This is a genomic window from Cupriavidus sp. 96C5-1 (genome assembly GCF_057798855.1).
Genome location: NZ_JBYOJU010000006.1, coordinates 113,212 through 153,603, shown reverse-complemented (window position 1 = coordinate 153,603; position 40,392 = coordinate 113,212). Strand labels below are relative to the sequence as shown.

General features: G+C 67.1%; 37 protein-coding genes (1 of these 37 only partly in view). 26 read left to right on the top strand and 11 right to left on the bottom strand.

What is annotated here, in order from left to right; all coding sequences use genetic code 11:
• Positions 1 to 625 precede the first annotated feature (625 nt).
• Complete coding sequence (gene fliE, locus AC3FOF_RS10405; protein ID WP_488726540.1) at positions 626 to 946, bottom strand: flagellar hook-basal body complex protein FliE; 321 nt, start codon at positions 944 to 946, stop codon at positions 626 to 628.
• A 521-nt stretch (positions 947 to 1,467) separates the two neighbouring features.
• Between fliE and fliF the strand changes: the two genes are divergently transcribed.
• The 7 genes from fliF to alkB all read left to right on the top strand — a co-directional run bounded on the left by fliF (position 1,468) and on the right by alkB (position 9,201).
• Positions 1,468 to 3,165, top strand: a complete 1,698-nt coding sequence (gene fliF / locus AC3FOF_RS10400) for a flagellar basal-body MS-ring/collar protein FliF (protein WP_488726539.1) — start codon at positions 1,468 to 1,470, stop codon at positions 3,163 to 3,165.
• The gene (gene fliG / locus AC3FOF_RS10395; RefSeq protein ID WP_017229734.1) at positions 3,155 to 4,147 is read left to right on the top strand and encodes a flagellar motor switch protein FliG; all 993 of its coding nucleotides are present in this window, start codon (positions 3,155 to 3,157) and stop codon (positions 4,145 to 4,147) included. The genes fliF and fliG overlap by 11 nt, the downstream gene beginning before the upstream one ends.
• Positions 4,134 to 4,979 (top strand): flagellar assembly protein FliH, encoded by an 846-nt coding sequence (fliH, locus tag AC3FOF_RS10390; RefSeq protein WP_276265194.1) that lies wholly within the window; start codon positions 4,134 to 4,136, stop codon positions 4,977 to 4,979. The genes fliG and fliH overlap by 14 nt, the downstream gene beginning before the upstream one ends.
• Positions 4,972 to 6,432 (top strand): flagellar protein export ATPase FliI, encoded by a 1,461-nt coding sequence (gene fliI / locus AC3FOF_RS10385; RefSeq protein ID WP_276265195.1) that lies wholly within the window; start codon positions 4,972 to 4,974, stop codon positions 6,430 to 6,432. Before fliH ends, fliI begins: the two co-directional genes overlap by 8 nt.
• Complete coding sequence (gene fliJ, locus AC3FOF_RS10380) at positions 6,425 to 6,880, top strand: flagellar export protein FliJ (protein WP_035809767.1); 456 nt, start codon at positions 6,425 to 6,427, stop codon at positions 6,878 to 6,880. Before fliI ends, fliJ begins: the two co-directional genes overlap by 8 nt.
• Positions 6,881 to 6,915: 35 nt before the next feature.
• Positions 6,916 to 8,331, top strand: a complete 1,416-nt coding sequence (locus tag AC3FOF_RS10375) for a flagellar hook-length control protein FliK (protein ID WP_488726538.1) — start codon at positions 6,916 to 6,918, stop codon at positions 8,329 to 8,331.
• Between the two features lie 216 nt (positions 8,332 to 8,547).
• Positions 8,548 to 9,201 (top strand): DNA oxidative demethylase AlkB, encoded by a 654-nt coding sequence (gene alkB / locus AC3FOF_RS10370; RefSeq protein WP_488726537.1) that lies wholly within the window; start codon positions 8,548 to 8,550, stop codon positions 9,199 to 9,201.
• Positions 9,202 to 9,234: 33 nt separating this feature from the next.
• Here alkB and AC3FOF_RS10365 read toward each other — a convergent pair whose 3' ends face one another.
• From AC3FOF_RS10365 to AC3FOF_RS10355, 3 genes are all read right to left on the bottom strand, one after another.
• The gene (locus tag AC3FOF_RS10365; RefSeq protein ID WP_017228889.1) at positions 9,235 to 9,678 is read right to left on the bottom strand and encodes a thioesterase family protein; all 444 of its coding nucleotides are present in this window, start codon (positions 9,676 to 9,678) and stop codon (positions 9,235 to 9,237) included.
• Between the two features lie 176 nt (positions 9,679 to 9,854).
• Positions 9,855 to 12,440, bottom strand: coding sequence for a bifunctional aconitate hydratase 2/2-methylisocitrate dehydratase (gene acnB / locus AC3FOF_RS10360; protein WP_276263740.1), 2,586 nt, complete (start codon positions 12,438 to 12,440; stop codon positions 9,855 to 9,857).
• Between the two features lie 156 nt (positions 12,441 to 12,596).
• Complete coding sequence (locus AC3FOF_RS10355; RefSeq protein WP_035814473.1) at positions 12,597 to 13,520, bottom strand: LysR family transcriptional regulator; 924 nt, start codon at positions 13,518 to 13,520, stop codon at positions 12,597 to 12,599.
• A gap of 230 nt (positions 13,521 to 13,750) precedes the next feature.
• On the opposite strand from AC3FOF_RS10355, the gene catA reads away from it, so the two are divergent.
• The 13 genes from catA to AC3FOF_RS10290 all read left to right on the top strand — a co-directional run bounded on the left by catA (position 13,751) and on the right by AC3FOF_RS10290 (position 24,629).
• Positions 13,751 to 14,665: a catechol 1,2-dioxygenase gene (gene catA / locus AC3FOF_RS10350; protein WP_488726536.1), complete on the top strand. Its 915-nt coding sequence runs from the start codon at positions 13,751 to 13,753 to the stop codon at positions 14,663 to 14,665.
• A gap of 124 nt (positions 14,666 to 14,789) precedes the next feature.
• Positions 14,790 to 16,178 (top strand): benzoate 1,2-dioxygenase large subunit, encoded by a 1,389-nt coding sequence (gene benA / locus AC3FOF_RS10345; protein WP_488726535.1) that lies wholly within the window; start codon positions 14,790 to 14,792, stop codon positions 16,176 to 16,178.
• On the top strand, positions 16,175 to 16,675 hold the full coding sequence (gene benB / locus AC3FOF_RS10340; RefSeq protein WP_488726534.1) for a benzoate 1,2-dioxygenase small subunit: 501 nt from the start codon (positions 16,175 to 16,177) through the stop codon (positions 16,673 to 16,675). Before benA ends, benB begins: the two co-directional genes overlap by 4 nt.
• 25 nt (positions 16,676 to 16,700) lie before the next feature.
• Positions 16,701 to 17,720: a benzoate 1,2-dioxygenase electron transfer component BenC gene (gene benC / locus AC3FOF_RS10335; protein ID WP_488726533.1), complete on the top strand. Its 1,020-nt coding sequence runs from the start codon at positions 16,701 to 16,703 to the stop codon at positions 17,718 to 17,720.
• 27 nt (positions 17,721 to 17,747) lie between these two features.
• Positions 17,748 to 18,533: a 1,6-dihydroxycyclohexa-2,4-diene-1-carboxylate dehydrogenase gene (locus tag AC3FOF_RS10330; protein WP_488726532.1), complete on the top strand. Its 786-nt coding sequence runs from the start codon at positions 17,748 to 17,750 to the stop codon at positions 18,531 to 18,533.
• A gap of 515 nt (positions 18,534 to 19,048) precedes the next feature.
• The gene (gene fliL, locus AC3FOF_RS10325) at positions 19,049 to 19,537 is read left to right on the top strand and encodes a flagellar basal body-associated protein FliL (RefSeq protein WP_017228896.1); all 489 of its coding nucleotides are present in this window, start codon (positions 19,049 to 19,051) and stop codon (positions 19,535 to 19,537) included.
• A gap of 150 nt (positions 19,538 to 19,687) precedes the next feature.
• Positions 19,688 to 20,695 (top strand): flagellar motor switch protein FliM, encoded by a 1,008-nt coding sequence (gene fliM, locus AC3FOF_RS10320; RefSeq protein WP_017228897.1) that lies wholly within the window; start codon positions 19,688 to 19,690, stop codon positions 20,693 to 20,695.
• Complete coding sequence (gene fliN, locus AC3FOF_RS10315; RefSeq protein WP_017228898.1) at positions 20,688 to 21,143, top strand: flagellar motor switch protein FliN; 456 nt, start codon at positions 20,688 to 20,690, stop codon at positions 21,141 to 21,143. Before fliM ends, fliN begins: the two co-directional genes overlap by 8 nt.
• Complete coding sequence (gene fliO / locus AC3FOF_RS10310; protein ID WP_488726531.1) at positions 21,140 to 21,622, top strand: flagellar biosynthetic protein FliO; 483 nt, start codon at positions 21,140 to 21,142, stop codon at positions 21,620 to 21,622. The genes fliN and fliO overlap by 4 nt, the downstream gene beginning before the upstream one ends.
• Positions 21,619 to 22,473 (top strand): flagellar type III secretion system pore protein FliP, encoded by an 855-nt coding sequence (gene fliP, locus AC3FOF_RS10305; RefSeq protein WP_017225032.1) that lies wholly within the window; start codon positions 21,619 to 21,621, stop codon positions 22,471 to 22,473. Before fliO ends, fliP begins: the two co-directional genes overlap by 4 nt.
• Before the next feature lie 34 nt (positions 22,474 to 22,507).
• Positions 22,508 to 22,777 (top strand): flagellar biosynthesis protein FliQ, encoded by a 270-nt coding sequence (gene fliQ / locus AC3FOF_RS10300; protein WP_035807451.1) that lies wholly within the window; start codon positions 22,508 to 22,510, stop codon positions 22,775 to 22,777.
• A gap of 38 nt (positions 22,778 to 22,815) precedes the next feature.
• Positions 22,816 to 23,601, top strand: a complete 786-nt coding sequence (fliR, locus tag AC3FOF_RS10295; protein ID WP_488726530.1) for a flagellar biosynthetic protein FliR — start codon at positions 22,816 to 22,818, stop codon at positions 23,599 to 23,601.
• A gap of 71 nt (positions 23,602 to 23,672) precedes the next feature.
• Entirely contained in the window at positions 23,673 to 24,629 is a 957-nt protein-coding gene (locus AC3FOF_RS10290; RefSeq protein ID WP_488726529.1) for a methionyl-tRNA formyltransferase, read from the top strand.
• A 31-nt stretch (positions 24,630 to 24,660) separates the two neighbouring features.
• Here AC3FOF_RS10290 and AC3FOF_RS10285 read toward each other — a convergent pair whose 3' ends face one another.
• The 5 genes from AC3FOF_RS10285 to AC3FOF_RS10265 form a co-directional block, all read right to left on the bottom strand.
• Positions 24,661 to 25,461, bottom strand: coding sequence for a tetratricopeptide repeat protein (locus AC3FOF_RS10285; protein ID WP_488726528.1), 801 nt, complete (start codon positions 25,459 to 25,461; stop codon positions 24,661 to 24,663).
• Positions 25,462 to 25,717: 256 nt separating this feature from the next.
• On the bottom strand, positions 25,718 to 26,737 hold the full coding sequence (gene rtcA, locus AC3FOF_RS10280) for an RNA 3'-terminal phosphate cyclase (RefSeq protein ID WP_488726586.1): 1,020 nt from the start codon (positions 26,735 to 26,737) through the stop codon (positions 25,718 to 25,720).
• A 115-nt stretch (positions 26,738 to 26,852) separates the two neighbouring features.
• Positions 26,853 to 28,082 (bottom strand): RtcB family protein, encoded by a 1,230-nt coding sequence (locus tag AC3FOF_RS10275; protein WP_017224420.1) that lies wholly within the window; start codon positions 28,080 to 28,082, stop codon positions 26,853 to 26,855.
• A gap of 107 nt (positions 28,083 to 28,189) precedes the next feature.
• A complete protein-coding gene (locus AC3FOF_RS10270; RefSeq protein WP_488726527.1) occupies positions 28,190 to 28,390 on the bottom strand; it encodes a hypothetical protein in 201 nt (66 codons plus the stop codon).
• Between the two features lie 223 nt (positions 28,391 to 28,613).
• A complete protein-coding gene (locus AC3FOF_RS10265) occupies positions 28,614 to 30,176 on the bottom strand; it encodes a vWA domain-containing protein (RefSeq protein WP_488726526.1) in 1,563 nt (520 codons plus the stop codon).
• Positions 30,177 to 30,442: 266 nt separating this feature from the next.
• Between AC3FOF_RS10265 and rtcR the strand changes: the two genes are divergently transcribed.
• A complete protein-coding gene (rtcR, locus tag AC3FOF_RS10260; RefSeq protein ID WP_488726525.1) occupies positions 30,443 to 32,059 on the top strand; it encodes an RNA repair transcriptional activator RtcR in 1,617 nt (538 codons plus the stop codon).
• A 2-nt stretch (positions 32,060 to 32,061) separates the two neighbouring features.
• Here rtcR and blaOXA read toward each other — a convergent pair whose 3' ends face one another.
• Complete coding sequence (blaOXA, locus tag AC3FOF_RS10255; RefSeq protein WP_488726585.1) at positions 32,062 to 32,877, bottom strand: class D beta-lactamase; 816 nt, start codon at positions 32,875 to 32,877, stop codon at positions 32,062 to 32,064.
• A 275-nt stretch (positions 32,878 to 33,152) separates the two neighbouring features.
• Here blaOXA and AC3FOF_RS10250 point away from each other — a divergent pair, with 275 nt between their 5' ends.
• The 3 genes from AC3FOF_RS10250 to AC3FOF_RS10240 all read left to right on the top strand — a co-directional run bounded on the left by AC3FOF_RS10250 (position 33,153) and on the right by AC3FOF_RS10240 (position 37,854).
• On the top strand, positions 33,153 to 34,868 hold the full coding sequence (locus AC3FOF_RS10250) for a hypothetical protein (RefSeq protein WP_488726524.1): 1,716 nt from the start codon (positions 33,153 to 33,155) through the stop codon (positions 34,866 to 34,868).
• A 137-nt stretch (positions 34,869 to 35,005) separates the two neighbouring features.
• A complete protein-coding gene (locus AC3FOF_RS10245; RefSeq protein WP_488726584.1) occupies positions 35,006 to 36,463 on the top strand; it encodes a metallophosphoesterase in 1,458 nt (485 codons plus the stop codon).
• 65 nt (positions 36,464 to 36,528) lie between these two features.
• Positions 36,529 to 37,854, top strand: coding sequence for a cytochrome-c peroxidase (locus AC3FOF_RS10240; RefSeq protein ID WP_488726583.1), 1,326 nt, complete (start codon positions 36,529 to 36,531; stop codon positions 37,852 to 37,854).
• Positions 37,855 to 37,870: 16 nt separating this feature from the next.
• Here the strand turns inward: AC3FOF_RS10240 and AC3FOF_RS10235 are convergent, their stop codons facing one another.
• Positions 37,871 to 38,443, bottom strand: a complete 573-nt coding sequence (locus AC3FOF_RS10235; protein ID WP_488726523.1) for a hypothetical protein — start codon at positions 38,441 to 38,443, stop codon at positions 37,871 to 37,873.
• 244 nt (positions 38,444 to 38,687) lie between these two features.
• On the opposite strand from AC3FOF_RS10235, the gene AC3FOF_RS10230 reads away from it, so the two are divergent.
• Positions 38,688 to 39,197 carry a pyridoxamine 5'-phosphate oxidase family protein gene (locus AC3FOF_RS10230; RefSeq protein ID WP_017230989.1) on the top strand — a complete coding sequence of 170 codons (510 nt, stop codon included), beginning with the start codon at positions 38,688 to 38,690 and terminating at the stop codon, positions 39,195 to 39,197.
• Between the two features lie 274 nt (positions 39,198 to 39,471).
• Positions 39,472 to 40,392, top strand: the 5' portion of a protein-coding gene (locus tag AC3FOF_RS10225) for an MFS transporter (protein ID WP_488726582.1). 249 nt of this gene lie beyond the right edge of the window; only the first 921 of its 1,170 coding nucleotides appear in the window; it begins with the start codon at positions 39,472 to 39,474; the stop codon falls past the right edge of the window.

The window sequence follows — 40,392 nt, the reverse complement described above, 5'->3', positions numbered from 1 at the left end:
GGTTGTGGTTGGGGGGGGGGCGGGGGGCCCCCTCCTTTCGCCAAAAACAAAAATGCGGCCCCCCCCCCCCCCCCGACGAATCCGCAAGGATCGGGAGGCAGTGGCCATTCGCGCCGGTAACGGCAGATGCGTGAGCCACCACGGACCATTGCCATCAGGGGCGCTACACTGAAACCAGTGCCATCCGCATTGGCAATGCCGTTCGCGCCGGTAGCGCCAGCAGTCAGGCAGAACTGACGTGCCCACCACGAATCCGCAAAGCCACCAAGCCCGACAAGCCAGCCTCCTGCAAGGATCGCTTTCTTTTGGTTACTTTTCTTTACGAGTAAAGAAAAGTGACACCTCCATGTGCCCATGAGCCTGACGCCACTCCGCCTTTAGGCCCTGCATACCTGTCTCAACCCACCCAATCCAAAGAGCCAGACGCCACTTCGCCTTTAGGCCCTGAAACCCTAAATCAGATCCCTAAAAATTTAAAAGAAACTTGGTCTATCGCTCAGGGCATGAGGCCATCGAATTGATGGCTCCCAAGCATATTGCGAGATATAAAAGAAGGCAAAAGAGGCGAGCAAACCCGCGACACCAAACGAAGCCCCAGGATGCACAGATATAACAGCCTAATCCCTCAAACCGCCATATTCATCATTTCCTGATAAGCCGCCGTCAGCCGGTTCCTCACCTGCACCCCGGTCTGAAACGACACATTGGCCTTCTGCATATCGATCATCACATCGTTAAGCGCCACCCCGGGCTTGCCCATTTCGAACGCTTCGGCCTGGCCGTATGCATGTTCCTGCACGTTGCTGATGCGCGCCAGCGAGCGCTGCAGTTCACCGGCGAAGCCGCTCGGCTCGGCTGCGGCAGCCTGGCTTTGCTGCCCGGTAGCGCTCTGCGCCAGTCCGCGCAGTTGTTGCAGCATGCCGTCGATGGAGGAGATGGTAGTCATGGCGATCCGCTTGGAACCCGCCCCGCCCAAGGCCAGGCATAGCCTGCCTTGGCCAAAACCGGTTCGAGAAAGAGTCATTGAGGGTTGCGCCGGGCACCCGCCCGGGCCGCTGCCGGCAATCCTGCCGCCATGCGCCGCGAATGCCGCAAATACCGCATCCGCGCACGCCGCCTGTGCCAGCCCCCGAAGCGTACCTGCGGCTCCGGCTGGGCCATTGCGGGAATTCGAGTGGAAAACGAGGCTTATTCGCGGGATTGTCCGTACCCGGCTTGGCTGATGATCGATACCGTGCCGAATCTGGGATGACGCTGCCTCGCTTGTCGTGGCCCGCCCCGGTCGGGAACCAGATCTCATCAACTATCGCGGGGAGTACGCGTGTTTTGTCAGCAGCGTGATCTTAGCCATGCCGAAGCCCGGATTTGCCAGGCCCGCCGGGGTGGACAGGGCAGCCCGAGCGGCGCCCGCCACCCGGCCCAGCCGGCCCTATCCCATGCCGGCCCGGCCATGACGGGGGCGCGCGCATGAACGCCGTGGCAGCCCTGTCGGGCAAATCCGAGCTGTTCGAGCGCATCAAGAGCAATCCGCGCCTGCCCATGATGCTTGGCGGCGCGGCCCTCGCCGCAGCCATCGCCGTGGGCGTGCTGTGGTCGCGCGCGCCGGACTACAAGGTGCTCTACAGCAACCTGTCAGAGCGGGACGGCGGCGCCGTCATCGCCTCCCTGCAGCAAATGAACGTGCCGTACAAGTTCGCCGAAGGCGGCGGTGCGGTGATGGTGCCCTCGGAGAAGGTCCATGAGACCCGGCTGCGCCTGGCTTCGCAAGGCCTGCCCAAGAGCGGCACGACCGGCATGGAGCTGATGGACTCGCAGAAGTTCGGCATCAGCCAGTTCGCCGAACAGGTCAACTACCAGCGCGGCCTGGAAGGCGAGCTGGCCCGCTCGATCGAGTCGATCGGCGCGGTGCAGTCGGCACGCGTGCACCTGGCCATTCCCAAGCCCACGCTGTTCGTGCGCGACCGCCAGAAACCCACCGCGTCGGTGGTGCTGCAGCTCTACCCCGGCCGCGCCATCGATGACGGCCAGGTGGCCGCGATCGGCTACCTGGTCTCGTCCAGCGTGCCGGAGCTCACGCCCAAGGCCATCTCGATCGTCGACCAGCACGGCAACCTGCTGTCTGGCAACGGCACCAGCGAGCGCATGCTCGACGCCGGCCAGCTCAAGTACGTGCAGGCGCTGGAGCGCAACTACGCGCAGCGCGTGGAAACCATCCTGGCGCCGATCCTCGGCCAGGACAATGTGCACGCCCAGGTCACCGCCGACGTCGACTTCTCCATCGTCGAGCATACCGACGAGTCGTTCAAGCCCAACCAGGACCCCACCCACGCCGCCATCCGCAGCCAGCAGTCCAGCGAGTCGAGCCAGCAAGGCGCGGCCCCGGTCGGCGGCGTGCCCGGCGCGCTGTCCAACCAGCCGCCCGCACCGGCCACCGCGCCGATCGCCACGGCCCAGCCGCCGCGTCCGGGCCAGCCCAACCAACCGGGGCAGCAAGGTCCGGCAGGCCAGCAAGCGCAGGCCGGCGCCACCGCCTCGGCCCAGACCGGCCCGAGCAGCAGCCGCAAGGACTCCACCACCAATTACGAACTCGACCGCACCGTGCGCCATGTGCAGCAGGCGCCGGGCGGCGTGAAGCGCCTGTCGGTGGCGGTGGTCGTCAACTACCGCCAGAAGGCCGGCGCCAACGGCAAGATGGTCTCCGAGCCCCTGCCTGCCGCGCAGCTGGCCCAGATAGAGAACCTGACCAAGGAAGCCATGGGCTTCTCGGCCGACCGGGGCGACTCGCTCAATGTGGTCAACAGCCCGTTCACCGCCGATACCGATGTCAAGCCCGAGCTGCCGCTGTGGAAACAGCCGGAGATGATCGCGCTGGCCAAGACCGGTGCCGGCTACCTGCTGCTGGCCCTGCTGGCCCTGTTCGTGTGGTTCAAGGTGGCGCGTCCGGTGCTGCGCAAGTACACCGCGCCGCCCCTGCCGCCGCCGCAGGAAACGTCGGACAACAACGAAGCCGTATTGCTGCCGCCTGAAGAGCCGACCAATCCGGAAGTCCTGCGGCTCGCCGCCAAATATGAAAGCGATCTCGCCCTGGTGCGCGACGCCGCGCAACGCGACCCGCGCCTGGTTGCCAGTGTGATCAAGAACTGGATGTCTAGCGATGACCGATGAAGGATTGCAGAAGAGCGCCATCCTGATGATGTCGCTCGGTGAAGACGCTGCTGCAGAAGTCTTCAAACACCTCGGCCCGCGCGAGGTACAGAGCCTGGGCTCGGCCATGGCCACGCTCAACTCGGTGACGCGCGACCAGGTGGCCGAGGTACTGGCCGAATTCCGCTCCGAGACTGAGCAGTACCTCGCGCTCAACATCGATTCGAGCGCCTTTATCCGCAGCGTGCTGAACAAGGCGCTGGGCGAGGAACGCGCGGTATCGGTGATCGAGGACATCCTCGAATCCCGCGACCCGGGCGCCGGCATCGATTCGCTGAACTGGATGGATTCCACCTCGGTGGCCGAGCTGATCCGCGACGAGCACCCGCAGATCATCGCCACCATCCTGATCCACCTGGACCGGCAGAAGTCGTCCGAGATCGTCAGCATGTTCACGGACCGCCTGCGCAACGACGTGATCCTGCGTATCGCCACCTTCGGCGGCGTGCAGCCGGGCGCCCTGCAGGAACTGACCGACGTGCTGACCAAGCTGCTGGCGGGCCAGAGCCTCAAGCGCAGCCGCATGGGCGGCGTGCGTACGGCGGCCGAGATCATCAACCTGATGAGCACGGCTCACGAAGAGGCGGTGATCGAAGGCGTGCGCCTGCACGACGGCGACCTCGCGCAGAAGATCATCGACGAGATGTTCCTGTTCGAGAACCTGCTCGAAGTGGACGACCGCGGCATCCAGCGCGTGCTCAAGGAAGTGGCGACCGAATCGCTCATCGTCGCGCTCAAGGGCGCGCCGGCGGAGCTGCGCGACAAGTTCATCCGCAATATGTCCACCCGCGCCGGCGAAATGCTGCGCGAAGATCTCGACGCACTGGGCCCGGTACGGGTCTCGCAGGTCGAGGCAGAGCAGAAGAACATCCTCCAGGTGGTAAGACGCCTGGCCGAAGCCGGCGAAGTTGTGATCGGTGGTGGCGACGATGCCTACGTCTGAACGTGCCCTGCGCCAGTTCCGCGAGCTTGCCGCGGACAGCGACTACGCCGATGCCCGCGCCGAACGGCGCGGCGATGCAAATCCCGGCCGCGGCGCGGACCAGCGCGCCGTGCCGCGGCAGGCCGGCTTCGAGAGCTTTGCCGCGCCGCAAACGCGCTCCCAGCAGAAGAGCGGCTGGCAGCGCTGGCAGATGCTGTCGCTGGATCCGCGCCAAGCCGAGCCGGATCCGGCACAGTTCATGCCGCTCGAACCCGCCCCGCCGCCCATCGACTTTGCCGCGCTCGACGCCATGCGCGAAGGCGCGCGCACGGAGGGCTACGCCCAGGGTTACACCCAGGGCCAGACCCAGGGCTACGGCGACGGCCACCGCGAAGGTTATGCACGCGGCCTGGAAAGCGCGCGCAACGAAGCTGCCCGCCTGCAGGAACTGGCCGCCACCTTCAACCACGCGCTTGGGCGCGTCGACGAGGAAGTGGCCCAGACCCTGATCGCGCTGGCGCTGGATGTCGCGCGGCAGCTGGTGCACCAGGCCGTGCAGGCCGATCCCGGCGTGCTGCTGCCGGCGGTGCGCGAACTGCTGGCGGCCGAGCCTGCCCTGTCGGGCTCGCCCTGCCTGATGCTCAATCCCGACGACGTGGCCCTGGTGGAGACCCACCTGGCCGGCGAGCTGCAGGCCGCCGGCTGGAGCGTGCGCGCCGACGCTGCGGTGGCGCGCGGCGGCTGCGTGGCAAGTGCCGCCAGCGGCGAGCTCGACGCCACGCTCTCCACGCGCTGGAGCCGCGTGGTCAAAGCGCTCGGACGCGACGACCCGTGGGAGCCGCCCCATGCCTGATTCCGCGGCAAGCACGGCGAATGCCGCCGGCAATTCCGGCCTGCATGCCCAGCGCTGGCGCGACGCGCTCACCGCCGCATCGGCCGGCATTGCCGAGATCGACAGCAAGCGCAGCTGCGGCCGCCTGACCCGTGCCGCCGGCCTGGTGCTCGAAGCCATCGGCCTGCGCTTGCCGGTGGGCAGCGACTGCCTGATCGAGCTGCCCGGCGGCCAGTCGCCCGGCAAGAACGCCGGCCCGCGCCTGGCCGAGGCGGAAGTGGTTGGCTTCGGCGCCGACCGGCTTTACCTGATGCCGCAATCCGACGTGGTGGGCCTGGTGCCCGGCGCGCGCGTCTATCCGCTCGAACCCACGCCCTTGCCCAGCGGCGACGCCACCCCGCGCGAGCCGGGCTCGAAGCGCCTGCCGGTGGGCGAAGGCCTGCTGGGCCGCGTGCTCGACGCCGCCGGCCGCCCGCTGGACGGGCTCGGCCCGATTACCGCCGCCACCGAGGTCACGCTGGCCGGCGCGCAGATCAACCCGCTGTCGCGCGCGCCCATCGAGACCGTGCTCGATGTCGGCGTGCGCGCCATCAACGGCATGCTCACGGTGGGCCGCGGCCAGCGCATGGGCCTGTTCGCCGGCTCCGGCGTGGGCAAGAGCGTGCTGCTGGGCATGATGGCGCGCTACACCAGCGCCGAAGTGATCGTGGTCGGCCTGATCGGCGAGCGCGGCCGCGAAGTGAAGGACTTCATCGAGAACATCCTGGGCGAGGACGGACGCGCGCGCTCGGTGGTGGTGGCCGCGCCAGCCGACACCTCGCCGCTGCTGCGCATGCAGGGCGCCGCCTACGCCACGCGCCTGGCCGAGTATTTCCGCGACCAGGGCCGCCATGTGCTGCTGATCATGGACTCGCTCACGCGCTATGCCATGGCCCAGCGCGAGATCGCGCTGGCCATCGGCGAGCCGCCTGCCACCAAGGGCTATCCGCCCTCGGTGTTCGCCAAGCTGCCGACGCTGGTGGAGCGCGCCGGCAACGGCGCCGAAGGCGGCGGCTCGATCACCGCCTTCTATACCGTGCTGACCGAGGGCGACGACCAGCAGGACCCGATCGCCGATTCGGCGCGCGCCATTCTCGACGGCCACATCGTGCTGTCGCGCAGCCTGGCGGAATCCGGCCACTACCCCGCCATTGATGTGGAGGCATCGATCAGCCGGGCCATGACGGCGCTGATCGAGCCGCCGCAGTTTGCCTCGGTACGGCGCTTCAAGCAGTTGATGTCGCGCTACCAGCGCAACCGGGACCTGATCAGCGTGGGCGCGTACGTGCCGGGCAACGATCCCGAACTGGACTACGCCATCCAGCTGCATCCGCGCATGGAAGCCTTTCTTCAGCAGGACATTCACGAGCGCGCCGGTTACGACGACTCGATAGGCCAGTTGCATAGTCTCTTCCAACGGAGTGAACATGGCTAAGCCATCTGCATTGAATACCTTGGCCGACCTGGCCCAGAACGATACGGATGCCGCCGCGCGCGAGCTGGGCCGGCTGCAGGGCTTGCGCAACCAGGCAGAGCAGCAGCTCGGCGCACTCACCCAGTACCGGCAGGAGTACCGCGAGCGCATGCAGGCCATCGCCCAGGACGGCATGACCTCCACCCGCTGGCAAGACTTCGCGCAGTTCCTGGCCTCGCTCGACACCGCCATCCGCCAGCAGACCGAGGCGCTGGCCCGGGCCGAGGCGCAACTGCTTGCCGGCCGCGCCAACTGGCAGCAGCAAAAGCGCCGCCAGAACTCCTTCGACACCCTGATCACGCGCAACGAAACGCGCGAGCAGCAAGCTACCTTGCGCCGCGAGCAACGCGATACCGACGAATACGCCGCCCGCGCCGCCCGCCTGCAAGTCGCAGGCCGCCACCGCTAAGCGGCTGAGCCGCCCCAGCCAGACCGAATCCCAACATGATCGATATCAGCCAGATTGTCAGCAACACCGCCGCGGCCTCCGCGAGCAAGGCCGGCAGCGCCGGCAACGCCGATGCGAACTCGCAGGGGTTCGGCGATGCCCTGGCGCGCGCCCGCAACGACAGCCGCAACAGCAGCGCTAGCGCGAACAGCGCCGCCGTCAGCCCGCCCGCGCAGGCCGCGCAGGCCGCGCAGCCCGCGCAGAGCAGCGCGGTGGCCGCCAAGCCGTCGGGCCGCAGCGACGACAAAGATGACGACAGCACGGACCAGGCGGTGAATCCGGCCGCCCAGGCCGCCGCGGCCGCATTGGCTGCCCTGCTGCCCGCACAGCCCACGCCGCAGCCGCCTGCCGCGCTGGCCGCCAACGGCGCGCCGGGCGGCTCCGCCGCGTTGCCCGGCGCAGCCGCAGCCGCCACGCTTGGCGCCCAGGCCGGCATGAAAGACCTGAAGGACCCTGCCGCGGCCGACGCCACCGCGCCGGCAGCCTCTGCCGCCGCCGATACGCTGGCCACCATTGCCACGCAGCGCGCAGCGCTGCAGGCCGTGCCGCAGACCGCAACCGCCACGCAGACCACGGCCACCAGCAGCACCACCGCCAGCCCCGCCGGCGACGCCGCCACGGCCAGCCCGGACCTGGCCGCCGCGCTCAAGACCGCCATGGCCGGCCAGCAAGGCGGCACTGCTGGCCAGTCCGCCTCCGGCCAGCAGCAAGGCGGGTTCGGCCAGCCGTACAAGGCGCCGCTCCAGCCTGTCGAAGCCAATGCCAAGAGCGGCAGCGCCCAGTCGGCCGCCGCCACCCCGGCCACCCCGATGCCGCTGGCGGCAGCCGTGCGCGCAGCCGAACCGGCCAGCACCGAAGCCGCACCCGCCAGCGCCGCTCCCAATCCGCTGATGGCCGTAGGCGCCATGGGCGCGGGCCAGGCACCGACCGCCGGCGGCCTGGCGCCGGCCACCTCGCTGCCGATTGCCCCGCCGGTGGGCGACGGTCAGTGGCCGCAAGCGCTCAGCCAGCAGATGGTGCGCCTGTCGACCCAGGGCAGCCATACCGCCGAGCTGCAGCTCAACCCACCCAACCTGGGCCCGCTCAAGGTCGTGCTCAATGTCGTCAACGACCAGGCCCAGGCCCAGTTTGTTTCACCCCACGCCGCTGTGCGCGCCGCAGTCGAGGCGGCGCTGCCGCAATTGCGCACCGCGCTGGCCGACAGCGGCATCCAGCTCGGGCAGACCTCGGTCGGCGCCGATAGCTTTGCCGGTCAGGCCGGCAACGGCCAGCCGCAGCAGCAACGCCAGCCGGGCAGCCAGCAAAGCGGCTTTGGCGCGCTCGCGGGCGTGACGGCGGCCCCGGTCAACGCCGGCCCCGCGGCGCCGGTGGCACGCACCCTCGCGCGTGGCGAGGTCGACACCTTCGCCTGAGCCCCGCGCGCGCCGCGCACCGGACGCACGCCATGCTGAAAGCCGATGCGGGCTGGCCTGCATCGGCTTTCGTGCTTTTGCGCCATTTGCATTCGCGCGTACCATGGCGTCTTGGGGCACAAAACCGCCGGGAGCCCGGATATGGCCTGACCGCCACCGCCAACCCCGCGCCTGTCGCCGCGCTCCCCGCGCCCGCGTGCCGCCCGCCGAGACGCCATGACCTTCGACCTGTTCGATTCCCTCCCGCAAGACGCCCCCCATGCCGAGCCGCTCGCGCCCGGCGCGGTAGTGCTGCGCGGCTTCGCCCGCGAGCATGAGCAAAGCCTGCTCGATGCGGTTCGCGACATTGCAGCGCAGGCGCCATGGCGCCACCTGATCACGCCGGGCGGCCAGCGCATGTCGGTCGCCATGACCAACTGCGGCCAGCTTGGCTGGGTCTCGGATGCCAGGGGCTACCGCTACGAGCCGGCCGACCCCGAGAGCGGCAAGCCCTGGCCCGCCATGCCGGCGGGCTTCCTGTCGCTGGCGCGCGCGGCCGCCGCCACCGCCGGTTTCGAGGATTTCAGGCCGGACGCTTGCCTGCTCAACCGCTACACGCCCGGCACGCGCCTCTCCCTGCACCAGGACCGCGACGAACTGGACCTGCGTGCGCCCATTGTCTCGGTCTCGCTCGGCCTGCCCGCGGTGTTCCTGTTCGGCGGCCTGAGCCGCGCCGAACGCCCGCTGCGCGTGCGGCTGGCCCATGGCGACGTGGCGGTCTGGGGCGGCCCGGCAAGGCTGGCCTTCCACGGCATCGCGCCGCTGGCCGATGGCGACCACGCGCTGGCGGGCCGCGAGCGGATCAACCTGACGTTTCGGAAGACGCGTTAGCGCGCCGCCGTCCCACCGCCCGCCGGCCCTCGCTCAATCAACCCAGTTGACCTTGGCGAATTTGCGCGAGAAGGCTTCGGGCATCGGCACGACCTTCTTGAGCTGGTAGTTGAAGAAGACAAAGCCGGACTTGGCCATCGCCACCAGCGCCTGGTCCTGTGGGCGGGTGATGCGGAAGGTGATGTCGCCGCCGTAGCGGTTGAAGTCCATCACGCCGACTTCGAACTGCAACTGGTCGCGGGCGTGGGCTTCGGTGCGGTAGGTGGTGGCCAGGTCGCTGACGATGATGCCGACGCCGTCGCCCTGGGTTTCCTGGATGCCGAACTCGAAGAGGAAGCGGGCGCGCGCCTCGGAAATCATCGAGATCATCGAGTCGTTGCCGAGATGGTTGGCCGAGTTGATGTCGGTCACGCGCACCGTGAGGTGGGTGGCGTAGCAATACTGGTCTTCGGGGAATTCAAGCTTGAGGCGGGCCATGATGCGAAAGGGGAAACGAGGTGGAGGGTCTGTTCGCACTGCGTGCGATTGTTAAGGCCGGCGTCATTGCCGGCGGCGTTGGCGCACTCTGCCGGCTCGCCCAGCCCCTCGACGAACCATAAAAGAAAGGCCCCGCAAGGGGCCTTTCAAACGTACTGCCGGAGAACCGATGCGGCTTACACCGTCACCGTATCCGCCACGTCCTTGAAGTCTTCGATCTGGTCGAAGTTCATGTACTTGTAGATCTTGTCGCCGTTGGCGTTCAACACGCCCATGTCCGACATGTACTCTTCCTTGGTCGGGATGCGGCCCAGGCGCGAGCAGATCGCCGCCAGCTCGGCCGAACCCAGGTACACATTGGTGTTCTTGCCGAGACGGTTGGGGAAGTTGCGGGTGCTGGTCGACATCACCGTGGCACCTTCGCGCACTTGTGCCTGGTTACCCATGCACAGCGAGCAGCCCGGCATTTCGGTGCGGGCGCCTGCGGTGCCGAACACGCCGTAGTGGCCTTCTTCGGTCAGTTGCTTGGCGTCCATCTTGGTCGGCGGGGCAACCCACAGCTTGACCGGGATATCGCGCTTGCCTTCGAGCAGCTTGGAGGCTGCGCGGAAGTGGCCGATATTGGTCATGCACGAACCGATGAAGACTTCGTCGATCTTGGCGCCGGCCACGTCCGAGAGGGTCTTGACGTCGTCCGGGTCGTTCGGGCAGGCCACGATGGGCTCGTGCACGTCGGCCAGGTCGATCTCGATGACCGAGGCGTACTCGGCGTCGGCATCCGGCTGCAGCAGTTGCGGATCGGCCAGCCACGCTTCCATGGCCTTGATGCGGCGCGTCAGGCTGCGCGCGTCCTGGTAGCCTTCGGCGATCATCCACTTCAGCAGCGTGATGTTGCTGTTGATGTATTCGATGATCGGTTCCTTGTTCAGGCGCACCGTGCAACCGGCGGCCGAACGCTCGGCGGAAGCGTCGGACAACTCGAACGCTTGCTCGACCTTCAGGTCGGGCAGGCCTTCGATTTCCAGGATACGGCCGGAGAAGATGTTCTTCTTGCCTTGCTTGGCCACGGTCAGCTCGCCGGACTTGATGGCGTACAGCGGAATCGCGTTGACCAGGTCGCGCAGGGTCACGCCAGGCTGCATCTTGCCCTTGAAGCGCACCAGCACGGATTCAGGCATGTCCAGCGGCATCACGCCGGTAGCGGCGGCGAAGGCCACCAGGCCCGAACCTGCGGGGAAGCTGATGCCGATCGGGAAGCGGGTGTGCGAGTCGCCGCCGGTGCCCACGGTGTCGGGCAGCAGCATGCGGTTCAGCCACGAGTGGATCACGCCGTCGCCCGGGCGCAGCGAGATGCCGCCGCGGGTGCTGATGAACTGCGGCAGCGTGTGGTGGGTCTTGACGTCGACCGGCTTCGGATAGGCGGCGGTGTGGCAGAACGACTGCATCACCAGGTCGGCCGAGAAGCCCAGGCAGGCCAGGTCCTTCAGCTCGTCGCGGGTCATCGGGCCGGTGGTGTCCTGCGAGCCTACCGAGGTCATCTTCGGTTCGCAGTAGGTGCCCGGGCGGATACCCTTGCCTTCTTCCAGGCCGCAGGCGCGGCCAACCATCTTCTGGGCCAGCGTGAAACCCTTGCCGGTGTCGGCCGGGTTCTGCGGCAGGCGGAACAGCGTGGACGGTGCCAGGCCGAGCGCCTCGCGGGCCTTGGCGGTCAGGCCACGGCCGACGATCAGGGGAATACGGCCGCCGGCGCGCACTTCGTCGAACAGCACGTCGGACTTGACGGTGAACTCAGCGATGACCTGGCCGTTCTTCAGGGCCTTGCCGTCGTACGGGCGCAGCTCGACCACGTCGCCCATTTCCATCTGCGACACGTCCAGCTCGATCGGCAGGGCGCCGGCGTCTTCCATGGTGTTGTAGAAGATCGGGGCGATCTTGCTGCCCAGGCACACGCCGCCGAAACGCTTGTTCGGCACGAAGGGGATGTCTTCGCCGGTGAACCACAGCACCGAGTTGGTGGCGGACTTGCGCGAAGAACCGGTACCGACCACGTCGCCCACATAGGCGACCAGGTTGCCCTTGTCCTTCAGCGATTCGATGAACTTGACCGGGCCGCGCTTGCCGTCTTCTTCCGGGGTGATGCCCGGGCGCGCGTTCTTCAGCATGGCCAGCGCGTGCAGCGGGATGTCCGGGCGGGTGGTGGCGTCCGGTGCGGGCGAGAGATCGTCGGTGTTGGTTTCGCCGGTGACCTTGAACACGGTCACGGTCAGGCTTTCCGGCACTTCCGGACGGCTGGTGAACCATTCGGCGTCGGCCCAGCTTTGCAGCACGGACTTGGCGTTGGCGTTGCCCTTGTCGGCCTTTTCCTTGACGTCATGGAAGGCGTCGAACATCAGCAGCGTCTTCTTCAGCGCCGCGGCGGCAACGGTGCCGATCTCGGCATCGTCCAGCAGTTCGATCAGGGGGGAGATGTTGTAGCCACCCAGCATGGTGCCCAGCAGCTCGGCTGCCTTGGCGCGGGAGATCAGCGGGCAGGCTTCCTTGCCCAGCGCCACGGCGGCCAGGTACGAGGCCTTGACCTTGGCGGCATCGTCCACGCCGGCCGGCACGCGGTGCGTGATCAGGTCCAGCAGGACCTGCTCTTCACCCGCAGGCGGGGCCTTCAGCAATTCGATCAGTTCCGCGGTCTGCTTGGCGGTCAGCGGCAGAGGGGGAATGCCGAGCGCGGCGCGTTCGGCAACATGGGCGCGATAGTTTTCAAGCATGGGAACCTGCGGGGTAATAGGGTTGCAAAAACCGGTTGTGACGCGATTTTAAAGGCAAGTGCGTTTTTGGTCAAACGTCTTATATCTTATATAAGAGTTAGACCAAAAAAACCCAATGAAATCAACGCATCCCCGCAAGCGCGGGATCCCGGCACGCTAGACCTGATCCTTGCCCGGCGACAGGAAGTCCAGCCTCTCCTCTTCGTACAGCCGGTAGATCATGTCGAGCATGGCGCGGATCTCCTCGGTCTCGTCGAGGCTGCGCATGCTCATGATGATGGGCGACACCAGGTTGGGGTCGTCGAGCTCCTTGTAGCTGATGTCGTCGCGCTTGAGGCCATGCACGCTGCTTGGGACGATGGAAATGCCCTCCCCCGCCGCCACCAGCCCGAGCGCGATCTGCAATTCCCGCGCCTCATGGATGCGCCCCGGCTGCAGGGCACGATCGTGAAACGCGGCCAGCACCTGGTCGGCATAGCTCGGACGGGGCGCCTTGGGAAAGATGATCAGGGTCTCGCCCAGCAGGTCGTGCAACGCAAGCACCGGCTTGGCCAGCGACAGTGGATGCCCGACCGGCAGCGCCACTATCATGCGCTCCTCGCGCAGGACGACCCGGCGCACATTCGGGTCCTCGTGCCGTATGCGGCCAAACCCCACATCGATGGTGCCCTGCTTGAGCGCCGCGATCTGGTCCATGGTAGTCATCTCGTGCAGGCTGAGTTCGATCTCCGGGTGCTCGGCGCGAAAGCGCCGGATGATCTTGGGCAGCATGCCGTACAAGGTCGAGCCGACAAAGCCCAGCGACATCTTCCGCTCGATCTGCCCGACGCGCCGCGTCATCGACTCCAGTTCCGCCGCTTGCGCCAGCAGCTGCTGGGCGTGCCCATAGAAGAAACGCCCGGCCTCGGTCAGCCTGAGTGGCCGCGCGTTGCGCTCGAACAGCTGCACGCCCAGGCCCTCTTCCAGTTGCTGGATCTGCCGGCTCAGCGGCGGCTGCGCGATATGCAGCCGCTCGGCAGCGCGAGTGAAGTTGAGTTCCTCCGCCACGGCAACGAAGTAACGTAAATGACGCAAGTCCACGACTATACCTATTAAGTATTCAGCCAATACTAAAACAGTGTTGGACCGCCAATATCGGCCCTCCTATCCTTCGCTCCAGGCTGTGACAACGACTTTTTATACCTTTAGGGCATTCTAAGGCGAATCACGGCGCTACGCCGCAACAGCCTGCCGGGCCTGACAACGACGCCCCGGCAAGCAGCACATGGCAGGAACACCCCCCCAAAAAACCAGAGACAAGGAGCAGACAAATGCAGCATCCGGAAATCGAAGCGCTGGTGAAAGCGTTCATCGTCGACACCGCCAGGGGCAAGGTCGACGCGCGCGTGCAAAGCGTGGTGGTCCGCCTGACCACCGACCTGTTCAAGGCCATCGAAGACCTCGACCTGAGCGCGAGCGAAGTCTGGAAGGGCATCGAGTACCTCGCCGAAGCCGGCCCGGAGCTTGGCCTGCTGGCCGCCGGCCTGGGCCTGGAGCGCTTCCTGGATATCCGCGCCGACGAAGCCGAAGCCAAGGCCGGCCTGAGCGGCGGCACCCCGCGCACCATCGAAGGCCCCCTGTACGTGGCCGGCGCACCGGCAAGCGAAGGCTTCGCCCGGCTGGACGATGGCAGCGAAGATGGCCAGGGCGAAGTGCTGTTCATGCAGGGCACGGTGTTCGATGCCAGCGGCAAGCCGCTGCCCGGCGCCTCGGTGGAGGTCTGGCATGCCAACCTGCTCGGCAACTACTCATTCTTCGACAAGACCCAGGCGGACTTCAACCTGCGCCGCACCATCGTGACCGACGGCGACGGGCGCTACGCATTCCGCAGCATCGTGCCGATGGGCTATGGCTGCCCGCCGCAGGGCACCACCCAGCGCCTGCTCGACCTGCTCGGCCGCCACGGCCGCCGCCCGGCCCACATCCACTTCTTCGTGTCGGCACCCGGCCATCGCAAGCTGACCACGCAGATCAATATCGACGGCGACGCATACCTGTGGGACGACTTCGCCTTCGCCAGCCGCGAAGGGCTGGTGCCGGCGGTCACGCACATCGACGCCCCGCGCGAACTCGCCGAGCGCGGCCTCGGCAAGCCGTTCGCATCGATCGATTTCGACTTCCGCCTGTACGGCGACTGCGCCGCAGCGCCGGCACCGGAAGTGGAGCGTAAGCGCGCCGCCGCTTAAAGCCCCCCCTTCCACGACAGGAACAACGCGGCCGGCGCACCTGCCGGCCGCCGCAGCAACATCAGGGCCGCCCTGAGGACACCTCACGGCCCGGCGCATCCGCCACGGATGCAGGAGACACCTCATGATCCCCATTTACCCGGACCACAGCCCGACCCTGAAGCGGCTGGACGACTACCTGGTGGAAAACCGCGAAACCGGCGACTACCGCCTGCATCGCAGCGCCTTCACCGACCAGGCCCTGTTCGAACTCGAGATGAAGCACATCTTCGAGGGCAACTGGATCTACCTGGCCCACGAAAGCCAGATCCCCAACAACAACGACTACTACACCACCCACATCGGCCGCCAGCCGGTCGTGATCGCGCGCAACCGCCAGGGCGAGCTCAACGCGCTGATCAACGCCTGCACCCACCGCGGCGCCATGCTATGCCGCCACAAGCGCGGCAACAAGGCCACCTACACCTGCCCATTCCATGGCTGGACCTTCAACAACAGCGGCAAGCTGCTCAAGGTCAAGGATCCGGAAGGCGCGGGCTACCCTGACTGCTTCAACAAGGAAGCCTCGCACGACCTGAAGAAGGTGGCGCGCTTCGAGAACTATCGCGGCTTCCTGTTCGGCAGCCTGAACGCGGACGTGGCGCCGCTCAAGGAATTCCTGGGCCAAGCGGCCAGGATCATCGACATGATCGTGGACCAGTCCGCCGACGGGCTGGAAGTGCTGCGCGGCGCGTCCACCTATACCTTCGAAGGCAACTGGAAGCTGCAGACGGAGAACGGCGCCGACGGCTACCACGTCTCCGCGGTGCACTGGAACTACGCCGCCACCACCAGCCACCGCAAGCAGGAGAACGCCCGCGAGGACAAGATCCGGGCCATGGACGCGGGCAACTGGGGCCGGCAGGGCGGCGGTTTCTACGCCTTCGATCACGGCCATATGCTGCTGTGGTCGCGCTGGGCCAATCCGGAAGACCGGCCGAACTTCAGCCGCCGCGAGGAATTCGCCGAGCGCTGCGGCGCCGAGACGGCGGACTGGATGATCCAGAACTCGCGCAACCTGTGCCTGTACCCCAACGTCTACCTGATGGACCAGTTCGGCTCGCAGATCCGCGTGCTGCGCCCGCTTTCCGTCGACAAGACCGAAGTCACCATCTACTGCATCGCGCCCAAGGGCGAGGCGGACGACGCGCGCGCCCGCCGCATCCGCCAGTACGAGGATTTCTTCAACGTCAGCGGCATGGCCACGCCCGACGACCTGGAGGAATTCCGCGCCTGCCAGCAAGGCTACGCCGGCAGCGCGGTGGAATGGAACGATATGTGCCGCGGCGCCACGCACTGGGTGGAAGGGCCCGACGAGGCCGCCCGGAAGATCGGCCTCAAGCCGTTGATGAGCGGCGTCAAGACCGAGGACGAAGGCCTGTACACGGTGCAGCACCGCTACTGGCTGGACGTCATGAAGAAAGCCACCGGCGCCGAGGCAGGCAAGGCGGGCCTGGCAGGGAGCGAAGCATGAGCACGAACGCCACGATCAGCCTTGCGGATATCCAGGGCTTCCTCTACCGGGAAAGCCGCCTGCTGGACGACGAGCAATGGGATGAATGGCTGGCCTGCTACCACCCCGACGCCGCGTTCTGGATGCCATCCTGGGACGACGACGACACGCTGGTGACCGATCCGCAGCGCGAGATCTCGCTGATCTACTACCCGAACCGCCAGGGCCTGGAAGACCGCGTGTTCCGCATCAAGACCGAGCGCTCCAGCGCCACCATGCCGGATACCCGCACCAGCCACAACATCAGCAATGTCGAACTGGAGCGCCAGGAAGGCAGCGTCTGCACGGTGCGCTTCAACTGGCACACGCTGAGCCACCGCTACAAGCGCAACTACAGCTATTTCGGCATGTCGCGCTACGTCATCGACTTTGCCGGCGAGCGCCCGCGGATCCTGGACAAGTACGTCGTGCTGAAGAACGACTACATCAACCAGGTCATGGACATCTATCACATCTGAGCGGACGCGCCGGAGGAATCACGCCATGGAATACAACATCGCCTTGCAGTTCGAAGACGGCGTCACCCGCTTCATCACCTGCGCCGCCAATGAAACCCTGTCCGACGCGGCCTATCGCCAGCAGATCAACATCCCGCTGGACTGCCGCGACGGCGCCTGCGGCACCTGCCGCGGCCTGTGCGAATCCGGCGAGTACGACCTGCCGGCGTCGAGCTATATCGAAGACGCCCTGACGCCCGAGGAAGCGGCCAAGGGCTATGTGCTGGCCTGCCAGACGCGCCCGCGCTCGGATTGCGTGATCAGGGTGCCGGCGTCGTCGGCCGCCTGCAAGACCGGCGTGAGCAGCTACCAGGGCAAGCTGGCGGCGGTGGACAAGCTCTCTGACTCCACCATCGCTTTCTCGATCGACCTGGGCGAGGGCGCCGCGCCAGCCTTCCTGGCGGGGCAGTATGTCAACGTGGAGATCCCGGGCACCGGCCTGACCCGTTCCTACTCGTTCAGCTCCGCGCCCGGCGCCGGGCGCGCCGCGTTCGTGGTACGCAATGTGCCCAACGGACGCATGAGCGAGTTCCTGAGCAAGGAGGCGCAGCCCGGCCAGCCGATTTCCTTCGCCGGCCCTTATGGCAGCTTCTACCTGCGCGACGTGAGCCGCCCGGTGCTGTTCCTCGCCGGCGGCACCGGCATCGCGCCCTTCCTGTCGATGCTGGATGTGCTGGCAGCGAACGGCAGCCGGCATCCGGTCCGGCTGGTGTACGGCGTGACGCATGAAATCGACCTCGTGGCGCTGGAACAACTCGACGAAGCACAGCGCAAGATCGAGGATTTCGCGTACCGCACCTGCGTGCTCGACCCGGCCGGCAGCGAGACCCGCAAGGGCTATGTGACCCAGCATGTGGAGCAGGACTGGCTCAACGGCGGCGACGTCGACATCTACCTGTGCGGCCCGGTCGCCATGGTGGACGCGGTGCGCGGCTGGCTGAAGGACGCCGGGGTGACGCCGGCCAGCTTCCACTACGAGAAATTCTCGGCCAGCAACGCTGCCTGACCCCACGCCACGAAACACGGACACGTCATGAACACAAATGCGCGCTTTAGCGGAAAGATCGCCGTGGTTACCGGCGCGGCGCAGGGCATCGGACGCGGCGTGGCACTCGCCGCCGCGGCCGAGGGGGCCAGCGTGGTGCTGGTCGACCGCTCCGGGCTGGTGGCGGAAGTCGCCGCGGAAATCAAGTCCCGGGGTGGCGAGGCACTGGCCGTGCAAGCCGACCTCGAGACCTATGCCGGCGCCGGCAGCATGGCCAGCGCCGCGCTGGAGAGCCACGGCCGCATCGATATCCTCGTCAACAACGTGGGGGGCACCATCTGGGCCAAGCCCTACCAGGAATACGCGGAAGCGCAGATCGAAGCCGAGATCCGCCGCTCCCTGTTTCCCACCCTGTGGTGCTGCCGCGCGGTGCTGCCCGCCATGATCGGGCGCAAGCAGGGGGCCATCGTCAATGTCTCGTCGATCGCCACCCGCGGCATCTACCGCGTGCCCTACGCCGCGGCCAAGGGCGGCGTCAACGCGCTGACCGCCAGCCTTGCCTTCGAGCACGCGCAGGACGGCATCCGCGTCAACGCGGTGGCCACCGGCGGCACGGAAGCACCGCCGCGCAAGGTGCCGCGCAACACGGCGGAGCAGACCCCGCGGGAGGCCGCCTGGTACCAGGGCATCGTCGACCAGACCATCGCCTCCAGCCTGATGCACCGCTACGGCACCATCGACGAACAGGTGCGCGCCATCCTGTTCCTGGCGTCGGACGAAGCCTCCTACATCACCGGCTCAGTCCTTCCGGTAGGCGGCGGCGACCAGGGCTGAACACGAAAAAGTGCTGCCGAAGGTGATTTCCCGCGAACGCGGATTTCGCGGTCCGCATGCTATGCCCACGGTGCTCCGGGGGCGGCTGGACGTTTCGCCCCGGCAGTACCCGCGTGGTTTCAGCGCGTTCGCCGGCCGGCATCGCCCATAGAAAACCCATCAAAATCAATTGCTTGGCACCCAAGCGCGGCGTCCGAAGCCGCCCTGCAGCGGTGCCACCGGGCCGCACGGCGACACCTGCTTGCGGCCACGCCATCGTGCCCGGCGATCAGGAAAAACCCTCGATTCCAGTACCGCCTCCCGCTGTCCAGCCCCCGGTACGGGTTTTCCTCAAACATCCCTCTCAAGTTCCGTGCCCGCCATTCGTTAACCCCTGTAAGACCATCCGCGCACCCCGGATGACAAGACCTGCTCGGCTCAAAGGGCCAAGCTGAGCGGGTTTCACCCTTTTTTTCGGCCCTTTGCTTGCCGGTCATTCCCTCAAGAATGGCAAGGCATTCCGATACAGGCATCTCATGGCGAATACGCTCACTTCTTCCCAGGCTGACGGCAGCAACACGAGCAAGCGCGGGCGACTGCTGCTGGTGCTCGGCGTCGTGCTCGTCGCGGTGCTGGGTGCCGGGGGCTTTTTTCTGGGCAACATCCTTAGCAACCGCCAGCCGGCCGCGCCGGCCGCACCGGTTGTGGCGCCGCCGATTTTCGTGCCGCTGGAAGCCTTTACCGTCAACCTGAAGAGCGATGACGGCGACCGCTTCCTGCATACCGGTTTGTCGCTCAAGGTGGCGAACGCGAAGGACCAGGCGCGCATCACCGAATACCTGCCGGAAGTCCGCAGCCGCATCTTGCTGCTGCTGTCGGCCAAGCAGCCGGCCGACCTGGCGACCGTGGAAGGCAAGCGCAAGCTGGCCCAGGAAATCCAGCAGACCGTCAGCAAGCCGTTCGCGCCCAACCTGCCGCAACAGCAGGTTGTGGACGTCCTATTCACTTCCTTCGTGGTGCAGTAAGCGCTTGCCCTGCCCCACCAGCAAAATCCGACATGAATTCGTCCTTGCCTGCCTTGACCGTTTCTCAGCTTGCCCGCCAACGCCGGCGCGCGGACTGACTGGCACATGGTCGCTTTCATTCATCACGGCATTCACGGGGCAGGACACTAGATGGCCTACGACAAGTTCCTCTCGCAGGACGAGGTAGACGAATTACTGAAAGGCGTGTCCGGCGAGACCGACGCGCCCGAAGTCGCGGCGCCGGTCTCCGAGGATGGCGTCCGGCCGTACAACCTGGCCACGCAGGAACGCATCGTCCGCGGCCGGCTGCACACGCTCGAAATCATCAACGAGCGCTTCGCCCGGCAGATGCGCACCCAGCTGTTCAACTTCATCCGCCGTGGCGCCGACATCTCGGTCGGCTCGATCCGCATCGAGAAATACGGCGACTTCGTGCGCAACCTGCCGGTCCCGACCAACCTGAACCTGGTGCACATGAAGCCGTTTCGCGGCACCGCACTGTTCGTGTTCGACCCCAACCTGGTGTTCCTGGTGGTCGACAACCTGTTCGGCGGCGACGGACGCTTCCACACCCGCGTGGAGGGGCGAGACTTTACCCAGACCGAGCAGCGCATCATCCGGCGCCTGCTCGACCTGGCGCTCGGCAGCTACGGCCAGGCCTGGCATGCCGTGCACCCGATCGAGCTGGAATATGTCCGCTCGGAAATGCACACCAAGTTCGCCAACATCGCCATGCTCAGCGAGGTGGTGGTAACGACCGCCTTCCATATCGAACTCGGCGCGGTGGGTGGCCAGCTTCACGTCTGCTTCCCGTACTCGATGATCGAGCCGGTGCGCGACCTGCTGATGAATCCGCTGCAGGACGAGGTCGAAGTCGACAAGCGGTGGATTACCCAGCTGTCGCAGCAGATCCGCTCGGCCGAGGTCGAGCTGGTGGCCGAATTCGCCCACCTGCCAAGTACCGTGGCCGAGGTGCTGGCGCTGCGCGCCGGCGATGTACTTCCCATCGAGCTGCCCGAGCAGGTGTTCGGCAAGGTCGATGGCGTGCCCGTCATGCAATGCGGCTTCGGCACCATGAACGGCCAGTACGCGTTGCGGGTAGAACGGATGATCAATCACCAAGAAAGCGATTCCAACAAGGAAACCGACCATGACTGACGGCAAAGAGGACAAGCCGGCCGACCCGATGGACGACTGGGCCAGCGCCCTGGCGGAGCAGACCAGCGCCGAGGAAACAGCCGCTGCTGCTGCGCCTGCCCCGGCCGCCGCCATGCAGGCCACGGCAACACCAGCCGCCTCCAAGGTCTTTCAACCGCTGGAAAAAGACACGCCGAGCGGCTTCCACAACGATATCGAGATGATCCTCGATATCCCGGTACAGCTCACGGTAGAGCTTGGCCGCACCAAGGTGCCGATCAAGACGCTGCTGCAACTGGCCCAGGGCTCGGTGGTGGAACTCGATGGCCTGGCCGGCGAGCCGATGGACGTGCTGGTCAACGGCTACCTGATCGCGCAGGGCGAGGTGGTTGTGGTGAACGATAAGTTCGGCATCCGCCTGACCGACATCATCACCCCGTCCGAACGCATCCGGAAGCTCAACAGATGAACGCCAGCCTGCGCCGGACAGCCATCGCCGCGCTTGCCGCCGGCGTGGTCCTGGCGCATGCCGCGCCCGTGGCCGCTCAGGCCAGCGCCGCGGCCGCAAGCCCTGCCGGCGGCCATGTCGCCGTCGGCGGCGCAACCGGACTGGCGCAGGCCGGCCTCGGCCTGTTCGCCGTCATCGCCCTGATCCTGCTGCTGGCCTGGCTGGCGCGCCGTGCCGGCCTGGTGCGCCATGGCCAGGGCGGCGCGATGAAAGTGGTAGGCAGCACCATGCTCGGCCCCCGCCAGCGCCTGATGATGGTGGAAGTCGGCGACACCTGCCTGGTGCTGGGCGTCAGCGCCGGCGAGATTCGCACGCTCCACACTTTGCCCGCGCAAGCCGCGCACAAGCCGGACCAGACCGGTGCCGCGGCCAGCCCGGGTTCGGCCGGCAGCTTTGGACATAAGCTGCTGCGCGCCATGCAAGACAACCTGAAGTCATGACTTTCCTGCCTGACGCCCCCCGGCGCTTACTGCATCATCACCTGCATCGCCACCTGCAACGCCCTCTCCAGTCCGTCCGCGAATATGCCAGCCAGCCCTCCAGGCTGGTGCTGGCGGCCATACTGGCTGCGGCCTGCCTGGCGCTGGTGGTGCTGCCGGCCATGGCCCAGGCGCAGGCCTTGCCCGGCCTGACCAGCAAGGCCGGCCCGGGCGGCAGCCAGACCTGGTCGCTGTCGGTGCAGACGCTGGTGCTGCTGACTTCGCTGTCCTTCCTGCCGGCGGCCATGCTGATGATGACGGGCTTCACCCGCATCATCATCGTGCTAGGGCTGCTGCGCAATGCGCTGGGCACCGCCAGCTCGCCGCCCAACCAGGTGCTGGTAGGCCTGTCGCTGTTCCTGACCTTCTTCGTCATGTCGCCGGTGTTCGACCGCATCTACACCGACGCCTACAAGCCGCTGTCCGAAAACAGGCTCAGCCTGGAGGATGCCACCGACAAGGCCGCCGCGCCGCTCAAGGCCTTCATGCTCAAGCAGACGCGCGAGAAGGACCTGGCGCTGTTCGCCCAGATGGCCAAGGCGCCGGAGATGCAAGGCCCGGAAGACGTGCAGATGCGCATCCTGGTGCCGGCCTTCGTCACCAGCGAGCTCAAGACCGCCTTCCAGATCGGCTTTACCGTCTTTATCCCCTTCCTCATCATCGACCTGGTGGTAGCCAGCGTGCTGATGGCGATGGGCATGATGATGGTGCCGCCGGCCACCATCTCGCTGCCATTCAAGCTGATGCTGTTCGTGCTGGTGGACGGCTGGCAACTGATACTGGGCTCGCTGGCGCAGAGCTTCCTGAACTGATCACGGGGCCCGCGCCCCAACGAAGGCTTTCGCCATGACACCGGAAACCGTAATGACCATCGCCACCCAGGCGATGAAGATGACCCTGATGCTGGCCGCGCCGCTGCTGCTGGTCGCGCTGGTGGCTGGCCTGGTGGTGAGCCTGTTCCAGGCCGCCACCCAGATCAACGAAATGACGCTGTCCTTCATCCCGAAGCTGGTGGCGCTGTTCGCCACCATGGTGCTGGCCGGCCCGTGGATGATCAACACCTTCGTCGACTACATGCGCTCGGTGTTCCAGGGCATTCCCGCCCTGGCCCACTGAGCCGCGCCGGGTTACGCCAAGCGCCGCATCGAGCCACCGTGCTGTCCGTCACCGCCGCCCAGCTTTATGGCTGGATCGCCGCCTTCCTCTGGCCCATGTTCCGCCTGCTGGCGCTGTTCGGCACCGCGCCGCTGTTCAGCGAGTCGACCATTCCGCGGCGGGCCAAGGTGGCGCTGGCGGCGCTGCTCTCCGTGATCATATCGCCCACCATCGACAAGCTGCCGCTGGTGCCGGTGTATTCACTGGAAGGCCTGCTGATCATCCTCAACGAGGTTGGCATCGGCCTGGCCGTGGGCTTTGCCATGCGGCTGGTATTCGCCGCCGTGCAATATGCCGGCGAAACCATCGGCATGCAGATGGGCCTGTCGTTCGCCTCCTTCTATGACCGCTCCGCCGGCGGCCAGACCATGGTGCTGGGCCGCTTCCTCAATATCGTGGCCATGCTGATATTCCTGGCGCTGGACGGCCACCTGCTGCTGCTGGCCACGCTCGCCGACAGCTTCAGCAGCCTGCCCATCTCCTCCCAGCCGCTGTCCGGCGCCGGCTGGGCAGCCGTGGCGGCGGCCGGCGCCAGCGTCTTCTCCTCCGGGCTGCTGCTGGCGCTGCCGCTGATCGCGGCGCTGCTCACGCTGAACCTCGCCATGGGCATCCTGAACCGCGCCTCGCCGCAGCTGTCGATCTTCGCGGTGGGTTTTCCGGTCACGCTCTCCGGCGGCATCCTGCTGATGATGCTGGTGATGCCGCAGATGAGTACCTATATGGAGCGGCTGATCCAGAATGGACTGAGCTCCGTGGCGACGATGCTCGGGCAATTTGGCTATTGAGTGCAGGCATTGGCGCTTCCGGATTTCAAGTTCCTGCCGTTTTCCCCGTTTTTCCGAGCTAGCGAGCGCCCATGGCCCCGACCATCGCCCCCACCACCCCCATCGATGCGGGCGCAAGTCCCGAACCCGATAGCGTCGATCAGCCTGCCAGGCCGGCGCCGTTCTCGCCGAGGCGCTTCGCCATCACCGCATCGGACCGCTACCTGGGCGTGTTCAAGGCCTTCATCCAGCGCGGCTGGGAGCCGGTAAAGCTCTTCTGGGCGCGCGTCGACGGCCGCATGCATCGCACCGAAGCCGTCCTCGGCCTCGCCGAGGAACGCAAGATCGACATCCAGCTATCCCCCATGAACGATGCATCGCTCGACGGCCTGCGCGATCTCGGGTGCGATCTCCTGGTGGTGGCCAGCTACCAATGGCGCATCGGCGACTGGGCCTCGCGGATCCCGAAGGCCATCAATTTCCACCCCTCGCCGCTGCCCGTGGGGCGCGGCCCCTATCCGCTGCCGCGGGCCATCCTCGACGGACATGTCAGCTGGGGCGCGAGCTGCCACAAGGTCAGCAAGCATTTCGACCGGGGCGACATCCTCGCCCAGCGCGTGTTCGAACTTTCTTCCGACGAAACGCATGAAAGCCTCGACCTGAAAACCCAGCGTGCCATGTCGCGGCTGGCGCACGAAGTGGCCTCCGGCGTGGATACGCTCTGGGAATGCGCCCGGCCGCAGGGCGAAGGCAGCTACTATCCCTTCTGGACCGAGAATGAGCGCACGCTCGACTTCTCGCAGCCGCCCGAGCGCATCAACACAATGCTGCGCGCCTACGGCCGCCACGAGTGCCTGGCGCGCGTCAAGAACAACCTGCTGCACGTGATCCAGGCCCAGGCCTGGCGCGAGCCGCATGCCTTGCCGCCGGGCGAACTCGACCATGTCGACGGTGAACGCCTCGTCATCTCCTGCACGGGAGGATTCGTCGCCCTGCTCGAATGGAACCTGCTGGCGCCGGGCAAGGCGCGCGGCACCGCGCCGCGCTGAACGGTCGATGCCCGCCTGGACTGCCATTCCGCTATTGCCTGGCTCTCTGCTTGTCCCGCAACGCCTGGACATAGAGAAGCTCCTTCGACGCCGCGGTATCGTTCCGGTTTAGTTCAAGGCATTGCCGGTATATGCGCTCGGCGTCGTCGAGACGGCCTTGTTCCACGTACACGTACCCGATACCGCGCCAGGCGCGGGACAGTTCCAGGTTCCGCGCATGTTCCGGTGAGGTTTCCCTGGCCGCGGATTCCGCGCGCTGGAATGCCTGCAGGGCGGATTGCCAGTTCTTCTCCCGCTGATACAGATTGCCAAGCTCGGAAAGAAACTGTGAATTCCTGGGCGACAGCTTCAATGCCCTGTCGAGCGATGCCTTGGCTTCGGGGATGCGGCCGAGTTCCGCGAGAGCGTAGGCCGTCAGATAATAGGAATAAGCCCAGTTCGGCGTGACAACGCTGGCATTCCCGGTCTTCTCATTGGCAGCCGTGGCCAGGTACAGCAGGGTCTCCACCTGGTTTCTGGCGCTGAAGTATCTCGTATTTCCGTCGTTGAACCTGATTTCATAGTCAGCCGCAAGCTGACTGAAGATGGGGATGGCCTCATTGGGCTTTCCCGACCGCAGGAGCCGTACGCCGTCGGCGATCGATTGCGCGGCCTTCGCTTCCTGCACATCCTCCGTAGGCTGCGCGGGCTGAGCGGGCTGAGCAAGCTGAGCGGGCTGAGCGGATCTTGCCTCGCTCTTCTCCACCGGTTTGTCGGGCACCGTGGAGCAACCCGCAAGCAAGGCCGCGCTTGCCATCAGCGCTACGAAAGACTGCTTTGCCAGATATCCCATCCGATTTCCATCCTCTGTTGACGTTGCCAGAACCCGTGGCACCTCACTTCCATCCATTTCGCATCGCGCGGCTTTTCCCCAGCCCCTCCTGGCTCCTGGGCAGCGGCGCGACAACATGGAACCGGGAAAGCGCGGCATGATAAGAAGCCGCATGGCGCGATGCCATGCCGGCTAGTATGCCGCCACAGCCCGCGCAATTGACAGAGCAGGACTGCGCGGGTGTTGGATCTCCGCCATTGACAACGCAGGCGATAAATCAGCCCACCGCCACGCGCGTGCACGTCCCCAGCGGCTCGAACTCGATATCCACCGGCAGGAACTTGCGAATCACCTCGGCATTGCTGCGCAGGTGGCCGGTGACCTCATCGACGGTGAAGCTGCCGCCGCCGGCCAGGGCCATCGGCAGCAGCAGCTGGTCGGCCAGGTGCGGCCCCACCGCCCCCGTACCGGCAAGGTAGGCGCGCGCCTGGCGGCAGGCCGCGCCAGCCACGCTCTCGGCCGAACGGCCCTTCTCGCCGTACTCGCAGAACACCTCGGTGACATGCTCGAACGGCAAGGTCAGCAACACCGCGTTGCCCGGCCCTTCCTCATGGCGCAGCCCGCCGACGTGCAACTGGCCGGCCTCCCAGCCCATCCGCTCGCCCACCAGGTCCAGTTCGCTCCGCGCCACGTGGTGCGGCACGCCGGCAATCAGCGCGTGCGCTTCGGCCAGGCCGGGCGCGCCGCGCGCCTCCAGCGCCAGGGGCTGCCAGGCCGCGCCGGTGCGGCCGCTTAACGTCAGCTCGCCGCCACCCGCGGGATAGAAGCCGTGGCGGCGCAGCGCGAGGCCGGCCACCGCGCCCATGCGCGCCATCAGCGGCAGCCAGGCGTCGCGCAGGAAGGTCGCCGACGGCGCCATGGGATTATGGGTGCCGCCCGACAGCGCCAGGGTGAAGCCATGGTTGCCGGCCACGCTCCACAGTGCCGGCAACAGCGTCTGCAACACCAGCGTGCAACTGCCGGCGGTGCCGATGGCAAAGTCATAGTTGCCGGCGCGCACCGGGCCGGGCTCGAAGGTCAGCGTGGTCGAGCCGATCGCCGCGCCCTCGGTGCGGGCGCCGCTGATCGCCTGCGCCGCGACCACGGCGGTCAGGTGCTGGCGCATCAGCCCGGGCTTGCTGCGCCGCGCGCGCACATTGGCGATGCGCACCGGCGTGCCGGTCACCATGGCCAGCGACAGCGCGGTGCGCAGGATCTGCCCGCCGCCCTCGCCGTAGGAGCCGTCGATTTCAATCATTGCCATGACTCGTCTTATTCGTTTTTATTCGTTTTATTCGCTTTTTCCCTGCCGCCATCCCGGCGCGGCCTGGACGGAAGGGGTGCCACCGGGCGTACCCCGGGGCGCCCTTCCATCAGCCCTTCACGCACACCACCTGCTTGAGCGTGTGGACGATCTCGACCAGGTCGGACTGCGCAGCCATCACGGCATCGATGTCCTTGTAGGCCATCGGGATCTCATCGATCACCTCGGCATCCTTGCGGCATTCGACGCCCGCCGTGGCCCGCTGCTGGTCGTCGACCGAGAACCGGCGCCTGGCTTCGGTCCGGCTCATGGTACGGCCCGCGCCGTGGCTGCAGGAGCAGAAGGACTCTTCATTGCCCTTGCCGCGCACGATGTAGGAGCGGGCCCCCATCGAGCCGGGAATGATGCCCAGCTCGCCGGCCTGGGCGCTTACCGCGCCCTTGCGCGTCACCAGCACGTCCTCGCCGAAGTGGCGCTCCTTCTGCACGTAGTTGTGGTGGCAGTTGACCGCCTCCATCTCCGTGCCGAACGGCTTGCCGATCACGGCGCGCGCGGCGTCCAGCACGTTGGCCATCATCAACTCGCGGTTGCGCCGTGCATATTGCTGCGCCCACTCCACCGCGAACACATAGTCCTCATAGTGCTCGCTGCCTTCCACCAGGTAGGCCAGATCGCGGTCGGGCAGGTTGATGAAATGGCGGCGCATATCCGCCTGCGCCAGCTCGATAAAGGTATTGCCGATGGCATTGCCCACCCCGCGCGAACCCGAGTGCAGCATGAACCAGACCGACTGGTTCTCGTCCAGGCAGACCTCGATGAAGTGGTTGCCGGTACCCAGCGTACCCAGGTGATTGCGGTTGTTGGTGCGCGTCAGTTTCGGGTACTTCCCGGTGATCCGCGCGAAACCGCCGGCCAGCGCCGCCCAGCCCGCATCCACCGTGGCCGGCACATCGCCCCAGGCGCCCTTGTCGCGCCCGCCGCGGTTATTCGAGCGGCCGTGCGGCACCGCGCGCTCGATCGCGCTGCGCAGCGGGCCCAGGTTGTCGGGCAGGTCGCTGGCACACAGCGTGGTCTTGACGGCAATCATGCCGCAGCCGATATCCACGCCCACCGCCGCAGGGATGATGGCGCCGCGCGTCGGGATCACCGAACCGATGGTGGAACCCTTGCCCAGGTGCACGTCCGGCATCACAGCCAGGTGCCTGAAGATAAAGGGCATCTGCGCGGTGTTGGCGAGCTGCGCGCGCGCCTCGGCCTCGACCGGCACGCCATGGGTCCACATCTTGACCGGACGGCCCTTGCCGGATTGGAATACTTCGTAGTGCTCCTTGGTGTTCATCTCGTCTTCTCTCTATGCCCTGAGGGCGGAACAGCACCGGCAACCGCCGGCAAGATACCGATAAAGTGGGCGACAAGGATTTGTGGAACCGGTGCTCTACCGTTGAGCTACGCTGCCCGGAACACCGGCACAGCGGCGGGAGTCGAACCCGCTGCCTCCTCATTAATAGTGATGTAGTTCCACAGGCATTCGCCCGTCAACATAAAAGAATGCGGCATCGCCACGACAAGGATCGCCCGGATAAACGCCGCCTTGCGGCAGCGGCCGGATTCGAACCGGCAATCACCAGATGTAATCCAGGCCGGCATTCGTGGCAAGTCCGCATACCGCAGGCGCCGTGGGGGACGCTTGGGGTATGCCGGCTCGGGTGGCGGCAACCGGCGACAAGGGTCAGGACAGACGTAACCTGGATGTAGTCTGTCCGGCATTCGCCAGCCACCGCCGAACTTCGCAAGCTGCGACTTCAGCTCAACGTCACTTCAGCCTTGCTTCAACGTCACTTCGACCTCGCTTCGACCTCGCTTCGACACATCACAGCGTCACCGCCGAGATCTCTCCCACCCAGTGCCCGGCCTGCAGCTGCCCGGCGGCAAAGGCGGCGACGACCTGGAACACCGAGTCGGAGAAGCCCCCGATGTTCAGGATGTCGTCCCGCTCCGGCGCCTGGCTGCGGGCGTAAGGCTGCATATCCAGGCACACCAGCCGAGCCTTGGGATTGCGGCTCTTGAAACGCTCCCACTCGCGCAACGTTTGCGTGGCGCCGTGGCGGGCATCCATCCACGACTGGTTGTCCGACACCAGCATCACCAGCTCGGCGCTCACCCGGCGATGGTTCAGCCAGGCCAGCGGCGCGCTGCAGTCGGTGCCGCCGGCACCGATCGCCGCCATCTTCTGCGCATTGGTCATCACCGTGTCGCGCGGGTTCAGCTTCAGCGTCACCACGTCTTCCTTGAACGGCACCACCACGGTATCCGGCTGCTTGCGCAGGAAGGTGGCGGCCACCAGCGCCGCCGCATCCACGCAGCGCACCGCGCTGCTGGCGCCAGCCCGGTAACCGGTCACCGGCGAGTGCATGGAGCCCGAAACGTCCGGGCAGACCACCATGCGCCCCTCCACCTGCGGCACGTTGGCCAGCGCCAGCTCCAGTGCGTCCTGCAAGGCGTCCCGCACCACTGCCGGCAGCTCGTCGCCGGCCGCCTGGCAGGCGGCCAGCAACTGGTACGGGAACACCCGGGCCCGTGCAATCGCGGCGGGATCGCGCAGCTTTGCCGCGATGTCCTCCGCCATGCCAGGCAAAGCGAACACGCCGTGACGCGCAAAGGTGTTCAGGTTCATGCGCACCATCTGCCAGCCGCCCTGCCGCGCCACTTCGGCCCAGGCCTGGGCATCCAGGTCCAGCGAGGCCAGCATCTGGAACGGCACCTCCGGCACCGGCGCCTGCCGGCCTTCGGCGCGCGCCTGCTTGTAAGCCTCGTAGGCCTGCGTGATCGGCGGCAGCGCGGCCGGATCATACGGCTTGCCGATCAGCCAGGCAAAAAAGGCGGCACGCCAGGCTTCGGCGGGCTTCGGGTGCACCATCTTCACCACATCGGCCAGCGACGGCCGCGTGCCCACCGATGCGGCCAGCAGCGCACGCTCGCCGGCGCCGTTGAGCCACTGCTGCACCAGCCTCTTCGGCCGCGTGCCCAGGGATTTCCGGCCCACCGCGCCGCTGCGCAGTATCTGCACCACATTGCGCAGCATCTTGCCGTTGTCGATGACGCGGCCAAACACCGCCGGCAGGTGCTCCGGGCCGCGCAGGGTCAGCGCCGCCACCAGCAGGGCCGGCATGTCCTTCATATAGCCGCGTTCGCGGCAATACACGGCGGTCCGGGCGATAAAGGCCGGGTCCACGTCTTCGCACAGCGCCAGCACGGCGTCGAGCTGCACTTCGGCGCTGGCGTAGAAGGTGCCGTTCAGGCAGCCGGTCGCCGCGTATTGGGCCAGGCTGTGCTCGCGCCCCAGGGCATAGGCCGGGCCGCCCGCTTCGTTGATCGTGTCCGCCGGTGGCAGGAAGCGGCCGCGCAGGCCTTGGAACAGATTGGTATTCGCCATTTGCATTCTCCGTGGAGACCAGTTCGTTGACCGGTGCGCGCCGTATTGCCTTCTGCTTCTTGCTTCCGGCCCGGCGCGGCACCGTGTTTGATGGTCTCTATTTCGCAAGCCGTGTGCCAGGCCGGCGCCCAATGCCTGAAATAAAACACAAGCCATTGATTTTTAATGATTTTGTTGGAAATCGACGTGATGCAGCCAGATTTTTCGGCTTGCGCGATTGGCGCTATTTATATAAATTTATATATGTTTATATAAATACGAAGAGCATGAAAAAAGTCGTCATCGGCTTCATCGGCACCCAGCTCGATCGCGGCAAGGGTTCGGCGCGCTGGGAGAAATGGCGTCCCACGGTGGCGCTGTGCCAGCATGAAGACCTGCTGGTGGATCGCTTCGAGCTGCTCCATACCGGCCGCCACCAGGCGCTGGCCGAGCAGGTCGCGGCCGATATCGCCAAGGTCTCGCCGGAGACCGAAGTCAGGCTCCATCTGCTGGCCCTGGAAGATCCGTGGGACTTCAGCGAGGTCTATGCCTCGCTGCACGAGTTCGCGCGCGGCTATCGCTTCGATACCGAGCAGGAGGAATACTGGGTCCACATCACCACCGGCACGCACGTGGCGCAGATCTGCCTGTTCCTGCTGACCGAGGCGCGCTACCTGCCGGCCTGCCTGCTGCAGACCTCGCCGCCATACCGGCAGGAAAGCGGCCAGCCGGGCAGCTACGCCGCCATCGACCTCGATCTCTCCCGCTACGACCAGCTGGCGGCACGCTTCTCGCGCGAGCAGCAGGACGCGGTGTCCCTGCTCAAGTCCGGCATTGCCACCCGCAATCCCGCCTTCAACCGGATGATCGACGAGATCGAGCGCGTGGTGCTGCGCTCGCGCGCGCCGGTGCTGCTGACCGGCCCCACCGGCGCCGGCAAGTCCTTCCTGGCACGGCGGGTGTTCGAGCTGAAAAAGGGCCGCCACCAGCTCAGCGGCGGCTTTGTCGAGGTGAATTGCGCCACCATCCGCGGCGACGGCGCCATGTCGGCCTTGTTCGGCCACGTCAAGGGCGCCTTCACCGGCGCGCAGGGCGAACGCACCGGCTGGCTGCGCTCGGCCCACCAGGGGCTGCTGTTCCTGGACGAGATCGGCGAACTGGGGCTGGACGAGCAGGCCATGCTGCTCAAGGCCATCGAAGAAAAGCGCTTCTATCCGGTGGGCGGCGACAAGGAGGTGCAGAGCGATTTCCAGCTGATTGCCGGCACCAACCGCGACCTGCGCGCGGAAGTCCGCGCGGGGCGCTTCCGCGAGGACCTGTTCGCGCGCATCAACTTGTGGACCTACCGCCTGCCGGGATTGGCAGAGCGCCCCGAAGACGTCGAGCCCAACCTGGACTACGAGCTGGCGCGCCAGGCGCGCGAACTCGGCAGCCAGGTGCGCTTCAACAAGGAAGCGCGCCAGGCCTGGCTGGATTTCGCGGTTTCGCCGCAGGCCTGCTGGCGCGGCAATTTCCGCGATCTCGCGGCCTCGGTCACGCGCATGATGACGCTGGCCGACAGCGGCCGCATCGACACCGGCGCGGTGGCCGCGGAAATCGCGCGACTGGGCGAGTCATGGCAGGACGGCGGCGCGCCGGACGCCAACTACAACCAGGACGCGTGCGGCCAGGGCCAGGCGCAAGCGCTGCTCGACCCCGCCGTGCTGGCCGCCACGGATCCCTTCGACCTGGTCCAGCTCGACTACGTGCTGGCCGTGTGCCGCCGCAGCCGGAGCCAGGCCGAGGCCGGCCGCGCGCTGTTCGCGGTGTCGCGCCTGGGCAAGCGCAACAGCAACGACAGCGACCGGCTGGCCAAGTACCTTGGCAAGTTCGGCCTGACCTTTGCCGCCGCCAGCCCGGCCTGAGGTCAGAGCGAGTCCAGCATCCCCGGCAACGCCTTCAGGAAGGCCTCGCGAGCGCGCGGCCCGGCGTAGGTGGACTCTTTCCGCTCATCCTGGATCAGGCGGGCAAAGACCACGTTCCGGCCATCCTTTTCCGCCCAGCCGACAAACCAGCCATACGAGCGGCTCCAGTCACCGGACCCATTGGCCAGTGTCGGCGCGCCGGTGCCCGTCTTGCCGTGAACGGCCCAGCCGTTCGGCAGCATGCCGATCGCCGTGATGCGGCCGGTCATGTCATAGGCATGCGCGCTGACGGGCAGCTTGCGATTCACCACCTTTTCCAGGAAGGCAATCTGCTCCAGCGGGGAGATCTTCAGCGATGAGCCGAGCCATGCGCGCGTCAACCCGTTGTGCTTGCCGGGATCTCCGGAAACGTCGCCGTTGCCGTATTGAAACTCGCTCACATAGTGGCGGAAGCGCGCCTCGCCAAGCCGTTGCGTCAATTGCTGCGAGTACCAGACGACCGAGTTCTTCATCCAGCCTTGCGGATCCGTGGTGACGCGCTTGGCGGGGTCGCTCTCCCGATACGCGTCGCGAAACGGCAGCGCCGGCGCGTGTTCATCCACCAGAAGCCCGGAATCGAAGCCCATCAGGCTGATCGGGACCTTGAACGTCGATGCCGCGGTCACGCGTTTGCCGCAGGCACCTTCCTGTTTCAGGAGCTTGCCGCTGGCGGCGTCGGCCAACACCGTGCACACCACGACTTCCGCACGGGCCGCCGGGACGGATAGCGCCGCGCACGCTGCGGCGAAGATTGCGATTCGCTTCAAGATTATCTCCATCATTCTTGGTAGCTATGGGTGCCCCCGGATGCAGCCGTCGCTGCAAAGGGGGACGGGCCCGCCCTGCCGGTGACGCGCCGGGGCGCGCACCATGGGCAGGAGCGGACGGGATTGCTGGCCAGGCCTGGCAGACGAAGCGGAGCATAGGAGCGCGGCGGCCCGGCGCCAAGCCCGCCAGCCGTAACCTGCGTAACACAGCACCTTCACCGCACCTTCACCGCACCCTTGATGGTATCTTCCGCGACACGCCACCCCGCCCTGTCCAGCCCAAACGCATGCGCCAGCCCTCGCTCACCATCGAGTTGTCCGCCCCCTATAGCGTCAATGGCGAGCCGGCGCGCTACCAGAGCCTGTGGTTGCTCGCCGCCGTCTGCCTGGCCACGCGCAGCGGCGAAGCCGGCCTGCCGGCGGTGCGTTTGCAGACCCGCTTCCCCGATACCGCCAATATCCGCATGCTGGTCTCGCGCGCCTTCGCGGATTTCGCGCGCTGGGAACTGCCCGTGGGCTGGGGACCGGATCGCACCCTGGCGCCGGCCTGGCTGAACCCGGCGGGCCGCAGCCGTGGCCCATTCTGGATCGCGCCGGCGGCCTGCAAGCGGATACGCTTCACCATCGGCGGACGCCGTGTCGGCGACGAGGCGCTGGCGCGCTTCGCCGGCCTGCCCGCGCCGGGTGCCGGAGGCATGGCCGGAGCCGCCGCCAGCCCTGCCACGAAACGCGGCGCGGAACGCCTCGCGAAAAACGCCTCGGCACACACGGCAGATCGTCAGCGCCACGCCAGCCCCGGGGTGGCTTACGCCATGCGGGACATCCGTTACTGGAGCCACCTGACCCAGGCCATGCGCGGCATGCAGGACGGCGTGGGCGGCGCGGCCAGCAACGGCGTGGCGGACGCCCTGCACGCCGCGCAGCGCTGCGCCACCGACGATTTCCAGCATGCGTTCGCCCTGCTAAAGGAAAGCCTGGCCTGGCGGCGCAGCGACGACCTGGCACGCAGCCGCGCGGCGCTGAAGCGCTTCGGCCGCATCGTCGGCACCGGCACCGTGGATACCGCCCTGCCCACCTTCGGCGCGATGGCACGGGTGGTGCGCGCCTGGGAGCGCTATGCCGCCAACCAGATGGAAGCCGCGCAGGCCGAGCTGGAAAGCCTCGCTGCCGATCCCGCGCTGCAGCCAGTGGTGCGCTACAACCCGCGCGTGCGCTTCGAAACCCTCAACCTGGGCGCGCTGATCCACAAGAGCGTGGCGATCCGCGACATGGCCATGCAGCCGGAGGCAGCCCGACGGGCCGCCGAAGCCGCCGTGGAAGGCTTCTCCGGCGCCCTGCAGGCCGCTTACGAGGCGGACTCCGTCGATGCCGCGCAGCACGTCGCGGCCAACCTGGGCCTGTGCCTGTGGCTGTTCTGGAGCCACGCCCTGATCGACCCCGCGCGCGCCTGGTCCGAGGGCCAGGTGCAGCGTCAGGCGGTACGCTGGCTTGGCTTGTCGGAATGGATCTGCGACCGCTTCGGCGTAGGGGGCGGCTCGGCATGGAACATCATCTTCCTGCTGCGCATCGCGCGCGGCAACTGCACGCCAGCCGGCTGCGGCACGCTCAAGGCCTTCCGCAAGCAGCGGCCGCTGGCGCTGGACGAAGCGGTGGACGCGCTGCGCCCCTTCCACGCGCCCTTTGCCCGCGCCAAGGGTTTTATCAGCTGGTCGTCGCTGGCCGGTTTCGCGCTGGAAGAGCACGATGCCGGCCACGTGCACTATGGCGCCCTGCAACTCGCCAACCTGCTGCTGGAAGCCAGCTGGTTCCACACCTTCGAGCGCGGCGCCACACCCGCCGCGTTTGCCACGGTGGAACGCCTGGCAGGGCTGCTGGGCAAGCTGCGGCCGGCGGAGCGCCGTTTCTTCCTCGCGGCCATCACCGCATTGCCGCGCGAGCTGCAACTGGCGGCGGCGGAAGCCATGCGGGGCGCGCCACGCGCCACCCGCGCCATGCCAAAGTGACACATAATCGTCATCTCGTGGAAACATCCCATCCGTATATTCCTGCCCGCCAACAGGGAGAAACAACAATGGGCAACCACAAAGCGAAGCGGCACGCCGGACCGGCGGCACGCCTCGGTATCGGCGCCATCCTGGCCATGCTGGGCACCGCGGCCGTACTGCATGGCTGCGGCAGCGACAGCACCGACACGACTGCGGCGCCGGCCGGCGACGCCGCCAGCGCCAGCGCCAACATCCAGACCGCATGGGTGGAGATCGGCGACAGCAACCAGGCCATCGCCCGCGTAGTCACCAGCTATGCCGCACCGACCGCCGCCGCCGGCAGCGCGCTGCCGTCCAACTCCGTTTGCCCGTTGCTCACCGTGGACGGCGTGCAGCAGCGCATGGCGCTGCGCGTGGGCGCCGGCACGGTGCCGCTGCGCACCACCGCCAGCGATCCGTCCGATTCCAAGCCATCGGCATTTCCGGTCTCGGTATGTGAAGCCACCTTGCCGGCTGGCGCCGCGCAGGCCAGCGTAGCCGGCCAAACGCTGCCGCTGCCCAAGGCCCAGCCGCAACGCGTGCTGGTGCTGGCCGATACCGGCTGCCGCCTGAAGAAATCGGGCAACGCCTACCAGCCCTGCAGCGACACCACGGCCTGGCCGTTCGCCTCGCTTGCCGCCACCGCCGCCGGCATGAACCCCGACCTGGTGCTGCATATCGGTGACTACCATTACCGCGAAAACCTGTGCCCGCCGGATATCGCCGGCTGCCAGGGCAGCCCGTGGGGCTATGGCTGGGACGCCTGGCAGGCCGACCTCTTCAAGCCCGCCGCTCCGCTGCTGGCCAAGGCGCCGTGGGTGGTGGTGCGCGGCAATCACGAAGAATGCGCGCGCGCGGGCCAGGGCTGGTTCCGCTTCCTCGATCCGCGCCCTTACGCGAGTACGAGTTCGTGCGACAACCCCGCCAACGACGCCATCGCCAACTACACCGAGCCCTATGCGGTAGCACTGGGCACCGGCTCGCAGGTCATCGTGTTCGACTCGGCCAAGGCCGGCGCCACGGCGCTGCAAGCCACTGACGCGCAGTTCCTGGCCTACCAGAAGCAATTCCAGACGGTAGGCTGGCTGGCCAGCAAGCCCGGCATGAGCACCAGCATCTTCATCAATCACCACCCCATCCTGGCCTTCGCGCCGGCCGCGGGCAGCACCCCCGCCCCGGGCAACCTGGCGCTACGATCGGTCATGGACAACCTCAATGCCAAGGCCTACTATCCGCCCGGCGTGCAAGTCGCGCTGCACGGCCACGTGCATGACTTCCAGGCCATCAACTTCGCCTCCGGCCACCCGGCCACCATTGTCTCCGGCAACGGCGGCGACAACCTGGACGTTGCGCTGCCCGATCCGCTGCCGGCCGGCATGGTTCCCGCACCCGGCACCGTCATCGACAAGATCAGCCACTTCAACAGCTTCGGCTTCGTGATGATGGAGCGCAACGCATCGCCCGCCACCGGCTGGACCTTCAAGGCTTACAGCACGGCCGGCAAGCTGATCGCCACCTGCGTGCAGACCGGCAACACGCTGAGCTGCGACAAGACGGGCCTCCTGACGCCGTGACCTTGGCCATGCGCGCCGCCTCCCCGGCGGCGGGGCCTGCCGTGCGGCGGGCTCCAGGTACCGCGATGGCGGCGGTGGCGGGCGGGTTCGCCGCCGCCGCCGTTCTCGTTTGCGCCGGGACCGCCGCCCTGGCGGCGGTCCCGGCCGGCGTGGTGCTGATGCCCGGCGCTCCCCCGGCGGGCGTGGTGAACATCGTCGGCAACGGCACCCCGAACGCCGCCGTCAAGGTAGACCCCGCCACCGCCGTATTCCGCCCCGATGCGGCACTGGCCGCGCTGGGCAAGCGCATCTTCTTCGATACGCGCCTGTCCGAGCCGCGCGGCATGTCCTGCGCCGGCTGCCACGACCCGGCGCGCGCCTTCGCGCCAACGCTGTCACCCGCATCGCTGGCCGGCCCGCACGTGCCCGAGGGCAGCCGGCCCGGGCGATTCAGCCTGCGCAATGCGCCCTCGCTGCTGTACGTGCGCTACGTGCCGCGCCGGCACTTCTACCAGGACGATGACGCGCCCTATCCCTCGCCCTTCGGTGGCCTGTTCGCCGACGGCCGCGCCGACACCCTGGCCGAGCAGGCGCGCGGTCCCTTGTTCGACCCGAACGAGATGAACAACGGCACCCCTGCCAGCCTGCTGCGCAAGGTCGACGGTACCGAGCTGGCCCCCGCGCTGGCGGCGCGCTTCGGTCCCGCCGTGCGGACCGATCCCGAGCAGATGGTGCTGGCGCTTGGCAAGGCCCTGGAGGCCTATCTGCAGAGCGACGAGATGGCGCCCTTCCGTTCCCGTTTCGACGACTACCTGCGCCGCCGCACGCCGCTTTCGACGGCGGAAACGCGCGGCCTGGCCTTGTTCAAGAATCCGGACAAGGGCAACTGCATGAGCTGCCACACGCTGTCGGACACCGCCAGCCGGCCCGAGCGCTCGCTCTTCACGGATTTTGGCTATGACGCCATCGCCGTGCCCCGCAACCGTGCCCTGGCCGCCAACCGCGACCCCAGGCATTTCGACAACGGCTTGTGCGATACCGCCCGCCGCCTGCGCTGGCCCGAGCCGGCGCAATGGTGCGGCTACATCCGCACGCCCGGGCTGCGCAATGTCGCGGTAAGGCAGAGTTTCATGCACAACGGCGTGTTCACCACGCTGCGCGATGCGGTGGCGTTCTACAACACGCGCTCCACCGACCCGGGCAAGTGGTATCGCGGCGGCAAGACGTTCGATGACGTGCCGGCGGCCTACCGGGGCAATATCAATGTCAACTCGACGCCGATGAACCGGCGGCCGGGGCTGGCGCCGGCACTGACGGAAAGCGAGATCGACGATATCGTGGCCTTCCTGCGCACGCTGACCGATGCGCCCTACGCCGGTCTCATGCCGGGTGCCAGCGCCGGTCGGCCCTAGCGCTGGCGCGCGAGCCTCACTGCGCCGCGCAGACGGCGTCCGCCTCAAACCCGCGGAAGACCTGTTGCGTAGGATCGGGCACGCGCACGATCGTGCCCGCTTCCCCCTGCACCAGGCGCAGCACCTGCCCCGCGCAATGCTTTGCGGCGGCATTGCGCAGGTAGCGGAGCTCGTACTGCCAGCCCGGCAGCGGCACGAAAGACACCCCGATCGCGCATCGATAGGGCTGATCGCCGGCAGCCGAAACCGCCGCGGCAGTGAGGTAGATACGGTGGCTGGCCACCAGCCACCGCTCGCGCGTGCGGCTGGGAGGCTCGGGCGACTGCCCCGACATCCCCAGGTCCGCTTCCTTGCCCAGCGCCGTCATCTGCCGCCCCGTCGCAGCCAGCAGGGCAGGCTTGGGCGGCCTGGGGCACTGGTCCGCATCCACCACGCTGAAAGTGGTGTTGTCATCGGTATTGGTCACCAGCCGCACGCGGGCAGCGGGCGTGCCGGTCTCGACCCGGTAGTGCGAGACGCAGCCACCCAGCGCGAACGCCGCGAGCGAGGCCGCGCCGAGCGGGATGGCAGCTTTGCAGACTTTCGACATGGCAGTGCGGGAAAGTAGGCTATCGCCAGAGGATACGCGCGTTGCCGTGCCTTGCGCTGCTGGGGAATGTCCGCGGCGCGATGCCCTCCGGACCGGCAAACAGGCATGGCAATGGGAACGCCAGGCCCGCTCCCGTGCGCGGACCGCCGGCAAGCTGGCCGTGCCTGGGCAGCGCGCCACAAAGGAGACACCCGCGATAAGATGGTCGCCGCGGTCAGCCCGATCGTGCCCGACGGATCCCGATATGCAGCCCTCCTCCCTTGCCGATGCATGGCCTACCATCCGCGACGTCATCGAGCGCGGACAGCGATCCTCCCTGTACTGCGCGCTGGCCAGCGTGGGAGCGGACGGCATGCCCACGGTCACCCCCATCGGCACGGTCTTCCCGCGCGCGGACCAGACCGCCTTCTTCTTCGACCGCTACACCAGCACGCTGGCCGCCAACCTCGCGCATAGCGACCGGGTCTGCCTGATGGCAGTCGACTCCGGCAAGGGCTTCTGGTTTCGCTCGCTGCTGGCCGGCCGCTTTCGCCAGCCTCCGGGCGTGCGTCTCTATGGCACCGTGGGTCCGTTACGCCCGGCAACGCAGGCCGAGTTGCAGCAAATCGAAGCCCGCGTGAAAGGCTCGCGCTGGCTGAAGGGGACGCGGATGCTCTGGTCGAGCTTCACCCATGTGCGGGACATCCGGTTCACTGCCTTCAGGCCGGTGGCTTACCCGGTGATGATGGATGGGCTTTGGGAGAAGCAGGCCTAGCGGCCAGGAAGGGCGATGCGATTGCCCGGCCGAAGCCCGTCTTCGCTACAGCCAAATTGACATCGGATTGGATCGGACATAGGCTCCATCGAGCCATCGGCCTGTCCTGCGCACCGATACACAGGATTAAAACAAGAACAAGAACAAGAACAAGAACAAGACAAGCACAAGACAAGACAAGACAAGAACAACAATACAGAACGAGACATCCCCCGTGCCTCCCCGCCTGACCGATCTCCGCCCCGTCCTGCCGATCCTGCTCGGCGCCTCCGTCATGCTGAGCCTGGCCATGGGCCTGCGGCAGAGCCTCGGCATCTTCATGCCCCCGCTGACCAGGGACATCGGCATCTCGGTGTCCGACTTCACCATTGCCATTGCCGTGCAGAACCTGGCCTGGGGCCTGCTCCAGCCGATGGCCGGCGCGTGGGCCGCGCGGGCGGGCTTCCGGCCGCTGATGATGAGCGGCTCGCTGCTCTATGTGCTTGGCCTGGTGCTGCTGGCCACCGCACACGGCATGGCGGGCGTTACGCTCGGCGCCGGCGTGGCGATCGGCGCGTCGATGGCTTGCACCGGCAGCGCCATTTCCATGGCGGTGGCGGCGCGGCCGGTACCGGCCGCGCTGCGCAGCACGGTGCTCGGCATCGTGTCGGGCGCGGGTTCGCTCGGCGCGCTGGTGGCGGCGCCGATCGGACAGGTGGTGGCGCAATCCTACGGCTGGCGCGTGGGGCTGGCGGCCTTTATCGTGCTGGCGCTGGTCATGCTCCCGGCCGCCTGGTTCGCGGGCCGCGTGGATCGCCTGCCGCTGCCCACGCCGCCCGGCGGCGTGCAGCAGAACGCGCGCGAGGCGCTCGGCACGGCCTTGCGCCACACGCCGTTCATTGTCATGGGCGCCGCGTATTTCGTCTGCGGCATGCAGCTGGTTTTCCTCACCACGCATTTGCCTTCCTATCTCGATATCTGCGGCATGGATCCCATGCTCAGCGCCAAGGCGCTCGGCGTGATCGGCGGCTTCAATGTGCTGGGCAGCCTGTTCTTCGGCTGGGCCGGCGGCCGCGTCAACAAGCTTCTGCTGCTCGGCGGCATCTATACGGTCCGTTCGCTGGCGCTGACGTGGTACTTCTCGTCGGCGCCAACGCCCGGCAGCACCCTGGTGTTCGCGGCAGTGATGGGCTTCCTGTGGCTGGGCGTGGCACCG

Coding starts and splice junctions, on each gene's coding strand:
- fliQ (WP_035807451.1), top strand. CDS start 22,508: ATGACACCGGAAACCGTAATGACCATCGCCACCCAGGCGATGAAGATG.
- fliO (WP_488726531.1), top strand. CDS start 21,140: ATGAACGCCAGCCTGCGCCGGACAGCCATCGCCGCGCTTGCCGCCGGC.
- AC3FOF_RS10375 (WP_488726538.1), top strand. CDS start 6,916: ATGATCGATATCAGCCAGATTGTCAGCAACACCGCCGCGGCCTCCGCG.
- AC3FOF_RS10270 (WP_488726527.1), bottom strand. CDS start 28,390: ATGCCGGCCTGGATTACATCTGGTGATTGCCGGTTCGAATCCGGCCGC.
- rtcA (WP_488726586.1), bottom strand. CDS start 26,737: ATGATTGAAATCGACGGCTCCTACGGCGAGGGCGGCGGGCAGATCCTG.
- AC3FOF_RS10245 (WP_488726584.1), top strand. CDS start 35,006: ATGCTGGGCACCGCGGCCGTACTGCATGGCTGCGGCAGCGACAGCACC.
- rtcR (WP_488726525.1), top strand. CDS start 30,443: ATGAAAAAAGTCGTCATCGGCTTCATCGGCACCCAGCTCGATCGCGGC.
- fliF (WP_488726539.1), top strand. CDS start 1,468: ATGAACGCCGTGGCAGCCCTGTCGGGCAAATCCGAGCTGTTCGAGCGC.
- fliI (WP_276265195.1), top strand. CDS start 4,972: ATGCCTGATTCCGCGGCAAGCACGGCGAATGCCGCCGGCAATTCCGGC.
- fliL (WP_017228896.1), top strand. CDS start 19,049: ATGGCGAATACGCTCACTTCTTCCCAGGCTGACGGCAGCAACACGAGC.
- AC3FOF_RS10230 (WP_017230989.1), top strand. CDS start 38,688: ATGCAGCCCTCCTCCCTTGCCGATGCATGGCCTACCATCCGCGACGTC.
- fliM (WP_017228897.1), top strand. CDS start 19,688: ATGGCCTACGACAAGTTCCTCTCGCAGGACGAGGTAGACGAATTACTG.
- AC3FOF_RS10330 (WP_488726532.1), top strand. CDS start 17,748: ATGAACACAAATGCGCGCTTTAGCGGAAAGATCGCCGTGGTTACCGGC.
- AC3FOF_RS10275 (WP_017224420.1), bottom strand. CDS start 28,082: ATGAACACCAAGGAGCACTACGAAGTATTCCAATCCGGCAAGGGCCGT.
- benB (WP_488726534.1), top strand. CDS start 16,175: ATGAGCACGAACGCCACGATCAGCCTTGCGGATATCCAGGGCTTCCTC.
- acnB (WP_276263740.1), bottom strand. CDS start 12,440: ATGCTTGAAAACTATCGCGCCCATGTTGCCGAACGCGCCGCGCTCGGC.
- blaOXA (WP_488726585.1), bottom strand. CDS start 32,877: ATGGAGATAATCTTGAAGCGAATCGCAATCTTCGCCGCAGCGTGCGCG.
- AC3FOF_RS10290 (WP_488726529.1), top strand. CDS start 23,673: ATGGCCCCGACCATCGCCCCCACCACCCCCATCGATGCGGGCGCAAGT.
- fliH (WP_276265194.1), top strand. CDS start 4,134: ATGCCTACGTCTGAACGTGCCCTGCGCCAGTTCCGCGAGCTTGCCGCG.
- AC3FOF_RS10250 (WP_488726524.1), top strand. CDS start 33,153: ATGCGCCAGCCCTCGCTCACCATCGAGTTGTCCGCCCCCTATAGCGTC.
- AC3FOF_RS10235 (WP_488726523.1), bottom strand. CDS start 38,443: ATGTCGAAAGTCTGCAAAGCTGCCATCCCGCTCGGCGCGGCCTCGCTC.
- alkB (WP_488726537.1), top strand. CDS start 8,548: ATGACCTTCGACCTGTTCGATTCCCTCCCGCAAGACGCCCCCCATGCC.
- AC3FOF_RS10240 (WP_488726583.1), top strand. CDS start 36,529: ATGGCGGCGGTGGCGGGCGGGTTCGCCGCCGCCGCCGTTCTCGTTTGC.
- fliG (WP_017229734.1), top strand. CDS start 3,155: ATGACCGATGAAGGATTGCAGAAGAGCGCCATCCTGATGATGTCGCTC.
- fliE (WP_488726540.1), bottom strand. CDS start 946: ATGACTACCATCTCCTCCATCGACGGCATGCTGCAACAACTGCGCGGA.
- benA (WP_488726535.1), top strand. CDS start 14,790: ATGATCCCCATTTACCCGGACCACAGCCCGACCCTGAAGCGGCTGGAC.
- catA (WP_488726536.1), top strand. CDS start 13,751: ATGCAGCATCCGGAAATCGAAGCGCTGGTGAAAGCGTTCATCGTCGAC.
- fliN (WP_017228898.1), top strand. CDS start 20,688: ATGACTGACGGCAAAGAGGACAAGCCGGCCGACCCGATGGACGACTGG.
- fliJ (WP_035809767.1), top strand. CDS start 6,425: ATGGCTAAGCCATCTGCATTGAATACCTTGGCCGACCTGGCCCAGAAC.
- benC (WP_488726533.1), top strand. CDS start 16,701: ATGGAATACAACATCGCCTTGCAGTTCGAAGACGGCGTCACCCGCTTC.
- fliP (WP_017225032.1), top strand. CDS start 21,619: ATGACTTTCCTGCCTGACGCCCCCCGGCGCTTACTGCATCATCACCTG.
- AC3FOF_RS10365 (WP_017228889.1), bottom strand. CDS start 9,678: ATGGCCCGCCTCAAGCTTGAATTCCCCGAAGACCAGTATTGCTACGCC.
- AC3FOF_RS10265 (WP_488726526.1), bottom strand. CDS start 30,176: ATGGCGAATACCAATCTGTTCCAAGGCCTGCGCGGCCGCTTCCTGCCA.
- AC3FOF_RS10285 (WP_488726528.1), bottom strand. CDS start 25,461: ATGGGATATCTGGCAAAGCAGTCTTTCGTAGCGCTGATGGCAAGCGCG.